Source organism: Rhodopseudomonas sp., from assembly GCF_013377015.1.
Lineage (GTDB): Bacteria > Pseudomonadota > Alphaproteobacteria > Rhizobiales > Xanthobacteraceae > JARJEH01.
In genome coordinates this window covers 614663-669217 of record NZ_JACABA010000002.1, presented here as the reverse complement: position 1 = coordinate 669217, position 54555 = coordinate 614663, and the positions used below count along the sequence as shown (strand labels likewise).

At 64.2% G+C, this 54555-nt stretch carries 58 protein-coding genes and 1 tRNA gene; 31 read left to right on the top strand and 28 right to left on the bottom strand.

The window, feature by feature from the left end; genetic code table 11:
• Positions 1–23 precede the first annotated feature (23 nt).
• Both HXX15_RS11610 and HXX15_RS11605 read right to left on the bottom strand, forming a co-directional pair.
• Complete coding sequence (locus HXX15_RS11610) at positions 24–254, bottom strand: hypothetical protein (RefSeq protein ID WP_296516207.1); 231 nt, start codon at positions 252–254, stop codon at positions 24–26.
• Positions 255–332: 78 nt separating this feature from the next.
• Positions 333–1781: a deoxyribodipyrimidine photo-lyase gene (locus tag HXX15_RS11605; protein WP_296516206.1), complete on the bottom strand. Its 1449-nt coding sequence runs from the start codon at positions 1779–1781 to the stop codon at positions 333–335.
• 123 nt (positions 1782–1904) lie between these two features.
• On the opposite strand from HXX15_RS11605, the gene HXX15_RS11600 reads away from it, so the two are divergent.
• Entirely contained in the window at positions 1905–2306 is a 402-nt protein-coding gene (locus HXX15_RS11600) for a DUF2177 family protein (protein WP_296516205.1), read from the top strand.
• A 331-nt stretch (positions 2307–2637) separates the two neighbouring features.
• Positions 2638–3222 carry a hypothetical protein gene (locus HXX15_RS11595; RefSeq protein ID WP_296516204.1) on the top strand — a complete coding sequence of 195 codons (585 nt, stop codon included), beginning with the start codon at positions 2638–2640 and terminating at the stop codon, positions 3220–3222.
• A 135-nt stretch (positions 3223–3357) separates the two neighbouring features.
• Here HXX15_RS11595 and HXX15_RS11590 read toward each other — a convergent pair whose 3' ends face one another.
• Positions 3358–5211, bottom strand: a complete 1854-nt coding sequence (locus tag HXX15_RS11590) for a nucleotide pyrophosphatase/phosphodiesterase family protein (protein ID WP_296516203.1) — start codon at positions 5209–5211, stop codon at positions 3358–3360.
• A 153-nt stretch (positions 5212–5364) separates the two neighbouring features.
• Here HXX15_RS11590 and HXX15_RS11585 point away from each other — a divergent pair, with 153 nt between their 5' ends.
• Genes HXX15_RS11585 through HXX15_RS11575 form a run of 3 tightly spaced genes read left to right on the top strand, consistent with a single transcriptional unit; the run spans position 5365 to position 8567 of the window.
• Positions 5365–7380: an acetyl/propionyl/methylcrotonyl-CoA carboxylase subunit alpha gene (locus HXX15_RS11585; RefSeq protein WP_296516202.1), complete on the top strand. Its 2016-nt coding sequence runs from the start codon at positions 5365–5367 to the stop codon at positions 7378–7380.
• A 4-nt stretch (positions 7381–7384) separates the two neighbouring features.
• Positions 7385–8260, top strand: coding sequence for an isocitrate lyase/PEP mutase family protein (locus HXX15_RS11580; RefSeq protein WP_296516201.1), 876 nt, complete (start codon positions 7385–7387; stop codon positions 8258–8260).
• 7 nt (positions 8261–8267) lie between these two features.
• Positions 8268–8567: an acylphosphatase gene (locus tag HXX15_RS11575; RefSeq protein ID WP_296516200.1), complete on the top strand. Its 300-nt coding sequence runs from the start codon at positions 8268–8270 to the stop codon at positions 8565–8567.
• On the opposite strand, the gene HXX15_RS11570 is transcribed toward HXX15_RS11575, so the two are convergent.
• Positions 8568–9416 carry a LysR family transcriptional regulator gene (locus HXX15_RS11570; RefSeq protein WP_296516199.1) on the bottom strand — a complete coding sequence of 283 codons (849 nt, stop codon included), beginning with the start codon at positions 9414–9416 and terminating at the stop codon, positions 8568–8570.
• A gap of 114 nt (positions 9417–9530) precedes the next feature.
• On the opposite strand from HXX15_RS11570, the gene HXX15_RS11565 reads away from it, so the two are divergent.
• Positions 9531–9959 carry a 4-oxalocrotonate tautomerase family protein gene (locus HXX15_RS11565; protein WP_296516198.1) on the top strand — a complete coding sequence of 143 codons (429 nt, stop codon included), beginning with the start codon at positions 9531–9533 and terminating at the stop codon, positions 9957–9959.
• A gap of 3 nt (positions 9960–9962) precedes the next feature.
• Here the strand turns inward: HXX15_RS11565 and HXX15_RS11560 are convergent, their stop codons facing one another.
• Both HXX15_RS11560 and lipB read right to left on the bottom strand, forming a co-directional pair.
• Entirely contained in the window at positions 9963–10889 is a 927-nt protein-coding gene (locus HXX15_RS11560) for a PepSY-associated TM helix domain-containing protein (RefSeq protein ID WP_296516197.1), read from the bottom strand.
• Between the two features lie 99 nt (positions 10890–10988).
• A complete protein-coding gene (gene lipB, locus HXX15_RS11555) occupies positions 10989–11714 on the bottom strand; it encodes a lipoyl(octanoyl) transferase LipB (protein WP_296516196.1) in 726 nt (241 codons plus the stop codon).
• A 62-nt stretch (positions 11715–11776) separates the two neighbouring features.
• Between lipB and HXX15_RS11550 the strand changes: the two genes are divergently transcribed.
• From HXX15_RS11550 to HXX15_RS11540, 3 genes are all read left to right on the top strand, one after another.
• A complete protein-coding gene (locus HXX15_RS11550; RefSeq protein WP_296516194.1) occupies positions 11777–12019 on the top strand; it encodes a FliM/FliN family flagellar motor switch protein in 243 nt (80 codons plus the stop codon).
• Positions 12020–12100: 81 nt separating this feature from the next.
• Positions 12101–12185 (top strand) — tRNA-Leu (locus HXX15_RS11545).
• Positions 12186–12333: 148 nt separating this feature from the next.
• The gene (locus HXX15_RS11540) at positions 12334–12708 is read left to right on the top strand and encodes a hypothetical protein (protein ID WP_296516915.1); all 375 of its coding nucleotides are present in this window, start codon (positions 12334–12336) and stop codon (positions 12706–12708) included.
• Between the two features lie 15 nt (positions 12709–12723).
• On the opposite strand, the gene HXX15_RS11535 is transcribed toward HXX15_RS11540, so the two are convergent.
• The gene (locus tag HXX15_RS11535) at positions 12724–14022 is read right to left on the bottom strand and encodes a polysaccharide deacetylase family protein (protein WP_296516193.1); all 1299 of its coding nucleotides are present in this window, start codon (positions 14020–14022) and stop codon (positions 12724–12726) included.
• Between the two features lie 115 nt (positions 14023–14137).
• Positions 14138–14950: a polysaccharide deacetylase family protein gene (locus HXX15_RS11530; protein WP_296516914.1), complete on the bottom strand. Its 813-nt coding sequence runs from the start codon at positions 14948–14950 to the stop codon at positions 14138–14140.
• Positions 14951–15111: 161 nt separating this feature from the next.
• Between HXX15_RS11530 and mgtE the strand changes: the two genes are divergently transcribed.
• From mgtE to HXX15_RS11510, 4 genes are all read left to right on the top strand, one after another.
• Positions 15112–16533, top strand: a complete 1422-nt coding sequence (gene mgtE / locus HXX15_RS11525) for a magnesium transporter (RefSeq protein ID WP_296516191.1) — start codon at positions 15112–15114, stop codon at positions 16531–16533.
• A gap of 54 nt (positions 16534–16587) precedes the next feature.
• Positions 16588–16911, top strand: coding sequence for a helix-turn-helix domain-containing protein (locus HXX15_RS11520; protein WP_296516189.1), 324 nt, complete (start codon positions 16588–16590; stop codon positions 16909–16911).
• Between the two features lie 73 nt (positions 16912–16984).
• Positions 16985–17806 carry an aldo/keto reductase gene (locus tag HXX15_RS11515; protein WP_296516187.1) on the top strand — a complete coding sequence of 274 codons (822 nt, stop codon included), beginning with the start codon at positions 16985–16987 and terminating at the stop codon, positions 17804–17806.
• 83 nt (positions 17807–17889) lie between these two features.
• Entirely contained in the window at positions 17890–18696 is an 807-nt protein-coding gene (locus tag HXX15_RS11510) for a YdcF family protein (protein WP_296516185.1), read from the top strand.
• Between the two features lie 4 nt (positions 18697–18700).
• Here the strand turns inward: HXX15_RS11510 and HXX15_RS11505 are convergent, their stop codons facing one another.
• On the bottom strand, positions 18701–18976 hold the full coding sequence (locus HXX15_RS11505) for a DUF3253 domain-containing protein (protein WP_296516912.1): 276 nt from the start codon (positions 18974–18976) through the stop codon (positions 18701–18703).
• Positions 18977–19095: 119 nt separating this feature from the next.
• Between HXX15_RS11505 and HXX15_RS11500 the strand changes: the two genes are divergently transcribed.
• The 4 genes from HXX15_RS11500 to HXX15_RS11485 all read left to right on the top strand — a co-directional run bounded on the left by HXX15_RS11500 (position 19096) and on the right by HXX15_RS11485 (position 21795).
• A complete protein-coding gene (locus HXX15_RS11500) occupies positions 19096–19752 on the top strand; it encodes a glutathione S-transferase family protein (protein ID WP_296516184.1) in 657 nt (218 codons plus the stop codon).
• 210 nt (positions 19753–19962) lie between these two features.
• Positions 19963–20154: a hypothetical protein gene (locus HXX15_RS11495; RefSeq protein ID WP_296516183.1), complete on the top strand. Its 192-nt coding sequence runs from the start codon at positions 19963–19965 to the stop codon at positions 20152–20154.
• 448 nt (positions 20155–20602) lie between these two features.
• Positions 20603–21325 carry a hypothetical protein gene (locus HXX15_RS11490; protein ID WP_366558579.1) on the top strand — a complete coding sequence of 241 codons (723 nt, stop codon included), beginning with the start codon at positions 20603–20605 and terminating at the stop codon, positions 21323–21325.
• A 32-nt stretch (positions 21326–21357) separates the two neighbouring features.
• Complete coding sequence (locus HXX15_RS11485; RefSeq protein WP_296516180.1) at positions 21358–21795, top strand: DUF1489 domain-containing protein; 438 nt, start codon at positions 21358–21360, stop codon at positions 21793–21795.
• A gap of 17 nt (positions 21796–21812) precedes the next feature.
• On the opposite strand, the gene panC is transcribed toward HXX15_RS11485, so the two are convergent.
• Complete coding sequence (panC, locus tag HXX15_RS11480; RefSeq protein WP_296516177.1) at positions 21813–22664, bottom strand: pantoate--beta-alanine ligase; 852 nt, start codon at positions 22662–22664, stop codon at positions 21813–21815.
• A gap of 263 nt (positions 22665–22927) precedes the next feature.
• Between panC and HXX15_RS11475 the strand changes: the two genes are divergently transcribed.
• The 4 genes from HXX15_RS11475 (at position 22928) to HXX15_RS11460 (ending at position 26648) form a co-directional block, all read left to right on the top strand.
• Complete coding sequence (locus HXX15_RS11475; RefSeq protein ID WP_296516175.1) at positions 22928–23851, top strand: division plane positioning ATPase MipZ; 924 nt, start codon at positions 22928–22930, stop codon at positions 23849–23851.
• Between the two features lie 319 nt (positions 23852–24170).
• Positions 24171–25010 carry an alpha/beta fold hydrolase gene (locus HXX15_RS11470; RefSeq protein ID WP_296516173.1) on the top strand — a complete coding sequence of 280 codons (840 nt, stop codon included), beginning with the start codon at positions 24171–24173 and terminating at the stop codon, positions 25008–25010.
• A gap of 84 nt (positions 25011–25094) precedes the next feature.
• Positions 25095–25841 carry a VWA domain-containing protein gene (locus HXX15_RS11465; protein WP_296516170.1) on the top strand — a complete coding sequence of 249 codons (747 nt, stop codon included), beginning with the start codon at positions 25095–25097 and terminating at the stop codon, positions 25839–25841.
• Between the two features lie 78 nt (positions 25842–25919).
• On the top strand, positions 25920–26648 hold the full coding sequence (locus HXX15_RS11460; RefSeq protein ID WP_296516168.1) for a DnaJ domain-containing protein: 729 nt from the start codon (positions 25920–25922) through the stop codon (positions 26646–26648).
• Positions 26649–26907: 259 nt separating this feature from the next.
• Here HXX15_RS11460 and HXX15_RS11455 read toward each other — a convergent pair whose 3' ends face one another.
• Complete coding sequence (locus HXX15_RS11455) at positions 26908–28650, bottom strand: D-alanyl-D-alanine carboxypeptidase (protein ID WP_296516166.1); 1743 nt, start codon at positions 28648–28650, stop codon at positions 26908–26910.
• A 399-nt stretch (positions 28651–29049) separates the two neighbouring features.
• Here HXX15_RS11455 and HXX15_RS11450 point away from each other — a divergent pair, with 399 nt between their 5' ends.
• A complete protein-coding gene (locus tag HXX15_RS11450; RefSeq protein WP_296516164.1) occupies positions 29050–29391 on the top strand; it encodes a phasin family protein in 342 nt (113 codons plus the stop codon).
• 111 nt (positions 29392–29502) lie between these two features.
• Here the strand turns inward: HXX15_RS11450 and HXX15_RS11445 are convergent, their stop codons facing one another.
• Positions 29503–30930, bottom strand: a complete 1428-nt coding sequence (locus HXX15_RS11445; RefSeq protein ID WP_366558578.1) for a pilus assembly protein — start codon at positions 30928–30930, stop codon at positions 29503–29505.
• A 436-nt stretch (positions 30931–31366) separates the two neighbouring features.
• Between HXX15_RS11445 and clpS the strand changes: the two genes are divergently transcribed.
• Both clpS and clpA read left to right on the top strand, forming a co-directional pair.
• Positions 31367–31699 carry an ATP-dependent Clp protease adapter ClpS gene (gene clpS / locus HXX15_RS11440; RefSeq protein ID WP_296516162.1) on the top strand — a complete coding sequence of 111 codons (333 nt, stop codon included), beginning with the start codon at positions 31367–31369 and terminating at the stop codon, positions 31697–31699.
• 195 nt (positions 31700–31894) lie between these two features.
• Positions 31895–34297: an ATP-dependent Clp protease ATP-binding subunit ClpA gene (clpA, locus tag HXX15_RS11435; RefSeq protein ID WP_296516160.1), complete on the top strand. Its 2403-nt coding sequence runs from the start codon at positions 31895–31897 to the stop codon at positions 34295–34297.
• A gap of 84 nt (positions 34298–34381) precedes the next feature.
• Here the strand turns inward: clpA and HXX15_RS11430 are convergent, their stop codons facing one another.
• The 4 genes from HXX15_RS11430 to HXX15_RS11415 all read right to left on the bottom strand — a co-directional run bounded on the left by HXX15_RS11430 (position 34382) and on the right by HXX15_RS11415 (position 38314).
• The gene (locus tag HXX15_RS11430) at positions 34382–36049 is read right to left on the bottom strand and encodes a glycosyltransferase family 39 protein (protein WP_296516158.1); all 1668 of its coding nucleotides are present in this window, start codon (positions 36047–36049) and stop codon (positions 34382–34384) included.
• A 321-nt stretch (positions 36050–36370) separates the two neighbouring features.
• A complete protein-coding gene (locus HXX15_RS11425; RefSeq protein WP_296516156.1) occupies positions 36371–36715 on the bottom strand; it encodes a PilZ domain-containing protein in 345 nt (114 codons plus the stop codon).
• A 125-nt stretch (positions 36716–36840) separates the two neighbouring features.
• Complete coding sequence (locus tag HXX15_RS11420; RefSeq protein ID WP_296516154.1) at positions 36841–37773, bottom strand: glycine/sarcosine/betaine reductase selenoprotein B family protein; 933 nt, start codon at positions 37771–37773, stop codon at positions 36841–36843.
• A gap of 226 nt (positions 37774–37999) precedes the next feature.
• The gene (locus tag HXX15_RS11415; protein WP_296516152.1) at positions 38000–38314 is read right to left on the bottom strand and encodes a PilZ domain-containing protein; all 315 of its coding nucleotides are present in this window, start codon (positions 38312–38314) and stop codon (positions 38000–38002) included.
• 124 nt (positions 38315–38438) lie between these two features.
• On the opposite strand from HXX15_RS11415, the gene HXX15_RS11410 reads away from it, so the two are divergent.
• From HXX15_RS11410 to tsaA, 4 genes are all read left to right on the top strand, one after another.
• The gene (locus HXX15_RS11410; RefSeq protein ID WP_296516150.1) at positions 38439–39182 is read left to right on the top strand and encodes an AzlC family ABC transporter permease; all 744 of its coding nucleotides are present in this window, start codon (positions 38439–38441) and stop codon (positions 39180–39182) included.
• Positions 39179–39523 carry an AzlD domain-containing protein gene (locus HXX15_RS11405; protein WP_296516146.1) on the top strand — a complete coding sequence of 115 codons (345 nt, stop codon included), beginning with the start codon at positions 39179–39181 and terminating at the stop codon, positions 39521–39523. Before HXX15_RS11410 ends, HXX15_RS11405 begins: the two co-directional genes overlap by 4 nt.
• 133 nt (positions 39524–39656) lie before the next feature.
• Positions 39657–40037, top strand: coding sequence for a response regulator (locus HXX15_RS11400; protein WP_296516145.1), 381 nt, complete (start codon positions 39657–39659; stop codon positions 40035–40037).
• Between the two features lie 89 nt (positions 40038–40126).
• A complete protein-coding gene (gene tsaA, locus HXX15_RS11395) occupies positions 40127–40588 on the top strand; it encodes a tRNA (N6-threonylcarbamoyladenosine(37)-N6)-methyltransferase TrmO (RefSeq protein WP_296516143.1) in 462 nt (153 codons plus the stop codon).
• A 2-nt stretch (positions 40589–40590) separates the two neighbouring features.
• On the opposite strand, the gene HXX15_RS11390 is transcribed toward tsaA, so the two are convergent.
• The 5 genes from HXX15_RS11390 to dmeF form a co-directional block, all read right to left on the bottom strand.
• Complete coding sequence (locus HXX15_RS11390) at positions 40591–41019, bottom strand: HIT family protein (protein WP_296516141.1); 429 nt, start codon at positions 41017–41019, stop codon at positions 40591–40593.
• Positions 41020–41070: 51 nt separating this feature from the next.
• Entirely contained in the window at positions 41071–42303 is a 1233-nt protein-coding gene (locus HXX15_RS11385; RefSeq protein ID WP_296516139.1) for a GNAT family N-acetyltransferase, read from the bottom strand.
• Between the two features lie 98 nt (positions 42304–42401).
• A complete protein-coding gene (locus tag HXX15_RS11380; protein WP_296516137.1) occupies positions 42402–43154 on the bottom strand; it encodes a glycerophosphodiester phosphodiesterase in 753 nt (250 codons plus the stop codon).
• Between the two features lie 29 nt (positions 43155–43183).
• A complete protein-coding gene (locus tag HXX15_RS11375) occupies positions 43184–43651 on the bottom strand; it encodes a RidA family protein (RefSeq protein ID WP_296516135.1) in 468 nt (155 codons plus the stop codon).
• A gap of 119 nt (positions 43652–43770) precedes the next feature.
• The gene (dmeF, locus tag HXX15_RS11370) at positions 43771–44787 is read right to left on the bottom strand and encodes a CDF family Co(II)/Ni(II) efflux transporter DmeF (RefSeq protein WP_296516133.1); all 1017 of its coding nucleotides are present in this window, start codon (positions 44785–44787) and stop codon (positions 43771–43773) included.
• A 132-nt stretch (positions 44788–44919) separates the two neighbouring features.
• On the opposite strand from dmeF, the gene HXX15_RS11365 reads away from it, so the two are divergent.
• Entirely contained in the window at positions 44920–45795 is an 876-nt protein-coding gene (locus tag HXX15_RS11365) for a cell envelope integrity EipB family protein (protein ID WP_296516130.1), read from the top strand.
• Positions 45796–45805: 10 nt separating this feature from the next.
• Here HXX15_RS11365 and HXX15_RS11360 read toward each other — a convergent pair whose 3' ends face one another.
• Both HXX15_RS11360 and HXX15_RS11355 read right to left on the bottom strand, forming a co-directional pair.
• On the bottom strand, positions 45806–47101 hold the full coding sequence (locus HXX15_RS11360; protein WP_296516129.1) for a DNA polymerase IV: 1296 nt from the start codon (positions 47099–47101) through the stop codon (positions 45806–45808).
• Positions 47098–47397 carry a DUF3572 domain-containing protein gene (locus tag HXX15_RS11355; protein WP_296516127.1) on the bottom strand — a complete coding sequence of 100 codons (300 nt, stop codon included), beginning with the start codon at positions 47395–47397 and terminating at the stop codon, positions 47098–47100. Before HXX15_RS11355 ends, HXX15_RS11360 begins: the two co-directional genes overlap by 4 nt.
• 130 nt (positions 47398–47527) lie before the next feature.
• Here HXX15_RS11355 and HXX15_RS11350 point away from each other — a divergent pair, with 130 nt between their 5' ends.
• Positions 47528–47893, top strand: a complete 366-nt coding sequence (locus HXX15_RS11350) for a response regulator (protein ID WP_296516125.1) — start codon at positions 47528–47530, stop codon at positions 47891–47893.
• 10 nt (positions 47894–47903) lie between these two features.
• A complete protein-coding gene (locus HXX15_RS11345; protein ID WP_296516124.1) occupies positions 47904–49277 on the top strand; it encodes a PleD family two-component system response regulator in 1374 nt (457 codons plus the stop codon).
• Positions 49278–49354: 77 nt separating this feature from the next.
• Here the strand turns inward: HXX15_RS11345 and HXX15_RS11340 are convergent, their stop codons facing one another.
• The 5 genes from HXX15_RS11340 to rnr all read right to left on the bottom strand — a co-directional run bounded on the left by HXX15_RS11340 (position 49355) and on the right by rnr (position 54456).
• Positions 49355–50359: an IS30 family transposase gene (locus tag HXX15_RS11340; protein WP_296516122.1), complete on the bottom strand. Its 1005-nt coding sequence runs from the start codon at positions 50357–50359 to the stop codon at positions 49355–49357.
• Between the two features lie 212 nt (positions 50360–50571).
• The gene (rpmG, locus tag HXX15_RS11335; RefSeq protein ID WP_011472688.1) at positions 50572–50739 is read right to left on the bottom strand and encodes a 50S ribosomal protein L33; all 168 of its coding nucleotides are present in this window, start codon (positions 50737–50739) and stop codon (positions 50572–50574) included.
• Between the two features lie 157 nt (positions 50740–50896).
• Positions 50897–51655, bottom strand: a complete 759-nt coding sequence (locus tag HXX15_RS11330; protein WP_296516119.1) for an NUDIX hydrolase — start codon at positions 51653–51655, stop codon at positions 50897–50899.
• Between the two features lie 48 nt (positions 51656–51703).
• The gene (locus HXX15_RS11325; RefSeq protein ID WP_296516116.1) at positions 51704–52135 is read right to left on the bottom strand and encodes a DUF983 domain-containing protein; all 432 of its coding nucleotides are present in this window, start codon (positions 52133–52135) and stop codon (positions 51704–51706) included.
• Complete coding sequence (rnr, locus tag HXX15_RS11320) at positions 52132–54456, bottom strand: ribonuclease R (protein ID WP_296516113.1); 2325 nt, start codon at positions 54454–54456, stop codon at positions 52132–52134. Before rnr ends, HXX15_RS11325 begins: the two co-directional genes overlap by 4 nt.
• Positions 54457–54555: the final 99 nt, after the last annotated feature.

Genomic DNA, 54555 nt, shown 5'->3' with positions numbered 1-54555 from the left:
CGGAAATCGTCGGACTAACCTTCTCAGGCCGCGGCCTTCTTGGCGCGCGGCTTCTTGGCGGCCGGAGCCGCCTCGCCGTCGGCGGCCTTCTTGGCCTTCTTCGCCGGAGCCTTGGCGGCGGTCACTTTCTTGGCGACCTTCTTGGCGGCTTTCTTGACGGCCTTGCGAGCCTTCTTGGCCACCTTCTTGGTGGCTTCCACCGCGTCGCTGATGGCATCCGTCACTTGATCGATCATCGGCTTTTCGTCGTCCATGGTATCCCCCAAATCAGGTTAGCGATGCCATTGACGATATCCGATTCGCGGAATTGTTGTTGACAAGCTCGCACTGATTCAACGCTTACGCACTGTGGCGTAGGCATCCAGCGCGCGCTGCCGTCCGACCTTGTGATCGACGATCGGGTTCGGGTAGTTGCGGCCGAGGGTGACGCCGGCGGCGGCGAGTTCGAGCGGCGTCGCGGTCCACGGTTGGTGGATCAGCTTGGTCGGCAGGCCCGCGATCTCCGGGACCCAGCGCCGAACGTAGTCGCCGTCGGGATCGAATTTCTCACCCTGCAGGATCGGGTTGAACACCCGGAAATACGGCGCGGCATCGGCGCCGCAGCCCGCGACCCATTGCCAGTTCGCCGGGTTGCTGCCGGGATCGGCGTCGACCAGCGTGTCCCAGAACCATCGTTCGCCGTGGCGCCAGTCGATCAACAGGTGCTTGACCAGGAACGACGCCACCACCATGCGGACCCGGTTGTGCATCACGCCGCTGTGCCAGAGCTGCCGCATTCCGGCGTCGACGATCGGATAGCCGGTCCGGCCGCGCTGCCAGGCCCGCAGCGCTTCGGCGTCGTGCCGCCATGGAAAGGCGTCGAACGCCGGCTGCAGATTGCGCGTGACGAGATCGGGGAGGTCGAACAGCAGATGTCGGCAGAATTCGCGCCAGCCCAGTTCGCTGAGGAACTTGTCGATATCGCCCGCGATCGCCGGCCGCTCTGCCACGGCGAATTTCGCCGCGTGCCAGACCTGCCGCGGGCTGATCTCGCCGAACCGCAGATGCGGCGAGAGTCCGGAGGTGACGTCGCGATCCGGCCGGTCGCGCCCGGTGGCGTAGCCCGATGCCCGATCGAGGAATTGTGTCAGCACGGCCTGCGCGGCGGCTTCGCCCGGGGTCCAGGTCTCGCGCAGGCCGCCGGCCCAGTCCGGTTGTGTCGGCTCCAGCTTCCAGTCGGCCAGCGTGTCGCCGGGCAGAAGCGGCGGCGGTCGCAACGCGCTTGGCGCCGGCAGCGGCTTCGGCGGGCCGCCGAGAGTCTGAACCCGTTTCCAGAACGGCGTGAACACCCGCAGCCCGCGGCCGTCCTTGGTGCGGATGTCGCGAGGCGCCGCCAGCAGGTCGCCGCGAAAGCGGTGCGTCGGGATTCCCAGCCGGTCCAGCGAAGCGTCGAGGGCGTCGGCCTGGGCGCGCTCCGGCGCCATCTCGATTTCGTTCCAATAGACCCCGCCGGCATCGATCTCGCGCGCCAGCCCGGTGATGATCCGGTCCGCCGGTCCGCGACGCAGCAGCAGCGTGCCGCCAAGCCCGATCAGGCTGGTCTGCAGCGCCCGCAGCGATTGCGCCAGCCACCAGCGAGCGGCGTCGCCGAGCGGCCTGATTGCCGGGCTCGCTTCGTCCAGGACATACACGCAAACCAGCGGCTTTCCGGTTTGCGCTGCGGCGTGCAGCGCCGGATGGTCCGAGAGCCGCAAATCGTCGCGGAACCAGACGATCATTGGCTGGGGGATGTCGTTGGGCATCAGGCTGTTGTCATCCGAAGGTCGTGGAACAGATCAACGCTTTCGCGCGCAAATGGATTGCAACCTTCAACAATCTCGAACGTATTGGAACTGGACGAGATTTGAATCACGCTGGAGGGCGACTTGAAGCGATATGGCATTCTCTACCTGGCAACATTCATCATCCTGATCCCGCTGGATTTCCTGTTCCTGGGGACGATCGCGAAGAACTTCTTCACCGCGCAGGTCGGCGACATGCTCGGCGAGGTCAGGCTGGCGCCGGCGATTCTGTTTTACCTGCTCTACGTTGTGGGTATTGTCATCTTCGTCAACGGCCCGGCCAGCGCGACCTGGCAATCGTCGCTCGTCTACGGCGCATTGTTCGGGCTGTTCTGCTACGCCACCTTCGAGCTTACCGCGCTGGCGTTGCTGAAGCACTGGACCTGGCCGGTGGTGGCGCTCGACATCTCCTGGGGCACCTTCATCACTGCTTTTTCGGGCGCCGTGGGATTGGTGCTGGCGAACTGGATTTCGGAAAAAATTTAACGATTTCTGATGCTTGGATAGAGTTTTCGGCGTTGCTGGGCGAGCTGCTGGCACCCGCCCAGCGATTTGGCGCGCGCCGAGTTCGGGTGCGCAAGAATCACATTGGCGTCGAAATCGTCGCTGCCTTGATATCGCCGCTTGCGTGCCGCACCGCCGCCGAAGGCGGCTGCGATTACTCTCGCCGTGATGCAAATCACAGCGACAATTTGGCAACTATTTTAACAATCTTAAGATCGATGCCGACTCGTTCGCGACCAAAGTCGATGGCTTAACCAATCGTTTACACCGGCGTGGAAATGCTGGGTCTACAACAAAAGAGAAGAGTGATACCATGACTACCTCTGACCATGCCGAAGAGATCGGCGTCATCGAAACCTCCCGGATTGCGGACCGCTATACCGCTGCGCAGGCCCTCGGCGTTGTGCGCGATGGCGTGATTACCGGAGAAGGACCGACGACCCAGGGTCGCGTTCATTTCTCCCGGATGCTGGACGCCGCCGACGCTGCCTGGTGCGCGCGGATCCTGACCGCCGCCGCGGTCGAAAATCAGCCGGTCAGCCGGGCCGAAGCCGAAGCGCTGTTCGAGATCAACGATGCCGCCGCCGAGCGCAGCGATGACGGGCTGTTCGACGACTTGTTCGCCAAGGCGATCGTGCATCACGCGGCGTCGGCCTCCGGTCTGCCGGTGCCGTCGCGCACCGTGGCGCTGTCGCCGGACACCGCGATCGAGACCTGGGCGCCCACTCAGGCGATCGGCGTGAACACCGAAGTGCTGGAGTGGATCGCCCGGCAGATGCGCAGCAACCGCCGCAACAACAACAATGCGTTGAGGCGACTGGTTGCCGCCACCGTGATCGGCGCCGCGACGATGCCGCTGGTGCAGCAGCTGCCGAACATGTTCGATCTCGGCATGTGATTCTGCGACCAACGCGAAGGTTTGCAGCGGCGGGTCTCTTGGCCCGCCGTTCTTGTTTTGCGCCGTGCCCGGGCGGAGCCGCGACGGCTCACAATGAGGATCGCGACTCCATCCCAGGCCTTTGAACAGCGGTGGTTATTTTCCCGCGGTCTTCTGCTTGTCCGGCTCCAGGCCGACCGTTCGTCCCGGGAAGCCGGCGACATCGAAATAGCGCTGGTTCAAGACGCGCTGGAATTTCAGCACGGTGCTCAGCCCGTTCGCCGATACGCGCGATTTCATCGAGCCGACGAAGGCCTTCGGCGTGGCGCCGTTTGGCATGGCTTCGGTCATCACCCGTCCGATCAGTGTGCCGTTGGCCTTGGGCGCCAGTCCCATGAGCCGGGCCGCGGTCATGCCGACATCGGCATTGCTGACCGGCAGCGGGTCGGCGTAGCCCGATTTGAAGTCCGGTCCGATCGCCGCCATGAAGTTCATGGTGTCGCCGCGACTGAAGGTGCCGTGCATGCCCTGGCCTTGCCGCAGGATGGTGTCGGCGATCTCGACCGAGCAGTTGGTCGGCTGCTCGCAGCCCGACGCATAGGAGCGGAAGTTGACTACGATCGCCGGGTGCGGCGTCACCGCCTTGCCCTGTAGGTTCAGCGTCGACATCGGCAGGGCGCCGGGATAGCGCCCGAGGCTGTCGTCGACCCAGATGCCGCTGATGTAGTCCTGCTCCAGCAGCGCTTTCACCGCACGGTCCGCCAGCTTGCGGTCCTTGTTCGGCAGATAGATCAGGTCGGAGCCGCCATTGGTGGCGACGATCAGCTCGGGCTTCGCGGGATCCTGGCCGAGCAGCGCATTACCGGCCTTGGGAAACGCGTTGTCTCCGACGCGGGCGTTCTTGTCGTTGGGATCGAACAGCGGCAGGTTGAGCGCCTTCGACAGATCGATGGCAAGAAAGCCCAGCGGCAGGAAGCCGGCCGGCGTATCCGGATAGCTGCCCTTGATCGTGGTGCTGGTCTTGCTCTCCTTGGAAATCGTCGAGAAGCCGTGATCGGCGGAGACGATGATATTGGTCGAGGCGGCAAGCCCGAGCTCGTCCAGCGCCTTGCGCAATTGCGCGAGGTTGTCGTCGGCGTTCCTGATCGCGGCCATCGAGGCCGGGCCGTTGATGCCGGGCGTGATGCTGTTGAGGCTGTCGCCGTTGTTATGCTGGGTGCCGTCCGGATCGCGCGACCAGAACACCAGCACAAACGGCTTGCTGCGCGCCTTGAACATCGGCAGCACCACCTTGCTGGCGACGTCGGCCAGATAGGCCTGCTGGGCAATATTGGCAACCACGGTGCCGGGGGTCTTGGAATCGCCGGCCTTGCCGTTGTCGCCGCGGCTCGGGGTCGCCAGCGGCAGGCTGGCGGCATTCAGCGCCGCCTTGATCTCGTCGGACAACGGCACGCCGATCAGCTTGCCCTCCTTGTCGACCGCGCCGGTCTGGTCGTCGACAGTGATGGTCTTGGTGCCGCTGCGTTCTGTATGGTCGAACAACAGCGTCGGGCCGAGCTTGCCGATCGCGGCGGTGCTGAAGCCTTTTTCGCGCGCCGCCTTGAGGATGGTTTCCTCGTCAAGGAAATCGCCGTTGAACTGCTCGTCGAGGTCGAGCAGCACCTGGTCGTGCTCGATGAACGGCACCACGCTGCCGTTCTGCACCGCGGTGGGGTGGCCGGTATAGATCGAATTACTGAACACGCCGGTGTCGCCCAGATAGTGGCCGGTCGCCATCGCCGAGCCGTTCGCCATGGTGAAGGTCGGAAACAGCGAATGCGGGTTCTTGAAATTAACGCCCCGATCGCGGATCGCAGCCATCGCTGGCGCGGTTTCCGGCGTCACCTTCAAGGCCCGCAATCCGTCCGGGATGAACAGAATTAGGTTGCGGGGCTGATTATTCTGGGCGAAAGCCGTGGTCGCGGACAACAGCACGAGGCCCGCGGACAGGATGGCGAGTGGACGGTGCATGGCAGCCTCTTCCGGAGCGAGGGGGAATCCCGTGACCCCTCCACAATATCTAGTTTTCCTGAGCGACAGAATTGTTACAAGCACACCCGGATGCCAGATTGCCGTCCCGGCCGGGAGGGCTGACCCACCCCCAAGCTTGCAAGCAAAAAGCACATGTTCAAAAGAATTCTGATCGCCAATCGCGGCGAGATCGCCTGCCGGGTCATCAAAACCGCTCGGCGGATGGGTATCGAGACCGTCGCGGTCTATTCCGAGGCCGACCGCGACGCGTTGCATGTCGAAATGGCGGATCACGCCGTTCTGATCGGGCCGCCGGCGGCATCCGAAAGCTATCTGGTGATCGAGAAGATCATCGCCGCCTGCAAGCAGACCGGCGCCGAGGCGGTGCATCCCGGCTACGGCTTTCTGTCGGAACGCGAGGCTTTCGCGGTGGCGCTAGCCGAGGCCGGCATCGTCTTCATCGGTCCCAATCCCGGCGCCATCGCCGCGATGGGCGACAAGATCGAATCCAAGAAGGCCGCCGCGGCGGCCAACGTCTCCACCGTACCGGGCCATCTGGGCGTCATCACCGACGGCAAGCACGCGATCAAGATCGCCGACGAAATCGGCTATCCGGTGATGATCAAGGCCTCCGCCGGCGGCGGCGGCAAGGGCATGCGGATCGCCTATTCGACATCGGAAGTCGAGGAGGGCTTCGGGCTAGCGACGGCAGAGGCCAAGTCGTCGTTCGGCGACGACCGGATCTTCATCGAGAAATTCATCGTCGACCCGCGCCACATCGAGATCCAGGTGCTCGGCGACAAGCATGGCAACGTGATCTATCTCGGCGAGCGCGAATGTTCGATCCAGCGCCGCAACCAGAAGGTGATCGAGGAGGCGCCGTCGCCGCTGCTCGACGAGGCCACCCGCCGCAAGATGGGCGATCAGGCGGTCGCTCTCGCCAAGGCAGTCCATTACGATTCCGCCGGCACCGTCGAATTCGTCGCCGGGCAGGACAAGAGCTTTTACTTCCTCGAAATGAACACGCGGCTGCAGGTCGAGCATCCGGTCACCGAGATGGTGACCGGGGTCGATCTGGTCGAGCAGATGATTCGGGTCGCCGCCGGCGAGAAGCTGTCGATCGCCCAAAAGGACGTCACGCTGAAGGGGTGGGCGGTGGAATCGCGGGTCTATGCCGAGGATCCGTTCCGCAACTTCCTGCCTTCGATCGGGCGGCTGGTGAAGTATCGCCCGCCGGCGGAAAGTAGCTCCGACGGCATCACCGTGCGCAACGACACCGGGGTGCAGGAGGGCGGCGAGATCGCGATCTATTACGATCCGATGATCGCCAAGCTGGTCACCCATGCGCCGTCGCGGGCCGCTGCGATCGAGGCCCAGGCCCATGCGCTGGACTCGTTCTACATCGACGGCATCCGCCACAACATTCCGTTCCTGTCGGCGCTGATGACCCATCCGCGCTGGCGCGAGGGCAATCTGTCGACCGGCTTCATCGCCGAGGAATTTCCGCAGGGCTTCGCGGCGCGGGAGCCGGAAGGCGACATTGCCCGCCGGATCGCCGCGGTCGGCGCCGCGATCGACCGGGTGATCGGCGAGCGCAAGCGCAAGATCTCGGGCCAGATGATCGGCCGCGCGGTGATCCGCGAACGCCGTCGCTCTGTGTGGCTGGAGCGTGCCGAAATTCCGCTCGACGTCACCCGAGAGGGCGAGGACTTCGTGGTCCGCTTCGTCGGCGCCGATGGCGCGCTGGGGCAGCCGCATCTGCTGGTTTCGCCCTGGATGCCGGGCGATCCGGTGTGGCAGGGCACCATCGACGGCTATCCCATCGCAGTGCAGGTTCGGCCGATCCCGAACGGTGTGCGGCTGGCGCATCAGGGCTACGAGGTTGCGGTCAACGTCTTCACCGAACGCGAGGCGTCGTCGGCGCGCTGGATGCTGGTCGGCAACAAGGCCGATACCGGCAAGAAGGTGCTGTGCCCGATGCCGGGCCTGGTGGTGTCGATCGCGGTAACCGAGGGCCAGGAGGTCAAAACCGGTGAGACGCTCGCGGTGGTCGAGGCGATGAAGATGCAGAACGTGCTGCGCGCCGAGCGCGACGGCACGGTGAAGAAGATCCACGCCACCGCCGGCGCGACGCTGGCGGTCGACGCCGTCATTCTCGAATTCGCCTGAACCGATGGCCTGGCGCAACCGCCGCGCCGCGCTACGCGCGATCCTGTCGGGATCGCGCTGCGTAAGGCCGGCGTCGGTCTACGATGCGATCTCGATCCGGATCGCCGACGATCTCGGCTTCGAACTCGGCATGTTCGGCGGCTCGGTGGCGTCGCTGGCGATCCTGGGCGATCCCGATGTCGCGCTGATCACGCTGACCGAACTTGCCGAACAGATGCGGCGGATGGCGCGCGCCGCGGCCTTGCCGGTGCTGGTCGATGCCGATCACGGCTACGGCAACGCGCTCAACGTGCGGCGCACCGTGCAGGAACTGGAGGCCGCCGGCGCCGCCGGATTGACCATCGAGGATACGTTGCTGCCGCAGGCGTTCGGCGAAGCGACACCGCAATTGGTTTCACCGGAAGAGGGACTCGGCAAAATCAAGGCGGCGCTCGACGCGCGGATCGATCCAACGGTGGTGATCGTCGGCCGCACCGGCGCGCTGACGATGAGCACGCTTGAGGATGCGATTGATCGCGCCGTGGCCTATGAGGCGGCAGGCGTCGACGCGCTGTTCTTCACCGGCGTCAAGACCCGCGCGCAACTCGACGCGATTGCTGCGGCGACGACGCTGCCGATCGTGCTTGGCGGGCCGTCCGACACGATCACCGATTGGGATTATCTGGCGAGCCGGCGGGTGCGGATCGCGGTGCAGGGCCATGCCCCGATCGCGGCGGCGACCCAGGCGGTGTTCGCGACGCTGTCGGCGATCCACGACGGGGCGGCGCCGAAGAATTTACCGGGCCTCGCCTCGGCCGAGCTGATGGAACGGGTGTCGCGCGCCGCCATTGTCAGGGAGCGCGGCGAGCAATTTCTTGGGCTGAAGCGGCAACCGGACTGACACGGCGATGAGCGATGCGATCCGTCAGGTGATGATCCGGGGCCGGGTGCAGGGCGTCGGCTACCGCGCCTGGGTGGCGCATGTCGCGTCCGTGCTGGACGTCGAGGGCTGGGTTCGCAATCGCCGCGACGGCAGCGTCGAGGCCTTGTTTGCGGGATCGTCCACAGCCGTGTCCGAGATGGTGGCGCGGTGCCGGCGCGGTCCGTCGGCTGCGCAGGTGGCCGCCGTCGAGGACGAGCCCGCCGGCGCCGACGCTCTGAATCTACGCGTGCCGGGCGAGCCCTTCTCGGTGCTGCCGACGCTCTGACTATCCGGCGATCTTCCGAAACGTCGCGGCCAAGGTGCGCAGCGCAGCCAACCGCTCCGGGTCGCTGACCTGCGAATGCAGCATCACTTTCGAGGTCGGCAGCCTGGGCAGATCGTGCGCCGGCCCGACGTCGACCAAGCCGGGCGGTGCGATCCGTTTCGCCAGTGGCGCCACAGCCAGGCCCGCCAGCGCGGCCGCGACAACCGCGGTGACGCCGCCGCCGACAAAGACCTCATGCGAGGCGATCCGCGCCTTGTCGAGCGCGCGCAGCGCCAGCGCCCTTACGCCGCAAGGCGGCGCCAGCGAGGCCAGCCGCAGCGGTTCGCCCTTGGTCCATCGAAACCGCGGCGCAGCGAACCAGCCATAGTCGTCGACGGCGATGTTTTCGCCGCCGCGCCGCCCGGCCTCCTGCCGCACGATCACAGCGTCCAGTTCGGCGGCGTCGAGGGCGTCGAGCAGAGTTGGGGAAAATCCGATAGTGACGCCGAACGTCAGCCGCGACGACATTGCATCGAGCTGCGCCAGCAGCGGCACCAACTCCGGGCCGGCGGCGTGATCGCTGATCCCGAGCCGAAGCCGCTGCGTCGCCGGCCGGTCGCCGGCGAGTGCCCGGTCATGCGCTTCGATCAGCGCGCGGGCGCGCGGCTGGAACGCCGTGCCATCGGCGGTCAGGCTGACCGCGCGCGGCGAGCGTTCCACCAGCCGCTGGCCGAGCAGCGCTTCCAGCCGCTGCAGCTTCATGCTGATCGCGGCCTGGGTGGTGCCCAGCGCCTCGGCGGCGCGGGTGAAGCTCTGCAATTCGGCGACGCGCAGAAACGCCTTCACGGTCGTAATGTCGAGGTCGCTCATTTCATCATCACAACCCGTTATGATTGAAATCTATAATCATAAGGTATCGTAATTTTGGCGGCAGGTCTAGGTTGTCGGCACGCGAACGATCGCGCCGCCTTGAAAGGACACGCCATGCCGATGATCACCGTCCGCTACACCACGTTGCGCCGAACCTTGGGCCTCAAGCCGCAGATCGCCGCCGCGGTCAGCGAACTCGCCGCCACGCTGCTGCACAAGGATCCGCAGGTGACCGCGGCGATCGTCGAGAGCGCCGATCCGGCGGACTGGTTCGTCGCCGGAAGGTCGCTGGCCGACCACAAGCTCGCCGGCTTCTGGCTCGACATCCGCATTACAGACGGCACCAACAGCAAGGACGAGAAGGCCGCCTTTGTCGCCGCGACGTTCGCGCGAATGGGCGAATTGCTCGGTCCGCTGCACAACGAAAGCTACGTTCACGTCAACGACGTGCGGGCGGACGGCTACGGCTTCGGCGGCCTGACCCAGGAGCGACGCTACATCGCGGGCAAGCTCGCGGCGTTGCCGCGCAGCGTCGCGGCCTGAACCTCAGGCGCGCGCCGGTGCGGGTGACGTCCGCGCCGGGCGGCGGCGCAGCTTGCGCCGCGCCCACATCCACAGCCCGGTCGAGATCAGCAACAGCATCGCCACCGACGTGATCACATTGAGCGGCGCTGGCACGATCGCGCTCCAGTTGCCCTCATGGATCAGACGTGGCCAATTGCGCGCGGTCGGCAGCAGCCCGTCGCGGGTCACCGCGAACACCCGCATCTCGCCGCCATCGTCGAGCCGCGCCAGCGTCACGCCGCCACGCGGCCGGATCCACGACACCCGCGCCAGATCGTAACTCGCGCCGACGATGTGGATCGCCTCGGTCATGGCGATCGGCGCCGTGCCGGCAGCCGGCCGCGGCGGCGGGGCGGCGAAGGTGATGCCGAACGTCATCAGCAGGCCGGTCAGCGGGCTCAGGATCAGCAGCGGCAGCACGAACCAGCCGGTGCCCTTGTGCCAGCCGGAAAGCGAATTCGCCAATCGTGGCCAGCCCATCAGAATGCCGATCAGGATCAAGCCGAGCATCGCGATGGTCGACACCGGCACCAGCCAGCCGAACCCGGCGATCAGATGCTCGTGCAACCGCCGGGAGGCAAACAGCAACCCGGCCAGGGCCCCGGGAGATTCGATGCGTTCGTTGCTGGCAAGATCGACATGCACCAAGCCGTCGCCGCGCTGGGCGCCGCCGATCGAGACCGTGCCGGCATAGGCCCGCACCATCAGCGTGCGCGCCTTGGCCTCGGGATCGTGCTTGGCGAGCACGGCATCGAGCCGTTCGGCGGTGACGACGCCCGGCCTGGCGCCGGAGCCGGTCAAGATCGGCTCGACCGACAGGATCAGACCGGTGACGATCAAGACCGCGAGCGGGATCGACAGCACCAGCGTGATCCAACGATGCAGTCGCAACAGCCACATCTTCGACATCGATTCGGCCCTTCGCTGCCTGTTGTCACCCGTGGCAGGTATGAACCGATCAACATGACAATCAACTGACGGATAAATAATCTTGGCAGTTGATCCCGCTCAAAGCTTTCCGTGGAAAGCATCGGTCGTGGCACCGAAAATTTCGGTAAAGGCGGCGCGGAGCGCGACATCGAGATCGGCCATGGTCACCGGCAGTCCGAGATCGACCAGGCTGGTGACGCCGTAGCGCGGATCGCTGATGCCGCAGGGCACGATGGCCTGGAAATGGCTGAGGTCCGGCTCGACATTGATGGCGATGCCGTGAAACGTCACCCAGCGCCGCAAGCGAACCCCGATGGCGGCGATCTTGTCCTCGCAGCCTTCGCCCTTGTCCGGCCTTGCCACCCACACTCCGACCCGGTCCTCGCGGCGCTCGCCGCGGACGTTGAAGGCGGCCAACGTCCGAATGATCCAGTGCTCGAGCGCGGCCACATAGGCGCGAACGTCGGGACGGCGGCGTTTCAGGTCGAGCATCACATAGGCAACCCGCTGGCCGGGGCCGTGATAGGTCAGCTGACCGCCGCGCCCGGCAGTAAACAGTGGAAAACGCGCATCGAGCAGGTCGCCGGCCTGACCGCTGGTTCCGGAGGTATAGAGCGGCGGATGCTCCAGAAGCCAGACCAGCTCCGCCGCGTCGCCGGCCGCGATCGCCGCAACCCGCGCTTCCATCGTCGCGACCGCCTCGAGATAGGGCACTGGCGAATCCGCGATCAGCCAGTCCACACCGGGGCCGCCGGAATCTGGCAAAAACCCCTGCAAATCGAGCGTTTGGCGGGCGTTAATCATTGGCTAACCATAACGTGGTGTTCTCGATTTCAGCAATTTCGCATGGTTGAGTACGGGTCCCAGTGCCAACACTCGATAAAGTCTCGGTCGATCTGATGGTGGTCCTCGGGACCACTTCGATGCCCATCCATCAGGTGCTGCGGCTAAGCCGGGGCGCCATCATCGAACTGGACGCCACCGAGGCGGACGAGGTCAAGATCCTCGCCAATAACATGCCGGTCGCCAGCGGCATGGTGCTCGTCGATCGCAACCGGATCGCGGTCGAAGTCAAACAGATGCTGCCGCGATCTCCGGATCACCGATAAGCGGCCTTGTCCCCCCATCATTGATTTGTTAAATGGGCGCCGTTGATCCGGTCAGGGCACAGCTCTGGACCCGATCCTTAAGCGCTCGTGGCGGAATTGGTAGACGCGCTGCCTTGAGGTGGCAGTGAGTAAAATCGTGGGGGTTCGAGTCCCTCCGAGCGCACCAAAATTCAGTGTTGATTGATCGTATGGCGTAATCGGCTTGGTCGGCGGGCCCGGGAGCGGATTCGTTGCCCGTCGGGCCGGCAATCCATCTCTCCGTAACCTTCAGGCGCTATCGCTCTGCCCTCGACCTGAACGATTGGACACGGCCCATGACGTTTCTCAGCTACTTCAACCGTTTCATCTCCAATTTCGTGTTCCTGGCGCTGGTCTATTACAGCCTGAACTTGATGGAGAAATATCAGCAGCGATTCATTCTCGCGGTGCTCGTGCTGGTTTATTGCGCGCTGCATGCGGTGACGGCGTTCCGCTCCTTTTATTTCTACCAGCGAATCGAGCGCCTCGAGCTCGAAGCCCGCAGGCTTGGCGGCGTGGTGGGTTCGGGCCCGAGCGAAACCGCGGCGCGCAAGATCATCATCGGCGACGTCGCGAGCCTGCGCCGCAGCGGCGAGATGAAAACCTATATGGATCTCATGTTCTTGACGATGATTGTGCTGCTTTGCATCGCCAAGATCGTGACAGAGTGAGCGGCGCGGCCACGGTCAGCGCGGCATCACCGGACCGCGCCGCAATTGCGGAACCGTGATCGGCACGCTTCCCGCGATCGGGCGGGAGGCGGCGCTGATATTGATCGACATCAGCGCTGCATTGGCCTCGATCCCCGCGGCGGGGCGCTGTTCCGCATGACGTAACACCGGCACTGTTGCGGTGATCGCAGGCTGGCCGAACTCGGGAATGCTGAACACGCTGGCCGCCGGTACCGGCAGGGTGATGAGATTGTCCGAGGTCTCCGCCGGCGAAAGCCGCGGCCACGGCGCAGGTTCCGGCAGCGGCACCGCCCCGCGTGCCAGGCGCCGGGCGCGGCTGAGGGGATTGGGCAACAGCAGCAGCCTGCCGTCATGCAGATCGGACTCCGACAGCCCCGGACCGGGCATCGCCTCGGCGCTAGCGAAGACGAAAGACGGAATCTTGGGCCAATGCGAGATCGCCACCGTCTCCGAGACCGGATGCAGCTGCCATTGCTGCGGGTCGGTCGGGGTCGCTGGGCGCTGCGGCGTGGCCGGCACCACGTGAACGATTCGGTAGCCCCGCGTTTTCAGCTCGTGGAGCAGGCGCGGCAGCGCTGCGACGGTCCTGGGGTGGATATCGTGCAGCAGCAAGATGCCTTTGCCCTTGGCCTCGAGCCGGTTGATCGCCAGTTCGTACACCCGTGCTGCCGAGATCGGCCGCCAATCGTCGGCGGGGAAATCGGCGCTCCAGGTCTGGATCCCTTGCGACGCGAGATAGTCTTCAACTCCCTCGGCGCGCAGCAGTCCGGGAATGCGGAAGAACGGCGCCACCGCCGAGGCGTCGCCAAGCGCCGCCGTTGTGGCGGCGATGCCGTCATTGATTTCCTGTTGGGCGCGCTCGATCGACATCCGGTTCATGCTGAGCGGATGGTTCTGGCTGTGGGTGCCGATGGTGTGGCCGGCGGCGCGCAGTTTGCGAACGCCCTCCGGATACCCATTGGCCATCCGGCCGATGATGAAAAAGGTCGCCTTGACGCATTCCGCGGCGAGAATGTCGATCACCTGATTGCTGTATTTCGGCAACGGGCCGTCGTCGAAGGTCAGCACCACTTCATGGTCCTGCAGCGGCAGGGTTTCGCCATACTGCATGGTGCCGATCCGCGGATGCTCGCGCGGATCCACCACCAGCGTCCGCGAGGTGCCGAGCGCATCAGGATGACCCGGGCAATCGCCCGCCAGAACCGGCTTCGGGGCGAAGGCAATGGCAACCACAAATCCGACAGCGATGGCCAGTTGCCGGGGCCGCTTTCGGAACGCTCGATCACTGAACATCAAACACCATCACCTACAAAATCGTACGTCTATGCGAAAATCTAGAGGCCGGCCATGAACGCCGCATTAATCGCGGGCCCGGCCGCGGCTCCGGAGTCCAGCGCCGGAAGCAGATTTAGGGTGTACCGTCGTAATTGGCCGCGAGTGTTGCAGGCACGACATGCACCACACGGTAGTGGTTTTCCCGCAGATAGCGCAGGAAGGCCGGCATCATCGCCGCGGTCTGCGGCCTCGGATCGTGAAACAGGATGATTCCCTTGCCGGCTACCTTGAGCCGCTCGGTGATCAGCTGCAGTTCTCGCGCCGGCGTCATCAGCTCCCAGTCGCTGGCCCACAGGTCGGTGCCGAACACCACGATGCCGCGGGACTCCAGCAGATCGAGCAGAGCGGGGGTCGATTCGAAGTATGGAAAGCGAAAGAACGGCGTGCTCGGCCTGCTCCACGTGCTGCCGTGTAGTGCCACCTCATCGGCGACCATGCCGCGGTCGATTTCATCAACCGCGGCCATTCCCCGGTCGATTTCTTCGACGGTCTCGCTCGACTTGATATGCGCGAGATTGCGGTGCGACCAAGTGTGGTGCCCGACGGTATGGCCCTCGGCGGCGATCCGCCGGACCAGATCGGGTACATGCGACGCCGGCCTTCCGACCAGAAAGAATGTGGCGCGGACACATTCTTCGGCCAGCGCTGCCAGCACCTGTTCGGTCATCGGGGAGGTTGGCCCGTCGTCGAACGTCAGCACCACCTCGTGGTCCTGGAGCGGCAGCGTCTGTGGGAAGCTCTTTAGTCCGACCCGCGGGTATCTCGCCGCGTCGACGGCGAGAACTCTGGAAGTACCGAGCGTGCCCGGCCGCGGACAGTCAGCAGCCTGCGCAATCGTGGCGAAGGCGGCCGCGAGGACAACAATGGCCGCTCTCGACACGATCATCATATTATCCTGTACCGGTTTCCGGATTTTGGCGACACAAAATTCATTGCACTTTGTGTCGCCGATTGGTTATTGCCTCATGCATTCGATCCTGGATCGGATGGCGCATTCTGCCCGACTGCGCATGAGGCCCGCAACCCATCCAACCAGCGAGGTGCGGCATGGCCGATGAACTTGATACGGCCCTGCGCGCCGCCGACAGCTTGCCGGCCCACCTGCCTATGCGCGACGAGGATGGCGACATCCGGTCGGCGTTTGTCGAGGCGATTTCGCGCGCAATTGCCTCTCCGGACGCCACTTTTCTGCGTGACATCGTCGGGGAACTGCACGAAGCCGACCTCGGCGATTTGATCGAGGCGCTCGAGCCTGACGAGCGTGTCCGGCTGGTGGAACTCACGGGGGCCTATTTCGACTTTTCGGCACTTAACGAAGTCGACGACTCCGTGCGCGAGGAGATCCTTGAGGAACTCGAACCCGAGACCGTTGCGGAGGGCGTGCGCGAACTCGATTCCGACGACGCCGTCGAACTGCTGGAAGGGCTCGACGAGGAGGATCAGGAGCAGATTCTCGAAAGGCTGCCGCCGTCGGAGCGCGACGCGCTCGAGCGCAGCCTGGATTTCCCCGAAAACTCCGCCGGCCGCCGGATGCAGACCGAGTTCATTTCGGTGCCGCTGGACTGGACCGTGGGGCAGACGATCGACTTCATGCGCGAAACCCCGGAGCTGCCGGAGCGGTTCTACGAAATCTACGCCGTCGACGGGGCTCAGCACTGGCAGGGCGCGGTGGCGCTCGACGCGCTGCTGCGTTCGCGCCGGCCGGTGCCGCTGACCGATCTGATCGACGAGGACCGCCGCCGGGTCTCGGTGCTCGACGATCAGGAAGAAGTCGCCCGGCTGTTCGGTAAGTACAACCTGGTCGCCGCCCCGGTGGTCGACACCGACAACCGGCTGGTCGGCGTCATCACCATCGACGACGTGGTCGACGTGATCGAGGAGGAGGCCGACGAGGACCTCAAGGCGCTGGGCGGCGTCACCAGCGACGAAGAACTGTCCGACAATGTGTGGACCATTGCCAAGGCGCGGTTCAACTGGCTGCTGGTGAACCTCGCCACCGCGTTCCTGGCGTCGTCGGTTCTGGGGCTGTTCGAGGGCCAGTTGCAGCAGATGGTGGCATTGGCAGTGCTGGCGCCGATCGTCGCCAGTCAGGGCGGCAATGCCGCCACCCAGACCATGACGGTCGCGGTGCGCGCGTTGGCCACCCGCGAGCTGCACTCCAGCAACGCTTTCCGGGTGGTGATGAGGGAGGGGCTGGTCGGCCTGGTCAACGGCATCGCTTTCGCGGTGATCACCGGCGTTGCCGCGTTCGCCTGGTTCAGGATTCCGGCGCTCGGTGTGGTGATCGGCCTGGCGATGGTGTGCAACCTGATCGCGGGCGCTTTGGGCGGGATCCTGATCCCGATGGTACTGGAGCGGGTCAAGGCCGATCCCGCGGTGGCATCGGGAACTTTCGTCACCACGATCACCGACGTGGTCGGCTTCTTTGCCTTTCTGGGCATCGCGACGCTGTGGTTCGGGTTGAAATAGCCGGCCTTTCATCGCCCGTTAACAACCTTGGCCGACCATTCCACGATGAGACAGATGCAGCGGCTGCGGCTCAAGGCGGACGGACGGATCGTCGAAATCCTCGACGGGCGCGAATTTCCGCTCGCGCCATCGCCATCCGTCGGTGTGCAGGAGGCAGCAGCTCCGGCGGCTAAGCCGGCGGTTCGCGATCTTCGGCTGCGCACCCGGCTGACGCAGCTCGAATTCGCGGCAAAGCTCGGCATGCCGGTCGAAACCATTCGCAACTGGGAGCAGGGCAAGCGGATACCCCGCGGACCCGCGCGGGCGCTGCTCGCCGTGATTGCCCACGCCCCCGAGACGGTATTTGCCGCGCTAGCGGGCGCGTCGCGGCAAGTCTAGCCGCAACTTGCATTGGCAGTGCGGGGTTCGAGAGACATACTGCCACGTTGTTTCGCCGGCCACGAGAATGCCCATGACGCAATTTGTCGAAGCCAATGGCGCGAAAATACCCATGATCGGGCTCGGCACCTGGGAGCTGAGCGGGAGCGCCTGCGCGCGCGTCGTCGAGCAGGCGATCAAGCTGGGCTACCGCCACATCGATACCGCGCAGGTCTACGACAACGAGCGCGAGGTCGGCGAGGGCATCCGCGCCTCGCACGTCCGGCGTGACGAATTGTTCGTCACCACCAAGGTCTGGACCACGCATTTCGGTCCCAACGACCTGATGCGATCGACCAAGGAAAGCTTGGTGAAGCTGCGACTGTCCGAAATCGATCTGCTGTTGCTGCACTGGCCCAATCCGCACGTGCCGCTGGAGGAGACGCTGGGCGCGCTGGCGCATGTCAGGGAGCTCGGCATGACGCGCCATATCGGGGTATCGAACTTTACCGTGGCGCTGCTCGATCGCGCGGTGGCGGCCTGTCCGGCGCCGTTGGTGTGCAACCAGGTCGAGTATCATCCGTTCCTCGACCAGACCAAGGTGCTGGCCGCCTGCGCCGCGCACGGCATGGCGCTGGTGGCCTATAGCCCGATCGCCAAGGGGCAGGCCAAGAAGGATGAGGTGCTGGCGCGGATCGGTGCGGCGCACGGCAAGACCGCCGCCCAGATTTCGCTGCGCTGGCTGGTGCAGCAGAACGTCCCGGCGATCCCGCGCACCTCGCGGATCGAACGGCTGTCGCAGAATATCGACGTGTTCGACTTCGAATTGTCCGACGACGAGATGCGGCAGATCTTCGCGCTGGGAAGCGCGAAACGGCGGCTGACCAACGTCATGTTCGCCCCGGAATGGGATTGAACAGCTCCCCGTTTTCCGATCGATTTGGCCTGCGGTCGTCACGCATTGCTGGAGCGATGACGCGCCCACGCACAGGTTGAGCGATGTTGTTCGCTGTTTCCAAAATCCTCGGGTTCTTCACCCACCCGTCTAATGCGATCGCTGCGATCTGCGCTCTCGGCGCGGTTCTGCTGCTGACCCGTTGGCGCCGCGCCGGCCTGCGGACCCTCGTGTTGGGCGTAACGTTGCTGCTGCTGTTGGGATATTCGCCGCTTGGCAGCGTGCTGCTGCTGACATTGTCCGAGCGGTTTCCGGCCTGGCAACAATCGGATGGCAGGTCGCCCGACGGCATCATCGTGCTTGGCGGTGCCATCGATTCCGAGGCCACGGTCGCGCGAAACTCGCTGGAGCTGGATTCCTCCGCGGAGCGGATCGTCGCCATGCTCGAACTGGCGCGGCGCTTTCCCCAGGCGCGGATCGTGTTCAGCGGCGGCAGCGGCAACCTGATCCAGAATTCGCTTCCCGAAGCGCCGATTGCCGGCCAGCTGATGCGAAGCTTCGGAATCGCGCCCGAACGCATTGCGCTGGAAGAACAATCCCGGACGACCTCCGAAAATGCGCGGTTCTCCCGCAAGCTGGTGGCGCCGAAGCCCGGCGAGCGCTGGCTGCTGGTGACGTCGGCGTTCCACATGCCGCGCTCGATCGGCGCATTCCGCGCCGCCGGCTTCGACGTCGAAGCCTATCCGGTGGATTGGCGGACCCAGGGCTGGGGCGACGCGATGCTGCCGTTCGACCGGCTCAGCTCGGGTCTGGCTCGCGCTGACGTGGCAATTCACGAATGGACCGGTCTGATCGCTTATTGGCTCACCGGTCAAAGCAGCGCACTGCTGCCGGGCCCGACGAAGCCATAGCGCCTCAATCGTGGCGCGGCAGGCCGAGCCGGTAGACCCCACGAAAATCATTCGGATCCGCCGGATTGCCCTTGCGGTAGATGATCAGACGGCCGGCTTGCGCCAATGCCACTGCTGCCCGGCGGATCGGCAGCAGCAGCCCGTGCCAGTCGCCATCCGGCTCGATCGCGTGCGCGAGTTCCGGCGCGCTCAGCGTGCCGGTGCCGGGGCGAGCCAGCACGGCGAGAATGGCATCTTCAAGGGGAGGGGCGGAGGAGCGCGGCGAATCTTGAACGGTCATGACTCTGCAGTGCCGCATCGCGCCACAGCCTGCAAGCGACCGCCGGTTGGCGGCGGGAAGCGGGTTGATCGCCGCGAACACGTCATGTCAGACTAACGCGGCAATTGGAGACATTCGGCATGGCGCTCACGCTGGTCATCGGCAACAAGAACTATTCGTCATGGTCGATGCGGCCCTGGCTGGCGCTGAAGGCCGGCAAAATCCCGTTCGAGGAGCTGTTCATTCCGCTCTACACTGGCGACGCCGACAAGCGGCGCATTCTCGGTTTCACACAATCGGGCAAGGTACCGGTTCTGGTCGATGGTGAGGTCACGGTCTGGGATTCGCTGGCGATCATCGAATACGCCGCCGAACGATTTCCGAAGGCCCGGCTGTGGCCGGACGACTACGCCAGCCGGGCGCATGCGCGGTCGATCTCGGCGGAAATGCATTCAGGCTTCGCGGCCTTGCGTAACGAATGTGGCATGAATCTGCATCGGCCGATCGGGGCGAAGCCGTTGTCGGACGCCGCCATCGCCGATATTGCGCGGATTGACCAAATCTGGACCGAATGTCGCCAGCGCTATGGCCGGACCGGTCCATATTTGTTTGGTGCCTTCAGCGCCGCGGATGCGATGTACGCGCCGGTGGTACACCGGTTCAGAACCTACGCCGTAGAGGTCGGCTTTGAGTCCAGCAGCTACATGGATGTGATGACGGCGTTGCCGGCGTTCCAGGAGTGGACCGCCGCGGCGCTTGCCGAGTCCCTGATCATCGAGAAATTCGAGGCCGATTGAGGCGACGACTGGACTCCGCCGGGCGCCCCGTCGGCGATCCCCCAAATGGTACCTATCCATCTGAAAATCCTGCAAATTTGTGCATTGGCCAGGCCCTTTTGCGGCTGGCCAGATTGTCGCGTGAGATGGTATAGAATAAGAGGGTTTTCAGCCGGTATTGCAGTGGGGCCGTGGGCAGGCCGGCGTTTCCGTGGTGCGGAGGAGTGGCCGTTGAAACATAAGTTTGTCGTTGGAGAGAGCGTTCATTTCACAGCCAGCAATGTCGCCCGCCCGGCCGCCAGCGGTGCCTATGAGGTGGTCCAGTTGTTGCCGACTGATGGGGACGACTGCCAGTACCGGATCAAGAATTCGACCGAGGCGTTCGAGCGCGTCGCCAAGGAAAGCCAGCTCGACGTTTGCTGAGCTGTGGGCGGTGGCTTCGTCCTTGCGCGCCGGATCGTTGCGCGTAATTCCCTTCGCGTGTTCATGACTTCGGGCATTCAGGACTTGCGCGCCGAGAGTCGCGCGTATTTTGGTCGCAAATTCGGTGTCTGGTTTGCCAGCGACGCGCTAGGGGACATTGCGCATGAATTGGGCTTGGGCGACATCGATTGAACAGCTGTGGCGTTCGCCGAGCTTTCCAATCTGGCTGACACTGGCAGCCGCGGGATTTTTCGGAATCATTCTGCTGGTCACGTTGCTGCGGGCGGAAAAGTCGGTCGCCAATGGCGCGCTGGCAGTCATCGCGTTGCTTGCAATCGCTGTCGCGGTCGCCGCGACCTTGCGCGGATTTGGCTCCAGTCCCGACGTTGGCGGCGGCTACGCGGTGCGCACCGCGAATTCGGCGTCGCCATCGAGCAGCGTTGTCGCCATGCCGGCCCTGGCCTGCATCGACGACCTCGCCGACGAGACCGTGCTGACCGCGTGCGAAAAGGCTCTGTTCGGGTCTCCCGAAGCGGTTGCCGCGGCGGTCTCCTATGCCTCCGGGCGGCTCACGCGGCTGACCGCGCTGGGCGACGCCGCCGCCAACAGGAGCATGACGCCCGAATTTGACAGCCTGCGGCGCTCGATCGAGCGCGACCGCTATGGTTTGATTGCCTATGTGCTGGCCGCCCGGGATCGTTGTCAGTCGAATGACTGCGCGGCGTTCCGGTTGCTGACCGATCACAACCAGATTTCAGCCAACATGGACCGGCGGGTTTACGAGGCCACCGTGCAGCGGCATGCGGCTTCATGGGGCGAATTATCGTCGGCCCCAACCTCGGCCGGTCTTCCGCCCGCTGTGCCGACCGGCAAACCGACCACCGCCGATTTCCCCACCGCCAATTCAATTCCGCCGGTCAATATCATGACGGAGACGCCGGTGGCTGCGGCGCCGGCCGCGCCGAAGCCTTCGACTGCTGCCGCTGCCGCCCCTGCCGCGGCAAAGCCTTCAGCCGCTCTGCCAAAGCCGCTACCATCCGCCACCAATGCGCAGGCAGCGCAAACGAGCGCGCACGCGCCTGCCGCTGCCAAGAAACCGCCGGCACCGAAACAGCACCCGGTCGCGCCGGTTCAACTTGCGCCGGCGGAGCCAAGCCCGGATAACAACTAATCTGCGCTTCTCGTCGCTCACCACCGGGACCCATGCCGCTGCATCTGATCAAGCTCGCCGTCGGCTGTGGTTCGGTGAAGGACCTCGCAAGCCGGATCGCGGAGCGGATGAAAACCGCCAAGCTGCAGGGCCAGCCGCGGCATCATATTCACATCACCCGGATGACGCCGAAGCGCGACGCCGAGTTGCTGGCCGGTGGTTCGATCTACTGGGTGATCCGGGGTGAGATCGCGGCGCGCGAAAAACTGCTCGGGATCGAGCCGTTCCGCGATCGCGATGGCATCGGCCGCTGTCGGCTGATCATGCAGCCGAAAGTGTTTGCAGTGGCGCCGCGGCCGATGCGGGCGTTTCAGGGGTGGCGATATCTTGCCGACGCGGATGCCCCGGCGGACCTTGGCAAGGCCGCCGCCAGCATCGCGGCGATGCCGGAAGCGATGCGCCGCGAGCTGCGCGACCTCGGCCTTCTGTAGCCGGCTCGCCCTTTGATCTATACGGCGATGTTGTCGATCAGCCTGGTGCTGCCGATCCGGGCCGCGACCAGGATCCGAATCGGGCCGGCCTTGGTCGATGCGATCGGGGCCAGCGTTTCGGCGTGGCGGGCCTCAAAATAGTCGAGTGCGAAACCCGCTTCGCTCACTTGTTTGGCGCCGGCAGCGACCGCGGGCTCGATCCGGCCGCCGGCGCCGATCCGCTTGGCGGTTTCCTTCAGCGCGCGATACAGCATCGGCGCGGCGCGGCGTTGCTCCGGCGACAAATAGACGTTGCGTGAGGACATCGCCAAACCGTCGCGCTCGCGGACGGTCGGCGCGCCGATCACCTTGACGCCAAGATCGAGATCGCGCGCCATCCGCGTTACCACCCGGAGCTGCTGAAAATCCTTGGCGCCGAACAGCGCGACATCCGGCCGGCACTGCGTGAACAATTTGCCCACCACGGTGGTGACGCCGCCGAAGAAATGCGGCCGGAAGCGATCCTCCAGCCCGACCACGGCCGGACCCTCGGTGACAATGCTGGTGGCGAAGCCGTCCGGGTACATCGCCTTGACGTCCGGATTCCACACTAGATCGACGTTTTCCGCGGCGAGCTTGGCCAGGTCGGCCTTCCAGGTCCGCGGGTAGGAGGCGAAATCCTCATGCGGCGCGAACTGCGCCGGATTGACGAAGATCGAGACCACGACCCTGTCGGCGCGCCGCTTGGCCAGCCGCACCAGCGTCAGATGACCGTCATGGAGCGCCCCCATGGTTGGCACCAGCGCGGTGGTCGCGTTTCTGGCACGCAGGCCTGTGAGCGCGCCCCGCAAGGCGGGGAGGGTTCGGACGACTATGGGAGGGCGGGACATTGAGGCTCGGCAGGTGAAGGCAGAAGATACGCTTCTGACCGTGTGGCGGGACACCTACCATAGCAAAGCCATCGCCGCGTCGCCATTGCGGGCCATGGTGCGGCCGGTCGACGTCGTTTCTCGGCGTGCCCCCGCTCACAAACCCGCGCCGGGCCTGCGTGATTCATGATTAAGCACGAAGGCGCAGTGAATTGCCGGGCTGCGCGCGCAATTTGCTTGACCGCGACGCCGCGCAATTTGAAGATATCCACAGGGGAGGAACGATGCTGGTTCAGGCGACCCAAGGACAGTCCGGCTCGGCGCGCGTAGTAGTGCTGGGCAATGAGAAGGGCGGTTCGGGCAAATCCACGCTCGCCCTGCACATCGTCGTCGCGCTGCTGAAGGCCGGCCAGCGGGTCGCCACCATCGACCTCGATTGTCGTCAGCAAAGCTTCACGCGTTACATCGGCAATCGCCGGATCTGGGCGCGTCGCACGGGCCTCGACCTGGAGCTTCCGCAGCATTGCTGCATCAAGCTCGGCGAGACCATGCAGATCGCCGACAATGAGTCGTCAGAATTCGAGCAGTTCATGAACGCCGTCAGCGCGGTGGAGCGGACCTGCGATTTCATCGTGATCGATACGCCCGGCTCCGACAGCTATCTGATGAGGCTGGCACATTCGATGGCGGACACGCTGGTGACGCCGATCAACGATAGCTTTCTCGATTTCGATGTGCTCGGCACCGTCGATCCGGTCAACTATGCGGTGACCGGGGAAAGTCATTATTCCGCGATGGTGCTGGATGCCCGCCGCAAGCGCCGGCAACTCGACGGCGCCTCGACGGACTGGATCGTGGTGCGCAATCGGCTGTCGATGCTGGGCTCGCGCAACAACAAGCGGGTGGCCGGCGGCTTGAAGGATTTGTCGTTGCGGCTCGGCTTCCGGGCGCTCGACGGCTTTGCCGAGCGGGTGGTGTATCGGGAATTTTTTCCGCGAGGCCTGACCGCGCTCGACGACCTCAACGAGGCGACGTTGGGGACCCAGCCGAGCATGGGGCACGTCACCGCCAGGGAAGAGGTCACCGGCCTGCTGCGCCAGCTCAAGCTGCCGCTCGACGAACGCGGCCGCCGCCGCGCCGCCAACCGCGCCGAATGGTTCGCCCAGGTCGACAAACCGCTGGAACTACACGACATCCTCGGCGCCTGAAGCCTTGACGACTGAAGCTCGGTCGCCTGCGGCAGGCCGGGCACCGGCCAACCGGATATGCTGTTGAGCCGGCTGATTAGCAGTCAATCTTCCAAGATTCGCCGCGCGTCCTGACGAGGTGTGGAGCTGGACGGCGAGCTGATCTCCATTCGACAAAAGTACGTAATGCTCAATATTCAGGTGCGTTGCACAATAATCTTGCCGGGATTTCACAACATTTGGACTTCTAGTCACGTTGCTGTCACGTATACTCACAATAACTTCGGCGGATCGGTTACCGAAACCTGGGCATGGGTCTCTCGCCGATACAGGGCTGAAAATGAAGCGCGGAATCTTTATTCTGGTCTCGCTGTGTCTTGTCTCGACCGTCGGTTACTTCACGGCTAGCAAATGGGCGATCCGGCACGAAACGCTGACGTTCTTCGACGCGGAGCGAAACCGGCCGGTGGCGGTCGACATCGCGGTTCGGCGCGACAAGGAACTGCAGGCTGACGCCGGCCTGATCGAATTGCCCGTCGCCATTCTCAACCACGGCAACACCGTTCGGTTCACCGAGTATTCCTTTCTAGCCAACGTATTCGCTGCGCGCGGCTACATGGCCGTCAGCATCCAGCACGACCTCGAGCACGACGCGCCGCTAGTGACCAAGGTCGGCGAGCTCTATGTCGGACGACTGCCGGTGTATCAGCGCGGCGTCGCCAACATCATGTTCGCGGTCGATCAGTTGAGAAAGCTTCAGCCGAATTCGGACTACGAACATCTCACCATGGTCGGCCATTCCAATGGCGGCGACATCTCGATGTACTTCGCCAAATTGTTTCCTGACCGGATCAGGAAAGTGGTGACGCTGGACAATCTGCGCGTGCCCTTCATGATCGACGGCAAGTTCAAGATACTGTCGTTCCGCTCCAAGGATCCGGTGTTCAAGCCAGATCCCGGCGTGATTCCGGATCAGGAGATCTGCGAGAAGGCCGGGATCACAGTGGTCAATACCGGCTATCAGCATGTCGAGATGAGCGATCGCGGGCCGGACGTCGTCAAGGAGTCGATTCAGGGCGTGCTCGACAAGTTCCTGGAGGATGACAGCAAGCTTGCACCGCTCCGGACCAACGCACCGGGCGCGACAGGTTTAGACACCGTCGCGCAGGCCCGGAACTAGCGCTGGCAAACGCCGACGTGCGGCCTCCATTGACCCGCGACCTGTCACGCTCCACATAAGTCTCGCTTCACCCAGCGAGCCTCAATGTCCCGCGAGCCGACAAAAACTCCGCTTCAAAGCCCCACCGATGCGGCGGATCGTTCGCTGCCGAAGACGACGCCGTCGGCGTCGGAGGAGATCGCCGCCTTCGTCGCCAAGGCCCGCGCGATGTCGCCGCACGCCGCCGGGGCTAGGGGCAGGCTGGTGTTTGCGCTCGACGCCACCATGAGCCGGCAGCCGACCTGGGACATGGCCTGCGCGCTGCAGGCCGACATGTTCCGCGAAGCCGCCGCGATCGGCAGTCTCGATATCCGGCTGGTGTATTACCGCGGCTTCAACGAATGCCGCGCCAGCGGTTGGATTTCCGACAGCGCGCAACTGGCGCGGCTGATGGCCAAGATCGATTGCCAGGGTGGCCACACCCAGATTGGAAAGGTGCTGTCGGATGTCCGCCGCGAGGCGGTTGCCTCCGGTGTCCGAGCGGTGGTGTTCGTCGGCGACGCCATGGAGGAGGGGGTCGACGAGCTCTGCGCCAAGGCCGGCGAACTCGGTCTGCTCAAGGTTCCGGTGTTCGTATTTCAGGAGGGCCACGATCCGACCGCGGAAGCCGCGTTCCGCGACATCGCGCGGCTCACCGGCGGTGCTTGGTGCCGGTTCGATCCCGGCGCTGCAGCGCAGCTGCGCGAATTGCTGCGGGCCGCCGCGGCCTATGCCGCCGGTGGCCGCGAGGCGTTGCTGCGGTTGGCGAAGACCGGCGCGGGCGCGGCCCACCTGCTCGGACAGATGAAATGACCGCGATATGTTCCGCCGAGGTCGCTGGCGCAGCCCCCCGACGGTGCAATTTGCGCATCACGACGTTATATTGATCCGATGCCTACCCTGATTGCCGGCGTTGTCGCCGTAATTCTTCTCTATTCGCTGCTGCAGATGTTCCGGGCGGCCAATCCGGCCGTGCTGGCGCGTGCGGTCAAGATCGCCGGCGGCGTGGTGGCGCTCGCGGTGGCGCTGTTCACCGGCATCAAGGGCGAACTCGCGGTGGCGATTCCGCTCGGCCTGTTCGGTGCCGGCCTTCTGGGCTGGTCGCCGATGGGGACGGCGGGATTTTCAGCGATCGGCGGTCTGTTCGGATCGCGCGCGCAGCGCTCCAGCGGTCAGACCTCGCAGGTGCGATCGCAATTCATCGAGATGACGCTGGAGCATGACAGCGGCGGGCTGAGCGGCCGTATCGTCGCCGGACCGCACGCCGGGCATTCACTCGACGAGTTCGATCTCCCCGCGCTCGCGGCGATGATGGCTGGGTTCGACGCCGAGAGCTGCGCGCTACTTGAAAGCTATCTGGACCGCAGGTTTCCCGCTTGGCGTCAAAACGCGCAGGGAGACGCGGCAGGGGGGCAAGGCCGCGAGACGTCGAGCAGCAAAATGACGGCTGAGGAGGCCTATCAGATCCTTGGCCTGCAGCCGGGGGCGGGGCGCGACGAGATCGGACACGCTCACCGTACGCTCATGAAGAAATTGCATCCCGACCAGGGGGGGTCGACGTACCTTGCCGCCCGTGTAAACGCGGCCAAGGATACCTTGCTTCGCACTCATCGCAGCTAACTCCAGCAACGCTAACAAACGCTACAGACTGCGAGTTGCTTCTGGTCTCTGCTGACGCCCCGTGATCGCCCGTCGTTAGCCGGCGTGGTCGATCAACCGAATTTGTATCGGGGAATTCTTGACGAGAGGTTTCGACGCGGGAATTTCTCGTTGCGGCGCTCTCGCGAGGCGTCGTGCGCGGTCGCAGTGCGAACGCCAACGCACGGCGCGATTGGCGCCGAGCGGATTGCGCCAGTGCTGACTGCGCCGCGACCGCGGCTCAGTTGCGAATGGCGATGCAGGAAATGTCGTTGCGCTTCAGCTTGCGGCACACCGCTTCGGCCTGATCGCGGTCAAGACCGGCGAAGCGGGCACGAAACAGTCGCCGGTCACCCTTTGTCAGCACGGCCTCGGTGAAGGAATCCGCCTTGCCGAGCATGCCGCTGGCCTGATCGCGCGCGGCCTCGATCCGCTGAAGCGCCTGGCTTTCGGATTCGAGCGCGCCAACCTGAATGATCCAGCCGGTGTGAACCGGCGCCGGCTTAATCGCACCGTTGTTCTGAATCGCGATGGGCTGCGGCGCGCGGTCGGCGCTGGCGACCGCTTGCGAATTCGTCGTCGTGACATTCGACGCCGGCAACACGCCGAGCAGACCGTGCCCAGTGCCGTGGTTCGCCGGCTGCGGCGGCATCTCCGCCTTGACCGAACCGGAGGTCTCCGGCTCATCGGAGCGTGCCGAGGGCGCGGCGCCGGTGGCCCGCGAGGACGGCTGCGATGCAACCGCCGAAGCGAGCTTGATCGGCGCCGACTTGACCTGAACCGTCCTAACTCGAACCGGCTTCATCGGCTCGCTCGAACCGGGGATCGCCGCGATGGCCTGGGTCTGGATCGTCCCGCTGCTGAACGGTCCGGGCTCCGGTTTCGGGGCCGGGGCAAGCGATCGCGTCAATGGCGTGGCGGGACGTGCGACCGGGGGGGCCGGCTCCAGCTCGGGCTCCGGCTCGGCGGATGCGACCTGCACCGCGCCCTTCACCTGGACCATCTGGGTCGGACGCGAGGATGCCGCGGCTTCCGCGACCTCGGCATTCGCGTCGGAGATGCTACGCTCGGCGATTGCCGCAACCGTGCGCTTGGTCGCGGCCTTCTCCAGGTTTTCCGCTAGCAGATTGCGCATGGTCGCGTCGCGCGAGCCGCCGCTGCGGCCTCCCAACACCACGCCAACCAGATGGCGGTTGCCGCGGTGCATCGAGGTGACGAGATTGAAACCGGAGGCCCTTGTATAGCCGGTCTTGATGCCGTCGACGCCCTCGACGTTGCCGAGCAGGCGATTGTGGTTACGGATCGACCGGCCATGATAGTTGAACACGCTGGTGGAGAAGTAGCGATAGTAGCGCGGGAAGCGTTCCTGGATGGCGCGGCCGAGGGTGGCCTGATCCCGCGCGGTGGTGACCTGATCGTCGTCGGGCAATCCCGAGGCGTTGCGGTAGACTGTGCGGGCCATGCCAAGCGCGCGCGCCTTGCGGGTCATCAGCTTGGCGAAATCGCCTTCATCGCCGCCGACCGCCTCGGCGATCACCACCGCAGCGTCGTTGGCCGAGCGCGTTACCAGTGCCTTGATGGCGTCTTCGACGCTCAGCGTCTGGCCGGGCCGCAGGCCAAGTTTGGTAGGCGCTTGTTCGGAGGCATGCTCGGAAACGTCCATTTCGGTGTCGAGCTTCATCTTGCCGGATTCGAGACGCTCGAACAGCAGATACAGCGTCATGATCTTGGTGAGCGAAGCGGGGTGGCGCGATGCATCGGGATTGTTGGCGCTCAGCGTGGCGCCGGTATTGGCATCGACGATGATCGAGGCGAACGGGGGATTGTAACTGCTCCGCTCGACGTGGTGGTGACGCGAGTGATGCCGGTGTCTGCGGCGCGCATCGGCCGTGTCATTGGTGAACAGGACCGCGGCCGTGATCGTCGCCAGGCCGAGAACGCAGACTCGCAACGTCCGCGAGCGTACCAAGTTTGTGCGATGCATGAACGTCCCCGTCCGATTTCCATTAGATCACTGGTTCGTGAGGCGAAATTATGCCCAACGGACCAGCGGCGTTCCGCAGTCCGGCGTTCAGTTCAGCCACATACCCGAAAGTCGCAAAACAAGCAGATCGAAGATCGGGATAGGAGGCTGTGCTCACACAGTTTTTCTACGAAAGCGCGAACATTTCAGCTCAAGGTTAGGCGGCGCGAGTTTCCAAAAGGTTAAGCAAATATTGCGTGGTGGGACGGTGTTGGTGGGAACCCGTGCGGGCAATTGTCGGAAACCACACTTGTGCATTGCACAATTTTATTGACATTTTTGTGCATTGCACTAAAGGTATTTTGGTGTCGCTGCCGGGATCACCCGGCAGCGACACCAGTCTGGGAAAGGACTCGAATTATGGTCAAAGTTGAAGAGATTCAGCAGTACGGCAAAGAGCAGTTCGATACCGCAGTAGCGTCCGCAAGCAGCCTGCAGAAAAGCTACCAGGCGATCGCCGCCGCAGTCGGCGATTACACCAAGAAATCATTCGAAGACGGCAACGCCTTCGTCGAGAAGCTGTCGGGTGTTAAGTCGATGGACAAGGTGATCGAACTGCAGACTGAGTATGCCAAGTCGGCCTACGAGACTTTCGTCGCAGAGTCGCAGAAGATCGCCGGGCTCTATACCGACCTTGCCAAGCAGACCTTCAAGCCGCTCGAAGGCATGGCGGCGAAGTTCGCGCCGGTCACCACGCGCTAATCCGATATCGATCTCAAAGCCAAAAAGCCCGGCCTCTTTGCGGTCGGGCTTTTTCTTGGCTCGCTCTTGGGGCGACCACAGCCGTTTTTGCCTTGTCGGCCTGCGCCGCGACTATTTCGCGATCCGCAACTTCGAGAGCGACGTTCCTATCGAGTTAAAGGTGGAAATCACCTGGCTCGCCGACGTCAGCATGAAGAAATTGCTCGTGCTGCTGGCGCAGTATTGCAGCACGCTGGACGTCGGGTCCCCGCCGGTGTTGACCTGAATGGTGTAGAGCGTCACGCCCGCGGCCTTGATATTGTCGCACAACAGCTTTTGCCTGTCGTCGACGTTCGACGACCAACTGCTGCCGGTGCCATACCAACGGTCCATCGTGTTCAGCCCGTCAGACAACAGGATGATAGCTTTCTTGTAGGTGTAGTTCGGATCCTCCGCCGGGGCATTGAACGGTGCGCTCTGTTGCAGCGTCTGCCAGGCCCAAACGAGACCGACCGGTTGGTTGGTGCCGCCGCTGGGCGTCATCGCGTCGATCGACGATTTGAGGTTTGACCAGTTGTAGCTGAGTGGAGATATCACGGTCGGACAATAGGAGGATTGGTCGGCGGGGTAATAATTGGCAGCGGTAGTCGGTGGCGTGATCAGGACATCGGGTCCCGACGCGGTCCCGGGCGGCGTTGACGTTCCACGGTCCATCACGCAGCCGTTCCAGTTGTTTGTGCTGTTGTTAGCCGTACCGCACTTCATGGTGCCATTGTAGCCATTCTGCCAGCTCGGCGCCTGATTGGAAGACCCGCAACTGTAATTCTCCTCGATGCTGCCGTGCGTCGACCACTGGCTCCAGTCGATATAACCGCTGTTGACGAAGCTGGTGCCGATATTGACGACGTTGGCGAACGGAACTACCGAAATATAGACGTCCCCGTTCACCGCCGCGGAGGCGCTCAACTGGTCGATCAGGTTCTTCGATGCGGTGATCAGCGCAGTGATCTTGCCATCGTCCGCCATCGATCCGGTGTTGTCGAGCGCCAGCGCAACACGCAATTTGGTGGTCCCCCATGCGGTGGTCGAGGTGGTGCCGAAGTTCATGGTTGGCATCCCGGCAATCTTCATGAAATCGGTGGCAATGGTACCGGAGGCAGTCAACACGATCCGGGCGCCGGCAGCGGCCGTATTGCTGTAGCTCGCCGTGACATTGACCCCGGTGACTTCGGTGTTGTTATAGAGAGCGTTGAAATAGGCCTGTGCCTTGCTGGTCAGGCTCGCGGCGCTCAGGTTTCCCGCCGAATCGTCCTTCGAAACCATCAAAGCGGCCGAATCGAGCGCCGCCTGCATCGATGTTCGTGCGCTGTTGGCGCGAGAGTAATCGATCGCGGCGCCGATGAAGGTGAGGATCGGCAACAGGGCGATCGCGAAAATCACCGCGATGTTGCCGTCATTTGCCCGGCCGAAACCGTCGGCTGACTTCCGCAAGCGCGCGAGAATGGACGCAACTGACATGTCTGTCACCCAAGATTGGATCATGTCCCGCAGGTTGGGCATCAGGGATAAACAGCTCGTAAAACCGTGCTCAGAAACTCCTTAAATTGCTGCACAAATGCCCGGAAGCGGGGATTCGCTGGCCGCATTGTGAGAACTGCCTAAACGGCGCAGCCAGCTTTCGGCGCGAATCGGTCGTGATTTATTAACCTTTGGGCCGCCGCCAAGGGCTGGGGCGACCGCGTTCCTGTTGGCTATTTCCGCGCTTGCAGCGGACCGGCTGTGGACCCATATTCAGTACATCCGATCCATCCGATGGACGGACGCCGCCGGGGAGCGGCTTCTGAGCCAGTCCGACGGCTAGACGGTTTCCGCGGAGACCGTGGTGGCTGCGAATGGCGATTGTTCTGCGGGGATTTCGAACACCTGAACCATGCTGCACTCATCCTTAAATCCGGATCCGTCCGCCGCGCCTGGCGGCCTGCTGCCCGACCTGCGAATGGCCGATGATGGTGGCCGCGCTGGCGGTCCAGGCACCCCTGTGACCTCGGTCATCACCAAGGTCAAGCCGAAGACCAAGCGCCCGAACCTTTATCGCGTGCTGATTCTGAACGACGACTACACGCCGATGGAGTTCGTCGTTCATGTGCTGGAGAAGTTCTTCCAGATGGACGTCGAGGCCGCGACCAAGGTCATGCTGCACGTCCATCATCATGGAATCGGCGAGTGCGGCGTGTTCACCTACGAAATCGCCGAGACCAAGGTGACCCAGGTGATGGATTTCGCCCGCAAGCACCAGCACCCTTTGCAATGCGTGATGGAAAAGAAGTAGCCTTGCTCTGCGTCGCGGCGTTCGGAACGGGTCTTGCATCGGTCTCGATGGCGGGTTTTCCCGGACCTGCTTGGTGCGTGATCTGACGCGGAACCGCTCTTTCAAAGTCAGGTTGTGTCACTATATGTCGAAAAGGTTGTTGTTGCCTGACGGAGCAACGGCGATCATGATGGGCGGGGATCATAGAGGACGAGAATGCCGACATTTTCACAGAGCCTTGAGCAATCCCTGCACCGCGCGCTCGCGATCGCGAACGAGCGCCATCACCAATATGCGACGCTCGAACATCTGCTGCTGTCGCTGGTCGATGATTCCGACGCGGCCGCGGTGATGCGGGCCTGCAGCGTCGATCTCGACAAGCTGCGGACGAGTCTCGTCAACTATCTCGAAACCGAATTCGAAAATCTGGTGACGGATGGTGCCGACGACGCCAAGCCGACTGCCGGCTTTCAGCGGGTGATCCAGCGTGCCGTGATTCACGTCCAATCCTCCGGCCGCGAGGAAGTCACCGGCGCCAATGTGCTGATCGCAATCTTCGCCGAGCGAGAAAGCCATGCTGCGTATTTCCTGCAGGAGCAGGACATGACGCGCTACGACGCGGTGAATTACATCAGCCACGGCATTGCCAAGCGGCCCGGGGTTTCCGAGGCGCGGCCGGTGCGCGGCGTTGACGAGGAGACCGAGACCAAGGGCGGCGACGACGCCAAGAAGAAGGGCGACGCGCTGGACACCTATTGCGTCAACCTCAACAAGAAGGCGCGCGATGGCAAGATCGATCCGGTGATCGGCCGCACTGCCGAGATCAACCGCGCGATACAGGTGCTGTGCCGCCGGCAGAAGAACAATCCGCTTTTCGTCGGCGAAGCCGGCGTCGGCAAGACCGCGATCGCCGAAGGTCTCGCCAAGCGCATCGTCGACAGCGAAGTGCCGGAGGTGCTGGCGGCGGCGACAGTGTTCTCGCTCGACATGGGCACGCTGCTGGCCGGCACCCGCTATCGCGGCGACTTCGAAGAACGACTGAAGCAGGTTCTCAAGGAACTCGAAGCGCATCCTAACGCGATCCTGTTCATTGATGAAATCCATACCGTGATCGGCGCCGGCGCCACTTCCGGCGGCGCGATGGATGCCTCGAATTTGCTCAAGCCTGCCCTGGCATCGGGCACGATCCGCTGCATGGGCTCCACAACCTACAAAGAATACCGCCAGCACTTCGAGAAGGATCGCGCGCTGGTGCGCCGATTCCAGAAGATCGACGTCAACGAGCCGACGGTCGAGGATGCGATCGCGATCCTGAAAGGCCTCAAGCCGTATTTCGAGGACTATCACAAGCTGAAATACACCAACGAGGCGATCGAGGCGGCGGTGCAGCTGTCGTCGCGCTACATCCATGACCGGAAGCTGCCGGACAAGGCGATCGACGTGATCGACGAATCCGGCGCCGCGCAGATGCTGGTATCGGAGAACAAGCGCAAGAAGACCATCGGCATCAAGGAAATCGAGACCACGGTCGCCACCATGGCGCGGATCCCGCCCAAGAGCGTGTCGAAGGACGATGCCGAGGTGCTGAAGCATCTCGAATCGACCCTGAAGCGTGTGGTGTTCGGTCAGGACAAGGCGATCGAAGCGCTGGCCGCCTCGATCAAGCTGGCCCGTGCCGGCCTGCGCGAGCCCGAGAAGCCGATCGGCTCCTATCTGTTCTCCGGCCCGACTGGCGTCGGCAAGACCGAAGTGGCGAAGCAGCTGGCGGCCTCGCTCGGCGTCGAGCTGATCCGCTTCGACATGTCGGAATATATGGAGCGCCACACAGTCTCGCGCCTGATCGGCGCGCCTCCGGGCTATGTCGGTTTCGACCAGGGCGGCTTGCTGACCGACGGCGTCGACCAGCATCCGCATTGCGTCGTGCTGCTCGATGAAATCGAGAAGGCGCATCCCGATCTCTACAACGTGCTGTTGCAGATCATGGATCACGGCCGGCTGACCGACCATAACGGCAAGCAGGTCAACTTCCGCAACGTCATCTTGATCATGACGACGAATGCCGGCGCCGCAGATCTGGCGCGGCAGGCCTTCGGGTTCACCCGCAACAAGCGCGAAGGCGACGATCACGAGGCGATCAACCGGCAGTTCGCGCCGGAATTCCGCAACCGTCTCGACGCCGTCGTGTCGTTCGCGCATCTCAATGCCGACGTCATTGGCATGGTGGTGGAAAAGTTCGTACTGCAGCTTGAGGCCCAGCTCGCCGACCGCGACGTCACCATCGAGCTGAGCGAGCCGGCCAAAGCCTGGCTGGTGCAGCACGGCTATGACGAGCAGATGGGCGCTCGCCCGATGGCTCGGGTGATCCAGGAGCACATCAAGAAGCCGCTGGCCGACGAGGTGCTGTTCGGCAAGCTCAAGGGCGGCGGCCACGTCAAGGTCGTGCTGGTCAAGGACGACGCGGTGGCTGGGGTCGAACTGGAGAAGATCGGCTTCGAATTTGTCGACGGCCCGATTACGCCGAAGCCGGACAAGCTGCCGGGCAAGCGGAGTTCGACGCGCAAGCCGAAATCGGGCGGTCCGAATGGACCGGCGCCGAAGGGGCCGCTGGTCAAAGCCTGATCGCCTCGATCGATCGCATCTATCGAATCAAAAAGGGCCGGCAAGCGATTGCCGGCCCTTTCGATTTGGCCGCGCGCGCTGCCGCTATGGTTTGGGCTCGTCGGGGACCAGCACCGCCCAGCCGTAGGTCTTGAGCTTGCCAAAGCCGAGCGGCAGCACCATCGAGCCGAATGTGGCCTTGAGCTCGCCAAGCGTAGCCCGGTAGGGCGCAGGCAGTTCGTCGGTGCGCGGAAACTGATCGGTCGCCCACAGCACCAGCGTGCCCGACCGTTTCAGCCGCTCCGGCGTGATCCATGGGCTCTTGCGGAAGTCGGCATCGATAAACGCCGACGGCCGCGGTCTGGCAGACATCACGACGAAGCCGGCCTCAACGACGTCGCCGGTGACGATGTCGAGCGGGCTTGGGACCTTGCTGTTCCAGATCGACTCCATCGCGGCGGAAAGATTGCCGGCAGGGACCATCTGGGTCGGCATCTGGCCGCTGAAACGGGCTTTGGCGTGGGTAAGGGCGACATGCCCGATCGGTAGCCCGATCAGCGCCAGCAGCCAGAGGCAAGTGACCAATCGCGGCGCGTGCAACACGATGCGCGTCGGCAGCAATACCACCATCGCAAGGCCGGACAGCGCCACCACCGCCCCACCGACTTCGGTGCGCTGGTCGACACCCGCCAAGAAGGTGATCGCAGAGATCAGCAGCACCGGGATCGACGCCGTGGCCAAAACCAGCGTCCGGTCAAACCGACTCGGCGTGCCGAGTTCGATCGTGATCGGTTCGCCCTGCAGCGGAATTTTAGGAACCAGCGCCAGCCCGGCGATCGCGATCGGTCCGGCGTGGAAACCGATCTGAGCCAGCAGGAACTTCACAGTCGCCACCGCGCGCGGCACGAACCCCGTGAGCTCGGGCCGCTCGGAGACGAACGGCGAATAATTGTGATGCGCCAGCCAGTTCAGATTGGGCATCAGCAGGATCAGCAATGTCGACAGCGCGAAATAGGGCCCGGTGCCGGATTTTCTGCTGCGGCCCTCCGCGGTCAGGAAGAAGTGCAGCGCCAGCACGATGAGCAATAACCCGCCGGTATACTTGGCATAGAGCAGAAATGCCGATGCCACGCCCAGCAGGATCCAGCTCGCCGACTCGTCGTCCAGCACCGCCCTGCGATAGAGATAAATCGTCGCGGCCCAGAGCGGCAGTTGTGCGACGCTGGGACTGTAAGTCGTCACCGGCGGCCCGAAGTAATAGATCAGGATCGTCAGCGCGACGGCGAGCGCCGCACCACTGTGGCCGACGATCTCGAGGCCGAGTTTCCAGACGACGTAGAGCGTCAGCAGGATCGAGCCGATTGCCAGCACGAATTGCGACGAGATCCAGTGGGCGGTCAGCGTGTAGGCGATCTGGGTCAGCCAGGGCGCGAGCGGCGGATCGTTCCAGTATCCCCACTGCATCTCCTGGCCGAACAGAAACATCTCATAGCTGCCGATCGGCGGGCTCGGGAAACCGATCGCGGCGACAAACCACAACCCGCCATAGATGCCGACAATCCACGTCAGCAGCCGCCGCGGTGAGGTCTGCAACGCCTGTAGAACCGCGTCGCAGGTGTCCAGCAGCAGCGCGACGCCCGTGACGCCCGAGGAGGGGCCGGTCTGGATTCGCGCTGGCGCCGCAGCTGCGGGCGGAGCGGCGGGCCGGGTGGGCGCCATTGCCGGCTTGATCTTGTTCGCGGCGGACGGCCCGGGAGGGGCTGGTTTCGGCACGGCACTCTTGACGGCTGGGGCGTTTGTTATGGCGGCGGTGGCCGGATCAGCAGACGGAGCGGCCGGTCGCGCGGCGGCGTTCGGCGAAGCACCGGAGTGTCGCTTCTTCTGCTTGCGGTTCTTGGGCTTGTTGCGCTTGATGCTCGTCGTCCTCGGCGGATCGGGTTGCGCGGCGCGCGACATCCGCACCGGCCCGATCATGATTGCGGACGATGTTTCTAGTCCAATCCGGGCGCAAGGCAATTGCCTGCGCGCAACAGCGGATCGTGCAAATTCAGGACACAACGCGGCGAAGCGCCGCGATAACGTCGACGCGATGGCTCAACCTTCGCCGAGCAGTATCTTGATACGGCGCTGCAGCTCGCGCTTCTTCTTTTCGCTGATCCGCAGCCGTTCGCCGAGGTCGGACGGGTCGGCTTCATCGCGAAACGCGACGCCGACGGTGTTGGAGCCCCACCAGATCACCTTGGCCAGAAACGAGCGGCCTTTCTTGGCGATGGTCAGACCGATTTCCTCCGGCAGTCCGGCGACGCTGCGGAATTCGATGCTGGCGCCCTTGTCGGAGATGTTTCGGACCACGCAATCGCGGGTCGCGCCGCGTTCATTGATCGAGGCGACGCCGCCGTAAATCACTTTGTCCCGCGGGTTGTTGCGACGATCGATCATTATGCCCACCATGCCGAAGAAGTGGCTGACTTTACCTCCATTGCCTGCGGATGGAAGATCGGCGGGCGGGGCAACCTCTGTTAACCTGAATCAATCCCGCATCGGATCGGCGATCCCGCAATGCATCATGCGGCGGTGCCGCGGACGCCGCGCGCCAGCACCTTCTGGGCATCGAATTCGCGCCGACGCCGCGCCAGCTCCTCCGCGCTCATATTGGCGACGTTGTTATAGTCGCGTTTCCAGGACGGATCGACGCTCCAACGTAGCGGCGACTGAACGGTGGTCTGCGGGCCGGGAGCAGATTCCAGCAGACGTAGCGCCAGGTCGAGCGTGAATGCCTGGGAGTCCGGATCGTGCGGCTTGCCGGCGGAATTGCCGAGCGGGAAATCGCTGAACAGGAAGCGCGGTGCTGCGGCGTGTTCGACGATGTCCTTGGCGCAGCCCATCACCACGGTCGAAATGCCGTTGGCTTCCAGATAGCGTGCGACCAGGGTGACGGTCTGATGGCAGACCGGGCAGTTCGGTACCAGCACGGCGGCATCGACCTTGTCGGCATGGCAGCGCGCCAGAATCTCCGGGGCATCGGTCTCCAGCGTGACGCGGTGGCTGCGGTTGGCCGGCGCGCCGAAGAAGCGCAGCGCAATGGGGCCGATCCGGCCTTCGCTGGCCAGTCGGCGCAATTGCGCGAGCGGAAACCAGGTGGCGCTATCGGTCGCCGGGCTGTGGATGCGGTCATAGGCTATGTGCGAGATCCGCAGGTCGTGATCTTTCGCGGTGTCGCCGTCGTAGACCGAATAGAACTTGGCGCCGCCATTATAGGGCGCGCCGGGTCCCTGATCGCCCTTCGACGGATCGAAGGGAGCCGCGGTGGTGACGATGGCGACGCGTGCCTGCGATAGCGGCCTTTGCAGCGGTTGGAACGGAGCGCCGGAAAAATGCGCCCAACGATACGGGGTGTCGTAGCCGATCGCCTGATAGTAGGCGCGGGTCCGCGCCATATAGGGGATCGCAACGTCGTCGTCGGATGCGAAGCCGGATGGTTCGTCGGTGGCGGCCATATGCTGTTCCGGTTTCGCGTTGCGGATGGCGCATTGCAAGCCCGATGGCATGGTGTGTCAAGCAACGGTGTGGTCCGCAGGATCGCCGGAACGTTCATCGGGAACCGGGGATGAAGCCGCGCCCGGGCGGATGCGGCAATCGCTTCGGCTACAATTCCGAACTGAGCCGATCGAGCCGCTGTTGCGGCGAGCGTCTGGCGCTTTCGTTGGCGCGTAGCCGCAGCGTTCAGTCCGGCGGGATGGCGCCATTCAGGTGCCGCGGATTGCGAAACGCGAAGCCCGCTTGATCCTGGTGCCGCCAGACCATCCGGGCCAGGACCGCCAGGCCCTTTCGCTCGATCGTCAAATCGACCTCGTCGGGCAGGTTCGCTGCAGGTGCGAGCTCGACCTTGGCGCCGGAGGGCGAGAAGTTGCGGACGATGCAATCGATCGTCGATTTGCGCTGGTTGAAGGCGATGCGGCCGCCGTAATAAACACGTCCTCGGGAAATCTTTCGTCGGTCAAGCATGAAACTGCTCCTCCGATTTAACCAATGCTTCACAATAATTGACCCGGCTGCAGCCGAAAACCGGCTTTGAGATCGACGTCTTGTTAAGGTAAACCCTGCGTGACATCGGCTTGTCTTCGGCTGCGTCCGGCACGCCGTGTTTCCACTTGCGAGTGCTATGCCGCTACCTCCACTCGAATCTCCGATCTGGCAAAGTTCCGTCCGCGCCTATGCGTTCGGACTGCGCGCGGTCGGCTCGACGGTGCTGACGCTGGTGCTGTTCGCGACCTATCTGGGCATCGGCGCGCTGGCGCACGATACCCATTTCAGCCTCGGCTGGGTGCTGACCAGCACGTTGTTGGTGTGGGCCGGGCCGGCGCAGATCATCCTGATTTCCTCGCTCGGTTCTGGTGCGACCGTTGTTCAGGCGGCGATCGCCGTCACCGTGAGCGCGATCCGGCTGTTTCCGATGGTGGTGGCGGTGCTGCCGATGATGCGGACCCCGACCACCCGGCTGCGGCAACTGGTGCTGCCTGCACATTTCATAGCGGTGACGCTGTGGGTCGAATGCTTTCGGCTGTTGCCGCATGTCCCGCGCGAAAACCGGATTGCCTTCACCGTTGGGTTGGGCACCGGGCTGGTATCGGTCTGTCTGATCGCCAATATCGTCGGCTACGGATTGGCAGCGAACCTGCCGCAACTGTTCGGCGCCGCGATCCTGCTGCTGACGCCGCTGGCGTTCCTGCTGTCGACCGCGCGCAATTGCCGGGAACTCGCCGATATCGTCGCGCTCGGCCTCGGCCTGGCGCTGTTCCCGCTGGTCGCGACGCTGCACACCGGCGTCGACATCCTGATCAGCGGCGTCTCGGCGGGCACCATCGCCTATGGGGTGCACTGGTTGCGGCGGAGGCGGCGGGCGTGAGCGATTTTATCGGCGACTGGCACGCGCTGCTGGTGCTCGTCCTGGCGGGATTCCTGCCCAACGAGATCTGGCGCATGCTCGGCCTGTGGCTCGGCGGCGGCGTCGACGAGGGCTCGGAATTGCTGATCTGGGTCCGCGCGGTCGCCACCGCGATCCTCGCCGGGGTGATTGCGCAGATCCTGGTGCTGCCGCCGGGCGCGCTGGCAAGCGTCCCGGGAATTCTACGATACGGCGCAGTCGCCGTCGGCCTGGTTGCCTTCGTGGCGGCCAAACGGTCGATCCTGGTCGGCGTGGTCTGTGGCGAACTAGTGATGCTGGCCGGTCAGTTGTGGTGGCGCTGAGGCGGTCAGCCACCGGCCGGGCCGGTCGCCCGGCGGCGTTAACGCCGATTGCGATTGGCAGGGATCGTTCTGGCCCCGAGCGGATTGTACGTACTCGGCAATCCGCTCCAACCGAAGTATCGGACGACCTTGAATGACGAACGCCACTCCGACCAAGCCGATCGTTCTCGTGGTCGAGGACGAGCCCATGATTCGAATGGATATCGTCGATCAAATCGCCGCGGCCGGGTTCGAGGTTCTGCAGGCCAGCAATGCCGACGAGGCGATCGAGATTCTCGAGACCAATCTCAACGTCACCATCGTCTTCACCGACGTCGACATGCCGGGCTCGATGGATGGCATCAAGCTGGCGCAGGCGGTGAGGGGACGCTGGCCGCCGATCAAGATCATCGTCACCTCCGGCCATTTCAAGGTCCGCGACGAAGATCTGCCGGCCGGCGGGGTGTTTTTCGGCAAGCCCTATAATCCCTCCGACGTGGTCCGCACGTTGTGGCAATTGGCCCAAGCCAGCTGATCTGAATCGTCCACAGCGGTCGAATTCCGCTGTATTGTGCCCTCATTCCGGAGCCGGTTTTCGGCTTTGGCCGGAATCATGGGGCAGCGATGGATCGAGACAGCACGATGAGAGAGGGCGAGGTCGCGGTCGAAGCGCCGCCGCCGCGCGACGCCGGACTAGTGTTTATCGGCCGGATTCGCACACCCTGGACCTCGCGCGACGACACTCCGCGGCAGGGCAGCCTCGAGGGGCCGGTGTGTCGGCTGGAGATTTTCGATCCGTGGAAACCGGCGCTGCAGGGGCTGGAGAAATTCGGCAATCTGGAAGTGATCTACTGGTTGCATCTATCGCGCCGCGATCTGGTGCTGCAGCGGCGGCACAATGAGGGCGAGCCGCGCGGCACTTTTTCGCTGCGTTCGCCGGTGCGGCCCAATCCGATCGGCACCTCGATGGTTCGGCTGGTCGGGATCGAGGGCGCAACCGTGCTGGTGCGCGGGCTGGACTGCCTCGACGAGACGCCGCTGCTCGATCTCAAGCCTGACCGCTGTCAGTTTTCACCGGCACCTTGATTTCAAATCTGCTTCAAGGCCGCGATCAGTTTCGCTGCGTTGGCTTCTAGCACTGCGGTGTCTTCCTTGCGGCTCGCTGCGGGCAGCAGCGCCACGCCGTCATGGCGCGGGATCACGTGCATGTGCAGATGAAACACCACCTGGCCGCCGGCGGCTTCGGAGAATTGGTGCAGCGAAATGCCGTTGGCGCCGAACGCAACCTTTGCGGCGCGGGCGATGGTGCGGGCGCCGCGCGCGACATGGGCGAAATCCTCCGACGAAACGTCGAGAATATTGCGCGCTGGCGCCTTCGGAATCACCAGCGTGTGGCCGGGCGCGCGCGGCATGATGTCGAGAAACGCGAATACGTGGTCGTCCTCATAGACCTTGTGACAGGGAAATTCGCCGCGCAGAATCTTGGCGAAGATGTTGTTGGGGTCGTACGCGGTCATGGCTGGTCTCCTGAATGCGACATCAACTTGTCGCCGCCGCGCGCCGGCCGGTCAAGACGCCTCGTCGGCGGTCTTGCGAAACGGCCCGGCTTCGGTGAGTTCGCGCGCGGCCTGCGCGATATAGGCGCGCTCATGCTTGAGGTAGTCGTCGACCGCGCGGCGCAGCGCCGGATCGGCGATGTAATGCGCCGAATAGGTGGTCTGCGGCAGGTAGCCGCGTGCGATCTTGTGCTCGCCCTGGGCGCCGGCTTCAACCGTGGCCAGCTTGCGCGTGATCGCAAAGTCGATCGCCTGATAATAGCAGACCTCGAAATGCAGGAACGGGTGGTGCTCGATGGCGCCCCAATGCCGCCCGAACAGCGTGTCGCCGCCGATGAAGTTGATCGCGCCGGCGATCCAACGGCCGTTGCGCTTGGCCATCACCAGCAGCACGTCCTGGCTCATGCTCTGGCCGATCAGCGAATAGAATTCGCGGGTCAGATAGGGCCGGCCCCATTTGCGTGACCCGGTCTCCATGTAGAATTCGAAAAACGCGTCCCAGGCGTCCTCGGTGATGGCGCTGCCGGTGAGGGCATGAATGGTGATGCCATTGGCCAAGGCATCGCGGCGCTCGCGCTTGATCGCCTTGCGGTGGCGCGAGGCCAGCGTGGCGAGGAAGTCGTCGAAGCTGCCATAGCCGCCGTTGCGCCAGTGAAACTGCTGGTCGGTGCGCTGCAGGAAGCCGTGACCGGCGAGGAAACGCCACTCGCTCTCCCGCGCGAAAGTGACATGGGCGGAGGAGGCCTTGGTCGCCGCGCACAGCGCCACCAGGCCGCCCGCCAGCGCCGCGCCGATCCTCTCGGCATCGACGCCGCCGCGGATCAGCAGTCGCGGCCCGGTCGCCGGAGTGAACGGAACCGAGACCTGCAGCTTCGGATAATAGCGGCCGCCGGCGCGCTCATAGGCGTCGGCCCAGCCGCGATCGAACACGTATTCGCCTTGCGAATGTGATTTCAGATAGCACGGTACGATCCCGGCGATCGCGCCGCCCTGCTTGGCGACGAGGTGGCGCGGCCCCCAACCGGTTCGTGCGCAGGCTGAGTTCGATGCTTCCAGCGCCGAAAAAAACGCGTGGGAAACAAACGGGTTGTAGAACGATTGCGAGCCGGCGCTTGAATCGCCTGCGGCGCCGGTTGAACCGGTCGGTCCTAGTTCGATCCCAGAACGGGCGCAGGCGTCCCAGTCGGCGGCCGGAATCTGGCCGACCGACGACACCGCTTCGAGCGCAATGTCCGAGGCGGTCATCAATCAGTCGAACCGGTCGCGGTGGCGCGCATTGCGGGGAGTGACCATCCGTTAGAGATTGTGCATTTCTTCCCGCCACTTCAAGGGCAGCGTTCGGGTCAAATCTCGGGCAGGAATCCCTCGAAAATCATCTGGTCGGCGTAGCGCGCGGCACGGTCGCGCTGCTCCGGGGTGCGCACCGTCCAGGTCAGCAGCGCGCAGCCGAAGATGTTGCGCGCGATCCAGGGCGCAGGGGCGGGCAGGTCGTTGACCGCATAGGCCACGAAATGTGGCTGGGTGCGAAAGCTGTGGCGTAGCGCCCGCATCGGGTCGCGCTGCGCCGCGTTGAGCTTTGCCCAATACGGATCGTCATAGCTGCGCTGGGCGGTGATGCCGCGCGTCAGCTTTGGCATCGCTTGGCGCAGCGCCAGCACCTGATCCGGATCGAATGACATTGCCGCCACCGGCCCCGAATAGGAGGCCAGCACCTCGGCGACCCGCGCCACCAGCTTGCGGTCGCCGTCGAAATGGCTTTTGACCTCGAGCACCAGCGGAACGCGTCCGTTCACCAGCGCGCAGAGGTCGGACAGCGCCATCATCCGTTCCGCAGTGTCCTTGAAGGTGACCTGCCTGAGTTGCGACGCGGTCAGCTCCAGCAGCGCGCCAGTGCCGTCGGTGAGCCGGCCGAGCGCGTCGTCATGATGGACCATCGCCTCGCCATCGGCGGTGAGCTGCAGGTCGACCTCGATGCTGAAATTGCCGGCGACGGCCGCCGCGATTGCGCCGGGCATGTTCTCGATCACGCCGCGGACCTTGTCGTGCAGGCCGCGATGCGCGACCGGCCGTGCCGTCAGCCAGCCGGGCGCGCGCATCAGTTGGCCTGATCGTTTGACGTCATGGCTCAGGCGACCTCGAACAGGCCTTCGACCTCGACCGCCGCGTCGGCGGGCAGCGAGGCGACGCCGACCGTGGTGCGGGCGTGACGGCCCTTGTCGCCGAACGCGGCGACCATCAGGTCGGACGCGCCGTTCATCACCTTCGGGCCATCGATGAAATCAGGCGTGGAGTTGATGAAGCCGCCGAGCCGCACCACCCGGACCACCTTGTCGAGATCGCCGAGCGCCGCCTTCAACTGGGCCAGCAGGTTGATGCCGCAACCGCGCGCCGCGGCATTGCCTTGCTCGATCGTGACATTGGCGCCGAGCTTGCCCTTGGCGATCAGCTTGCCTTCGGGATCGAAGCAGACCTGTCCGGAGACGAACAGCAGATTGCCGGTGCGAACGAAGCCGACATAGTTTGCGACCGGGCTGGCGGGCTCATGCAACAAAATGCCCTGCGCGCCGAGTTTCTGCTCAATCGTTCCAGCCATGCCAGTCCCCGTTGATTGCTGTATTGCCCGCATTCAGATCGATGCGAACGAGCGATCCTGTTTCGCCGATTGCGCCGAGACTTGCAAGCGAGGCCGGCTGTGATTCGGGCGCCACAGCGTCACGCACTTACCGCCGGTTCGGCATGACGTTTGGTGCAGCTATCGACTTCAATCGTGACGTGACTGAGACGTTGCAGTCCGGCCAAGCGCGCTTTGTAGAACGCGGGCGGGCGTGGTTGATCGGTTACGATCGAGACGATCGCGGCCTGGTGGCCGGGGCCGATCTGCCAGAGATGCAGATCGCTGACGCGGTCGCCGTCGATTTCGAGGTTTTGGCGAATGTCGCGGGCGGTGGCGTCGTCCGGGACGACGTCGATCAGCACCGAGCCGGAGTCACGCATCAGGCCGTAAGCCCAACTCGCGATCACGCAGGCCCCGATCAAGCCGACCACTGGATCGATCCAGACCCAGCCGAACGCGCGCGCCAACAGCAATCCGCCGATCGCCAGTACCGAGGTCGCGGCATCGGCCAGGACGTGGACATAGGCAGCCTGCAGATTGTTGTCGCGGTGATGCGCGTGGCCGTGATCGTGCGCATGGTGATGGGGCTCATGATGCTCATGATGCTCGTCACGGTCATGCCCATGCCCATGCCCATGTCCGTGGCCGTGGTGATCGTGATCATCACGCAGCAGCCAGGCGCAAACCAGATTGACCAGAAGGCCGACGCTGGCCACGCCGATCGCTTCGCCATAGGCGATCGGCTGCGGGTTGGCGACGCGCAGCAGGCTCTCGTAACCGATCGCGACCGCGATCAACGCTAGTACCACGGCGCTGGTGAAGGCCGCCAATTCGCCGAGCTTGCCGGTGCCGAAAGCGAAGCGCGGATCGTGGGCGTGGTGGCGGGCGTAGCGATAGGCCAGCGCGGCGACACCGATCGCTGCGGCGTGGGTCGACATGTGCCAGCCATCGGCCAGCAGCGCCATCGAGCCGAAAATCGTACCGCCGACAATTTCCGCGACCATCATGGCAAGCGTCAGCCAGACCACCAGCCAGGTGCGCCGTTCGTTGCGGGCGTGCTGCCGTCCCAGAAAGACGTGGTCGTGGGTCCAGGCCTCAAGCGAATCGGAATGCATCAAAGGTGTCCTTGGTTCGCGTCGGAGACCGCCAGTTTGGCCCAATGACCGACGATTTCCACCGGTTGAGCCCTAGTTGCGACGCAATACAGTAACAACTATTGTTTCTGCTTCATCTTCCCAGGAGACGACATGCGCCCGTCATGCCAGATTTCACGTTCTCGTGCCACCGCGCTGGCGCTGAGCGTCGCCGTGGCGGCGGCCGTTGGCCCGTTGAGTGGCGCGGCCCTTGCCGGCGCCAATGTCGGGTTCCTTGCGCATCAGGCGTTGTACGAGCTGAGCCTGCTGAAATCGCGCGGCAACACCTCGATCAACAGCGTGCGCGGCCGTATTCTGTACAATTTTTCCGGCAGCGCCTGCGAGGGTTACAGCTCAGACTTCCGCCAGGTCTCCGAACTGGAGAGCGGCGAGGGCAAGAGCACCTTGAGCGATCTGCGCTCGACCAGTTGGGAAGACGGCGCTGGCAAGAGCTACCGATTCAAGATCGACACCAAGATGAACGATGCCGATGCCAGCGAGGTCGACGGCGTTGCCGAGCGCACCGGCGATCACGTCACCGTCAAGCTGAAGCAGCCGGTGGCCAAGACCTTCACACTCGACGGCAACACCGTGTTCCCGACCGAGCAGATTCACCGCATCATCGCCGCGGCACGCGCCGGCAAACCGCTGCTCGAACTGGCAGTCTATGATGGTTCCGACAACGGCGAGAAAGTCTACAACACGCTGACCGTGATCGGACAACCGATCTCGGGCGATCGTACGGTGGCGGCTCCCGACCCGTCGATCACCGCGGACACGATGAAGTCGCTGACGCGATGGCCGGTCACCGTCAGCTACTACGACCGCGACGCCAAGGCCGATGCCGGCGAGCAGACGCCGGTCTACGCGATGTCGTTCGAGCTGTTCGAGAACGGCGTCTCGCGGGCGCTGGTCCTTGACTACAATGACTTCGTGATCGCCGGCGCGATGGGGAAATTCGACGTCAAGGACGCCGCACCCTGCAAGTAAACCGTGTGCATCACTGCCGCGGCTTGTCCGGTCCTTCATAGGCGATCCCCCTGATCACCGCGGCGTCGCCGAATTTCTTGCGCAGGTCGTCGATGGCGCGTTCGGCATGCGCGGAGCGAGCGTCGATCATGTCGGTGTCGCCGGCCTGTGACCCGGGTTGCAACGCGCTGACCCCGGTGCCGATCAGCCGGAATGCGGTGCCGTCGATTTCCTTGGCCAGCATCTCGCGCGAGATCGCAAAGATCTTTGCCGCCAATTGGGTCGGCGCGTGGATGGTCTGCGAGCGGGTGCGCTGGCGGAAATCCGCGGTCTTCAGTTTCAGTGTCACGGTGGAACCGGCGAGGTCGCCGCTTTTCAGTCGCGACGACACCTTCTCCGACAGCCGCCACAGGATCTTTTCCAGCGTGGCGAAATCGCGGATGTCGGTGTCGAAGGTGGTCTCGTTAGAAATGGTCTTGGCGCCGCGGTCCGGCACCACCTTGCGGTCGTCGATGCCTCGCGCCAGCCGCCATAGCCGCTGGCCCTCGGCGCCGAACTGCTTCATCAGCTCGATCTGATCGGCGCGTTGCAGATCGCCGATCTTGCGGAAGCCGCGCTGAGACAACCGTTCCGCGGTCGCAGGACCGACGCCGAAGATGAAGCCGACCGGTCGGTCGGCCAGCATCGCGCAGGCCTCGTCCTGATCGAGCGCCGCGAAGCCGCGCGGCTTGTCGAGATCGGAGGCGATCTTGGCGAGAAACTTGTTGCACGACAGCCCGACCGACACCGTGATGCCGATGTCGCGCTCGACCTGCTGGGCGAACCGCGCCAGCACCTTGGCCGGGATCATGCCGTGGACGCGCTCGGTGCCGGCAAGATCGAGGAACGCCTCGTCGATCGACAGCGGCTCGACCAGCGGCGTCAGCGCCTGCATGGCGTGGCGGACCTCCCGGCCGACCCGGACGTATTTCGCCATGTCGGGACGCACCACCGCCGCCTGCGGGCACAGCGCCAGCGCCTTGAACATCGGCATCGCCGAACGCACGCCGTAAGTGCGCGCGATGTAGCACGCCGCTGAGACCACGCCGCGCTTGCCGCCGCCGATGATCACCGGGCGGTCGGCGATCGCCGGATTGTCGCGCTTCTCGACGGTGGCGTAGAACGCGTCGCAGTCGATATGGGCCAGCGTCAGCGCCGGCAGCGCGGCATGGCGCACCAGACGAGGGGAGCCGCACGCGGAGCAACGCCGCGCCGCGATGTCGAGATCGGCGAGGCAATCGCGGCAGAAGCAATCCGGCCCGCCCGGCGCCAGCGCCTCGGCGCTCACCGCACGTCGCGCTCCGGCGGAAGCTCGTCGAGCGCCTGGCGCGCCGCCGCGATCGTGGTCGGGTCGAGTTCGGACGCGGCGGCGAACGCCCTCACGGTGGCGTCGTCGCGCATCACGAAGTCGAGCACGCTGGCGAGAAACTGCGGATCGGCAGCCGCCGATCGTAGCGTCTCCGGGCCAAGTCCGGTTTCGGCGAGAAATAGACCCAGCCGCTCGGGCTCTCCCGCAACGAAGGAAAGCGCCTGAACCGCCACGATTTCAGCCACTTGTCGGGCATTGTGCGCACGCTTTGTCATCGGCAATGTTTGCCTTTCCGTAACTTATAGTCTCTATTTTGCTGCATCATGCCCGAGTCACTGCGGCGTGGCGAACTGTATCGCTGGTCGCGGAGCCGGGCATTTTGATATTTGGGGATTGGAGGGCGGGATGGCAAAAACCGTCCTGATCGTGGAAGACAACGAGCTCAACATGAAGCTGTTTCGCGACCTGCTGGAAGCCCATGGCTACCAGACGTCGGGAACCAGCAATGGCTATGAAGCGCTCGACCTGGTCCGCAAGTTGCGCCCCGATCTCATTCTGATGGATATCCAGCTGCCGCAGGTCTCGGGCCTCGAAGTCACCCGCTGGATCAAGGACGATCCCGAACTGCGTTCGATTCCCGTGGTCGCGGTGACGGCGTTCGCGATGAAGGGCGACGAGGAACGGATTCGCGAAGGCGGCTGCGAGGCTTACCTGTCGAAGCCGATCTCGGTCGGCAAGTTCATCGAGACCGTTCGCCGTTTTATCGGGTAGGAGAGTTTCGATGTCCGCACGCATCCTGGTCGTCGACGACATTCCCGCCAACGTCAAGTTGCTGGAGGCGCGGCTGTCGGCCGAATATTTCGACGTGCTGACCGCAAGCAGCGGCCCTCAGGCGCTCGAGATCAGTTCGCGCTCCGAATGCGATATCATCCTGCTCGACGTGATGATGCCGGACATGGACGGCTTCGAAGTCTGCCGCCGGCTGAAGGCGAACCCGAAGACGCATTTCATTCCGGTGGTGATGGTCACGGCGCTCGACAGTCCCGCCGACCGCGTCCGCGGGCTGGAGGCTGGCGCCGACGACTTTCTCACCAAGCCGGTGTCCGACGTGGTGCTGATCGCCCGGGTGCGGTCGCTGACCCGTCTGAAGATGATGACCGACGAGTTGCGGATGCGCGCCATCACCTCGCTGGAGATCGGGGTGCAGGCGCCGGAACGCGAGGCGGTCGCCGATCAGGGCATGGGCGGCCGCATCCTGCTGGTCGACGACCGGCCATCGTCCTATGAGCGACTGGCGCCGATCCTGTCCGCCGAGCACGGCGTCGACGTCGAGCCCAATCCGGCGGAAGCGCTGTTTCATGCCGCCGACGGCAATTACGATCTGATGATCGTCTCGCTCGGCCTGGAGAATTACGACGGGCTGCGGCTGTGCAGCCAGGCGCGGTCGCTGGAGCGGACGCGGCAATTGCCGATTCTGGCGATCGCCGATGCCGACGACAACACGCGGCTGCTGCGCGGGCTCGAAATCGGCGTCAACGACTATCTGCTGCGCCCGGTCGACAAGAACGAATTGCTGGCGCGGGCGCGGACCCAGATCCGCCGCCGCCGCTACACCGATCACCTGCGCGACAATGTGCAGCATTCGATCGAGATGGCGATCACCGACGGTCTCACCGGGCTGCACAACCGGCGTTACATGGAGACCCATTTGCAGACCCTGGCCGAGCAGGCCTCGACCCGCGGCAAGCCGCTGGCGCTGATGATGCTCGACATCGACTTCTTCAAGTCGATCAACGACAGTTACGGCCACGACGCCGGCGACGACGTGCTGCGCGAATTCGCGGTGCGGATCCGTAAGTCGATCCGCGGTATCGATCTGGCGTGCCGCTATGGTGGCGAGGAATTCGTCATCGTGATGCCGGAGACCGACCTCAATGTCGCCGGCATGGTCGCCGAACGGCTGCGGCGCTCGATCGCCGGCGAGCCGTTCACGATCGAGAAGGGCGCCAAGCGGATCGAGGTCACGATCTCGATCGGACTGTCGACGCTGGAGAAGAAGGGCGAGCCGGTCGCCGACGTACTGAAGCGCGCCGACACAGCGCTGTACCGCGCCAAGCACGACGGCCGCAACCGCGTGGTCGCCGCGGCGGCGTGAGGCGTACGTTGCTCAGTGGTACCGGCTGCGCGAACTCCAGCATAGGTCGTCATCCCCGCGAAATCGGGGAGGTGAATTCACATTTGAAGTGCAACAGTTGATTTGAGCAGAGAGAATGCCTCGGCTGGGGTTTTGAAGTCGAGGCATTTTCGCGGGGTGTTGTTGTAGGCTCGGATGATCCGGGCAATTTGCGTATCTGGGATATCCGCCAGATTGGTCTTCCGAGGGAGCTGCCGCCTGAGGCGCCCGATGGCGTTTTCGACGCCGCCCTTCTGCCAAGGGGAGCGGACGTCGCAGAAATAGGTATCGAGGCCGAGTTGCTCGGAGAGCTGATAATGGAGGGCGAACTCTGTTCCATTGTCCAAGGTCAAAGTTTTCCGCAACGGCGGCGGGATGGGCGCCAGCAGTTCGGCAAGGCACTTGGCGGTGCGCTCGGCTTTGCGGTCGAGTGGATGGTCGATGAGGGTGAAGCGAGACTTCTGCTCATGGGCGACGAGCAAGCCCTGGCCGTATCGGGCGAACAACATGAAATCTGCCTCCCAATGACCTGGCGAGGCGCGACCGGCTGCATCGGGTGATCGTTGAGCGATCGAGCGGCGCTGCTTGATGCCGCTGGCGGCGCTGCCGCCCCGTTGACCAAGACGTCCGCGCCGGGATTTGTGACGCGGCAGCAGCCGATGCCAATAGTCTTTTTGGGCCGAGCGATGATAGGCGAAGCGGTAGATTGACTCGTGACTGATGACGGTGTGACCGTATTCGAGCGTCAGTCGTCCGGCGATCTGCTCGGGAGAATGTCCCATCGCAAGGCGGTCTCTCACCAGATTTTGCAGGTCCGGCTGGCGCGCCAATTTGAAACGTCCATCCCAACGTCGGCGACGCTCCGCCAGCTTCTGAGCTCTCACCGGAGCATAACCGCCCGGCCACATCTTGGTGGCTCGGCCGTTGCGCTTAAGCTCTCGGCCGATCGTTGAACCCGCCCGTCCAAGGGCAAGGCCGATGGCTCGCATGGTTTCACCGGCTGCATGCAGTCGATAAATTTCGATCCGCTCTTCAAGGCTGAGCTGGCCGTAACATTGTCCCATCGCAACAACACCCTAGCAGGTATTGCACTTGTTCTGTGAACTCAGGGGATCCAGTACGCCGCCACTCGTGTGATGGATCGCGAACGCTCTGCAATACTGGGTCGCCCGCTTTCGAGGGCGATGACATCAGCAGGAGCTCTGGAGCGCGCGCGCTCAAACAAAACGGGGCTGCAAGGCCCCGTTGGAAATCCTTCAGCAGCTGAAAGGAGCGCTTACTTGATCTTGGATTCCTTAAACTCGACGTGCTTGCGCGCGACCGGGTCGTACTTCTTCTTGACCATCTTGTCGGTCATGGTGCGCGAGTTCTTCTTCGCGACGTAATAGAAGCCGGTGTCGGCTGTGGAGACGAGCTTGATCTTGATGGTGACCGCTTTGGCCATGTCGAACCCTCAAATGTCGGAAAGCAAGCGAGGTCGAACGTCAGGACCCGCGATTGCGCGCAACCTAGCCTCGAATGGGCCAAAGTCAAGGTTTTCGCAGCCGGTAATCCGGTGAATTTGCCGCGAATCGGTGCCAAATCGCGGTCGCCGCGCTAGCTCAGGCGGTGCCGGCCAACAGCTCCATCTGCATCTTGCCGCCGAAGAAGTGAAAGAACGGCACCGGCGCGTCGTGCCGCAACGGCCCGGCGGCGAGGCGCTTTTCCAGCTCAAACAGCACCTTCTTGGTCATCGGGTGCAGGTCCGCCAACGGCCTGGAGCCGATCTCGACCCAGACCAGTTCGACCAGCTCGGCCTCGGGGTGGATCACGCCCTCGACGCGATGCGCGATGGCAGAGGCGTCGGCGGTGAAGAAGCGGGTGTCGAACCGCTTGATCCGGCCCGGCGGGGTGATGGCGCGGGCGATCAGGAACAGGCTGGAGGGGTCGGGCAACAGGCCGGCTTCGCTGAACGGTTTCCACGGCCCGTCGAGCCGCGCCCCGCCATTGTTGCCGGGGCGGCCGAGGCACAGCCCGGTCTCCTCGCAGGCCTCGCGGATCGCCGCCACCGCCAGCGCGCGGGCGCGCGAGGCGGCGACCTTCGGGCTGCCCTGCAGCAGATTGGCCTCGAGCTCGGGCGGGATCGGGGCGGCGACCGGAATCCGGTGATCGGTCCTGTCGACGCGGCCGCCGGGGAACACGAACTTGCCGGGCATGAACACCACATTGTCGTGGCGCTTGCCGACCAGCACTTTCGGAACGGCCGCGCTGCGGTCGATCAGGATCAGGGTCGCGGCATCCTTGGGGCGGTAGTAGGGGTGGTGATCGGCTTCCTTCTCGACCTTCTCCACCGTTTCGGTCCGGCTTTCCGTTTGGCTCATAGTGTTCCCGATGCCCCGTTTTGTTTTCTTGTTGCCGAGAGAACCGTGTCAGTTCTCCGGATTTTCTTCGTCGAAGCCGTGCATCCGGAACGCCCATTGCAGGCCGACCACCGCGCCCTTGACCGGCTGCAGCAACAGCAGCGAGGCGATCAGCGTGAACGGCAGGTAGATCGCCAGCTGTAGCGCCACGGCCGGCGCGTAGTTGGTTTCGATCCACAGCACCGCCGGCACCACGATGTGGCCGACAATGACGATCACCAGATAGGCCGGCAGGTCGTCGGCGCGGTGGCCCGTGAAATCCTGGCCGCAACTGGAACAATGATCGGCGGTCTTCAGAAAGGCGCGGAACAGTTTGCCCTCGCCGCAGCTCGGGCAGCGGCCGCGCAACCCGCGCCGCATCGCGGTCCAGACATTGCGCTTCTCCGCCGGCTCGGCGCCGGACGACCAGGTGACGGGAGCGCGTGCGACCACGGTCTTCATGATTTGCCCTTCTTCGCCTTACCCGGCTTCTTCTTGCCGGGCTTGCGATCCTTCTTGCGCGGGCTGCGGCCGGGATCGGCCTTGCCTCGCATCGTCGCCGGCGGTTTGCCGCCGGCGTCGCGGCGGCGGCCGCGCGCGGGAACCTGACCTTCGCTGAGCAATTCGAACCGTAACGCACCGGCCACTGGGGCTGCTTCTACCAGACGAACGTCGACCACGTCCCCCAGCCGGTGCATGGCACCACTGCGTGTGCCGACCAGCGCGTGGCGGGCCTCGTCGTAGTTGAAATATTCGGTGCCGAGCGTGCGGATCGGGATCAGCCCGTCGGCGCCGGTGTCGCTGAGTTTGACGAACAGGCCGGCGCGGGTGACGCCGGAAATCCGGCCCTGGAAACTGGCGCCGATCCGGTCGGCGAGGAAATGCGCGATCAGCCGGTCGGCGGTTTCGCGCTCGGCCTTCATGGCGCGGCGTTCGGTCACGGAAATCTGCGCCGCGACCTCGGCCAGCGTCTCGACGGTCTCGGTCTCCGGCAGCGCGCCGTCGCCGAGAGCGAGCGCGCGGATCAGCGCGCGATGCACCACGAGATCGGCGTAGCGCCGGATCGGCGAGGTGAAGTGCGCGTAGCGCCGCAGATTGAGGCCGAAGTGACCGTAGTTCTCCGACGCATATTCGGCCTGCGCCTGCGAGCGCAGTACCACCTCGTTGACCAGCGGCTCGGCGTCATGGCCTTTGACCTGCGCCAGCACACGGTTGAACAGGGCAGGGCGCAGCGCGCCGGCCTTGGTGAACGACAGATCGAGCGTCTTCAAGAATTCCTGGAGATTATGCACCTTCTCGACGCTGGGCTCGTCATGAACCCGGTAGATCAGCGGCAGCGCCTTCTTCTCCAGCATCTCGGCGGCGGCGACATTGGCGAGGATCATGAACTCTTCGATGAGTTTATGTGCGTCGAGCCGCTCCGGCACCACGACGCGATCAACGGTGCCGTCGGGCTTCAAGAGGATCTTGCGCTCCGGCAGATCGAGGTCGAGCGGGTCGCGTTCGTCGCGGCCGCGCTTGACGATGTCATAGGCGGCGTACAGCGGCTTCAGGATCGGCTCCAGCAGCGGGCCGGTTGTGTCATCGGGGCGGCCGTCGATCGCCGCCTGGGCCTGGGCATAGGAGAGTTTCGCCGCCGAGCGCATCAGGATGCGGTGGAAGGAGTGCGAGCGCTTGCGGCCGGAGGCATCGATCACCATGCGGACGGCCAGCGCTCCGCGCGGCGCGTTGGGGATCAGCGAGCACAGATCGTTGGAGATCCGCTCCGGCAGCATCGGCACCACGCGGTCGGGGAAGTACACCGAATTGCCGCGCCGGAGCGCATCGGCGTCCAGCGCCGATCCCGGCCTGACGTAGTACGCCACGTCGGCGATCGCCACATGAACGATGCAGCCGCCCTTGTTGCCGGGATCGGAGTCCGGCTCGGCATGGACGGCGTCGTCGTGGTCCTTGGCGTCGGGCGGATCGATCGTCACCAGCGGCAGTTCGCGCCAATCCTCGCGGCCTTTCAGCGTCGCGGGCTTGGCGGCCTCGGCTTCGCGGATCGCTTCGGCGGAAAAATCCTGCGGAATTTCGTGGGAGTGGATCGCGATCAGGCTGACGGCCTTTTCGGTCGCGAGCGAACCGAGCCGTTCCTTGACACGGCCGGAGGCGAGGCCGAAGCCGCGGCTGCGGATCAGATCGACGCTGACCAGATCGCCGTCCTCGGCGCCGCCCGCATCGGCCTTGGCGATGTTGAGTTCGCGGCCGGCCTGTTTCTTGTCGACGCCGATCAGCCGTCCGCCGCCGCCGGGCAGGGCGCGAAAAATGCCGAGGATTCGTGCCTTGGTGTGATCGACCACCTTGATGACGCGGCCGCGATAGGCGGCGAGTTTGTCGCGCTCGCTCGGCTTCTCGACATGCAGCAGGGCGCGGTCGCCGATCCCCGGCACGGCGCTGGGGGCGGTGCGCTTCGGCACATGGATGCGGATCTTCGGCGCTTCGCCGTCCTGCTCGTCCCATTCGGCCGGGGTGGCGATCAATTCGCCGTCGGCGTCGCGCGCGGTGATGTCGGCCACCAGCGTCGGCGGCAGCGCGGTCGGCTCGGCGATCTTCTTGCCGTATTTCTTGATCACGCCGGTGTCGGCGAGATCGCGCAGGATGCGCTTCAGCTCGGCGCGATCGGCGTTCTTCAGGCCGAATTCGCGGGCGATCTCGCGGGTGCCGACCTTGCCGGCTTGGGCGCGGATGAACGCCACGATGGCGTCGCGATCCGGAAAGCTGACCTCGCGTTTCTTGCTCACATCTATCCGTTCTTGCCGACGCTCTTCTTGGCGACAGGCTTTGGCTTGGCGGTCTTTGCCAGCGAGGTCTTCGCGGTCACCGGCGCGCGCGCCTTGCTG

Excerpts from the sequence above, each read along its gene's own strand:
- HXX15_RS11325 (WP_296516116.1), bottom strand. The coding sequence starts at position 52,135 with ATGAAGACCGTGGTCGCACGCGCTCCCGTCACCTGGTCGTCCGGCGCC.
- HXX15_RS11485 (WP_296516180.1), top strand. The coding sequence starts at position 21,358 with ATGCCGCTGCATCTGATCAAGCTCGCCGTCGGCTGTGGTTCGGTGAAG.
- clpA (WP_296516160.1), top strand. The coding sequence starts at position 31,895 with ATGCCGACATTTTCACAGAGCCTTGAGCAATCCCTGCACCGCGCGCTC.
- HXX15_RS11510 (WP_296516185.1), top strand. The coding sequence starts at position 17,890 with ATGTTGTTCGCTGTTTCCAAAATCCTCGGGTTCTTCACCCACCCGTCT.
- HXX15_RS11565 (WP_296516198.1), top strand. The coding sequence starts at position 9,531 with ATGCCGATGATCACCGTCCGCTACACCACGTTGCGCCGAACCTTGGGC.
- clpS (WP_296516162.1), top strand. The coding sequence starts at position 31,367 with ATGGCCGATGATGGTGGCCGCGCTGGCGGTCCAGGCACCCCTGTGACC.
- HXX15_RS11585 (WP_296516202.1), top strand. The coding sequence starts at position 5,365 with ATGTTCAAAAGAATTCTGATCGCCAATCGCGGCGAGATCGCCTGCCGG.
- HXX15_RS11465 (WP_296516170.1), top strand. The coding sequence starts at position 25,095 with ATGTCCCGCGAGCCGACAAAAACTCCGCTTCAAAGCCCCACCGATGCG.
- dmeF (WP_296516133.1), bottom strand. The coding sequence starts at position 44,787 with ATGCATTCCGATTCGCTTGAGGCCTGGACCCACGACCACGTCTTTCTG.
- HXX15_RS11575 (WP_296516200.1), top strand. The coding sequence starts at position 8,268 with ATGAGCGATGCGATCCGTCAGGTGATGATCCGGGGCCGGGTGCAGGGC.
- HXX15_RS11515 (WP_296516187.1), top strand. The coding sequence starts at position 16,985 with ATGACGCAATTTGTCGAAGCCAATGGCGCGAAAATACCCATGATCGGG.
- HXX15_RS11420 (WP_296516154.1), bottom strand. The coding sequence starts at position 37,773 with ATGGCCGCCACCGACGAACCATCCGGCTTCGCATCCGACGACGACGTT.
- HXX15_RS11445 (WP_366558578.1), bottom strand. The coding sequence starts at position 30,930 with ATGCCCAACCTGCGGGACATGATCCAATCTTGGGTGACAGACATGTCA.
- HXX15_RS11560 (WP_296516197.1), bottom strand. The coding sequence starts at position 10,889 with ATGTCGAAGATGTGGCTGTTGCGACTGCATCGTTGGATCACGCTGGTG.
- HXX15_RS11605 (WP_296516206.1), bottom strand. The coding sequence starts at position 1,781 with ATGCCCAACGACATCCCCCAGCCAATGATCGTCTGGTTCCGCGACGAT.
- HXX15_RS11330 (WP_296516119.1), bottom strand. The coding sequence starts at position 51,655 with ATGAGCCAAACGGAAAGCCGGACCGAAACGGTGGAGAAGGTCGAGAAG.
- rpmG (WP_011472688.1), bottom strand. The coding sequence starts at position 50,739 with ATGGCCAAAGCGGTCACCATCAAGATCAAGCTCGTCTCCACAGCCGAC.
- HXX15_RS11345 (WP_296516124.1), top strand. The coding sequence starts at position 47,904 with ATGTCCGCACGCATCCTGGTCGTCGACGACATTCCCGCCAACGTCAAG.
- HXX15_RS11535 (WP_296516193.1), bottom strand. The coding sequence starts at position 14,022 with ATGTTCAGTGATCGAGCGTTCCGAAAGCGGCCCCGGCAACTGGCCATC.
- HXX15_RS11355 (WP_296516127.1), bottom strand. The coding sequence starts at position 47,397 with ATGACAAAGCGTGCGCACAATGCCCGACAAGTGGCTGAAATCGTGGCG.
- HXX15_RS11475 (WP_296516175.1), top strand. The coding sequence starts at position 22,928 with ATGCTGGTTCAGGCGACCCAAGGACAGTCCGGCTCGGCGCGCGTAGTA.
- HXX15_RS11455 (WP_296516166.1), bottom strand. The coding sequence starts at position 28,650 with ATGCATCGCACAAACTTGGTACGCTCGCGGACGTTGCGAGTCTGCGTT.
- HXX15_RS11385 (WP_296516139.1), bottom strand. The coding sequence starts at position 42,303 with ATGACCGCCTCGGACATTGCGCTCGAAGCGGTGTCGTCGGTCGGCCAG.
- HXX15_RS11580 (WP_296516201.1), top strand. The coding sequence starts at position 7,385 with ATGGCCTGGCGCAACCGCCGCGCCGCGCTACGCGCGATCCTGTCGGGA.
- HXX15_RS11595 (WP_296516204.1), top strand. The coding sequence starts at position 2,638 with ATGACTACCTCTGACCATGCCGAAGAGATCGGCGTCATCGAAACCTCC.
- HXX15_RS11350 (WP_296516125.1), top strand. The coding sequence starts at position 47,528 with ATGGCAAAAACCGTCCTGATCGTGGAAGACAACGAGCTCAACATGAAG.
- HXX15_RS11390 (WP_296516141.1), bottom strand. The coding sequence starts at position 41,019 with ATGACCGCGTACGACCCCAACAACATCTTCGCCAAGATTCTGCGCGGC.
- HXX15_RS11340 (WP_296516122.1), bottom strand. The coding sequence starts at position 50,359 with ATGGGACAATGTTACGGCCAGCTCAGCCTTGAAGAGCGGATCGAAATT.
- HXX15_RS11500 (WP_296516184.1), top strand. The coding sequence starts at position 19,096 with ATGGCGCTCACGCTGGTCATCGGCAACAAGAACTATTCGTCATGGTCG.
- HXX15_RS11400 (WP_296516145.1), top strand. The coding sequence starts at position 39,657 with ATGACGAACGCCACTCCGACCAAGCCGATCGTTCTCGTGGTCGAGGAC.
- HXX15_RS11505 (WP_296516912.1), bottom strand. The coding sequence starts at position 18,976 with ATGACCGTTCAAGATTCGCCGCGCTCCTCCGCCCCTCCCCTTGAAGAT.
- HXX15_RS11460 (WP_296516168.1), top strand. The coding sequence starts at position 25,920 with ATGCCTACCCTGATTGCCGGCGTTGTCGCCGTAATTCTTCTCTATTCG.
- HXX15_RS11380 (WP_296516137.1), bottom strand. The coding sequence starts at position 43,154 with ATGCGCGCGCCCGGCTGGCTGACGGCACGGCCGGTCGCGCATCGCGGC.
- panC (WP_296516177.1), bottom strand. The coding sequence starts at position 22,664 with ATGTCCCGCCCTCCCATAGTCGTCCGAACCCTCCCCGCCTTGCGGGGC.
- HXX15_RS11520 (WP_296516189.1), top strand. The coding sequence starts at position 16,588 with ATGCAGCGGCTGCGGCTCAAGGCGGACGGACGGATCGTCGAAATCCTC.
- HXX15_RS11540 (WP_296516915.1), top strand. The coding sequence starts at position 12,334 with ATGACGTTTCTCAGCTACTTCAACCGTTTCATCTCCAATTTCGTGTTC.
- HXX15_RS11450 (WP_296516164.1), top strand. The coding sequence starts at position 29,050 with ATGGTCAAAGTTGAAGAGATTCAGCAGTACGGCAAAGAGCAGTTCGAT.
- HXX15_RS11410 (WP_296516150.1), top strand. The coding sequence starts at position 38,439 with ATGCCGCTACCTCCACTCGAATCTCCGATCTGGCAAAGTTCCGTCCGC.
- lipB (WP_296516196.1), bottom strand. The coding sequence starts at position 11,714 with ATGATTAACGCCCGCCAAACGCTCGATTTGCAGGGGTTTTTGCCAGAT.
- HXX15_RS11375 (WP_296516135.1), bottom strand. The coding sequence starts at position 43,651 with ATGGCTGGAACGATTGAGCAGAAACTCGGCGCGCAGGGCATTTTGTTG.
- HXX15_RS11590 (WP_296516203.1), bottom strand. The coding sequence starts at position 5,211 with ATGCACCGTCCACTCGCCATCCTGTCCGCGGGCCTCGTGCTGTTGTCC.
- HXX15_RS11365 (WP_296516130.1), top strand. The coding sequence starts at position 44,920 with ATGCGCCCGTCATGCCAGATTTCACGTTCTCGTGCCACCGCGCTGGCG.
- mgtE (WP_296516191.1), top strand. The coding sequence starts at position 15,112 with ATGGCCGATGAACTTGATACGGCCCTGCGCGCCGCCGACAGCTTGCCG.
- HXX15_RS11570 (WP_296516199.1), bottom strand. The coding sequence starts at position 9,416 with ATGAGCGACCTCGACATTACGACCGTGAAGGCGTTTCTGCGCGTCGCC.
- HXX15_RS11470 (WP_296516173.1), top strand. The coding sequence starts at position 24,171 with ATGAAGCGCGGAATCTTTATTCTGGTCTCGCTGTGTCTTGTCTCGACC.
- HXX15_RS11610 (WP_296516207.1), bottom strand. The coding sequence starts at position 254 with ATGGACGACGAAAAGCCGATGATCGATCAAGTGACGGATGCCATCAGC.
- HXX15_RS11490 (WP_366558579.1), top strand. The coding sequence starts at position 20,603 with ATGCCGGCCCTGGCCTGCATCGACGACCTCGCCGACGAGACCGTGCTG.
- tsaA (WP_296516143.1), top strand. The coding sequence starts at position 40,127 with ATGGATCGAGACAGCACGATGAGAGAGGGCGAGGTCGCGGTCGAAGCG.
- HXX15_RS11530 (WP_296516914.1), bottom strand. The coding sequence starts at position 14,950 with ATGATCGTGTCGAGAGCGGCCATTGTTGTCCTCGCGGCCGCCTTCGCC.
- HXX15_RS11425 (WP_296516156.1), bottom strand. The coding sequence starts at position 36,715 with ATGATCGATCGTCGCAACAACCCGCGGGACAAAGTGATTTACGGCGGC.